Raw genomic sequence first — 57,671 nt, 5'->3', positions numbered from 1 at the left:
CATTTCTAAATATCAAGTGATATTCAAACCTGGGATTCAGGACGGCGACCCGGAAGGAGGCGCTGGCAGGCGCTATTCAAAGTTCATGTGATATCTTTTCGACCATGATCCCGACGACAGCAAAAACGCGCCTGACCCGCGAGGAAAGCCGGGCGCAGACGCGCGAGCGCTTGATCGAAACCGCGCAGCACTTGTTTGTGTCGAACGGCTATGGGGGCGCGTCGATCCGCGACATCGCGGACAAGGCGGGCTACTCCCAAGGCGCCTTCTATTCAAACTTTTCGAGCAAGGAGGACGTCCTGCTGGAGTTGCTGCGGCGGCACATGGAAGCCGAAGCGCTGCAGCTTTTCAAGGTCATGGGCGACGAGCGGCAAGAGCCCGAGCAGATGCTTGCCGAGCTGGAAGCCTGGGCTTCCACACTCAATCACGATGCCGACTGGTGCATGCTTTCCATCGAGCTTCAGCTGCATGCCAACCGCAGTCGAAGCTTCGCGCAGGAGTACCAGAAGGTGTGGGACAAGCACCGATCCGAAATCGGCGGCGTGATCGGGCAGTTGTTCGACAAGCTCGGGCGCACGCCTCCCGCCGCACCGGACGAGCTGGCCGCAGCCTTCATGGCCCTGTCGCACGGGCTGGCATTGCAGCGGATGAGCACTCGCCCCGATCCCTCGGGACGCCTGATCATGGTTTTCCTGCGCGGGCTGATCGCAGGCGCGCAAGGCCTGGAAGCGGTCGCCGTCGCATCGGATGGCCCCGCTGCGCGCGAGCCGAAGAAGCGCGCTGCGAAAACCACGCGCTGAGCCGGGACAGGGACTCGGGCAGCCTTTTCAGGCAAGCAGCGCCTTCACCAGGTCGAGTTGGCGGTCGGGCTTCTCGGTGCCCAGTTCGAGGCTGGCCTCGATGCGTTCGAGGTGCTCGATCATGCAGGTCACGGCCGCTTCGCCCTTGCCGCACAGACGAAGAAAGTCGGAATGCTCGTCAGACGAGCAGTGCGGGTCATTCGACGAGTGGTAGAGCACAGTGATCCCCGCACCCTCGCCCCGCTGCAATGCGCAGCCTGGGGCATTCGAAGGGCTACGTCATTTCTCGCTCGCCCCTCTGACACGCTTCGTTGTCGCCCGGCTCGACGGCAAACCCTGCGCAACTTCCAGAAGCAACCCGCGGAGCCAGGCGATCGCAGGATCTCGCTCCTGATACTTGTGCCATTGCATGTGCTCGGCAAACGCAGGGATCTCCACCGGGCACGCGACGACGCGCAGCGGAAAGCGCTCGGCGATCTGCTGCGCCAGCCGTGTCGGCAGCGTGGCGATGCGCGGCGTTCCGACCAACAGCGGCGGCACCAGGGTGAAGCTGGGCGCGATAACGTCCTGCCTGCGGGCGCGCTTGCCCACGGCGATCAACTGCTGGTCATAGGTCAGGCGCCGACCACCGCCCCACTCGACACCGATGTGCGAGGCCTCGAAATACTGCTCCGCCGTGAGCTTCTTCGTCATGCCGAAATGCTCGGGACTCACGAGACATGAAAACGTGTCCTCGAACAACAACTCGGAAGGATGCCCGGGCACGATGGCGAACTGCGGCGTGATGAGCAGCTCGATCTCTCCGCCCTGCAGCAGTTCGCGAGACTGAGGGCTTCTGGCGCGCAGGTCGAACTCCATCCGCGGCGCTGCGCTGGCCGCGCGCCTGACCACCTCCGACAGCAACACCGAGATGACGTAGTCCGAGGAATCGATGACAAAGCGCCGCTGCGAGGTGGTCGGGTCGAACGTCGGCTGCGCCCGGGAGATGGCCTGCACACGCAGGAGCACGTCGTGAACCGGTTTGACCAGTTCGGCAGCCAGCGGCGTGAGGACGAATGACTTGCCGATGGGCTGCAGCAATTCATCCTTGAAGTACTCACGCAGACGCCGCAAGGACAAGCTGGTCGCAGGCTGGCTGAGGAAGACGCGCTCCGCGGCGCGCGTCACGCTTCGGGTGGTCAGGAGGGCGTCGAGCACGACGAGGAGATTCAGGTCGAGTTTGTCGAATCGCATGTCGGTTCTTCCATTTGCGCGGCAAATGACAATACTTTAAACAATTCATTTGCCGCATGGATGTGGGCTGCGAACAATCGAGCCCATCGAGGGACGCCTCGGTCCGTCACCTCACTCACCCGGAGACAAACAAGAATGACCTCATCGCTCGCGCGGCATGCAGCTGCGCCAAGATCCGGCTTGCGCCGTTCGCCTGCCAGGCACATCCATCTGGTGGCCGCGTGCGCGGCATGGGCTGCCACGAGCGCGGGCGCCCAGAGTTCCATCACCCTGTCCGGAAAGGTGGAAATGTCCGTCGACCACCTGCGCATCTCCTCGCCCAACGGCAGCTCCCGCACGCTGACGGCGCTGTCCAGCGACTCGTCGCGCCTGATCTTCGAAGGCGTCGAGGACCTGGGTGGCGGCTGGGGCGCGAAGTTCAAGCTCGATCATGGCTTCAACGCAGACACCGGCACCGTGGGTTTCGGCGGAATCTACTTCGGCCGCGAGGCCATGGTTGGGCTGGTGACGCCCTATGGCGAATTGCGGCTGGGTCGCAACTACATCCCCATGGACGACCTCACCGGGCCGCTCGATCCCTTCTACTTCACCGGCATCGGCGCAGCCTGGCCGATGACCCTCTTCACGCCGCGCATCAACAATTCGGTCAAGTACCTCAGCCCGCGCATGGGCGGCTTTCAAGTGCGTGCGCTTGCCAGCGCCAGCGAAGGCGTCAGGGGTGCGCAATACACCGGCCTGGGCGTCTCTTACAACGACACGAATTTCGACCTGCACGCGGCCTACACCATCCAGAAGAACGCGGTGCCCGCAGGCGATCGCAAGGAATTCATGGTGGGCGGCGACTACAAGTTCGGCGGTCCACGCCTGACCGGTTTCTACATCCAGCGCAACGATCCGGGCCAACCCCGCCGTTCCTCGGCATTGGTCGGCACAAACTGGCCGCTCGGCGCCGGTGAGATCCGCGCGAGCTACCTGGTCGAGCGGCAAGGGGCAAGCAAGGCCTCCAGAGTCGCCCTCCAGTACATGCACTTCCTCTCTCGGCGCACGGCCGTCTTTGCCGGCATCGCGCGCCTGAACAATGGCGCGGGCTTCTCCGAAACACTGAATCCAGCGCTGCCCGTTCTCGCCAAGGGCGAAGACGTCATGGGCACGCAACTCGGCGTTCGCCACAGCTTCTGACGCGGCCCTTCAAGAAAAAAGGAAATCCCAATGAGACGAGCCTTCCTGACCTTCTGCGCCGCAGCCGCCGCACTGCTGGCGCTCACCCCAGCCTTCGCGCAAGAGACGGCGTATCCCAACAAGCCCATCCATGTCGTGTTTCCCTATCCTGCGGGCTCTTCGCTGGAAGTGGTGGGACGCCTGGTCTCGGAACGCGCCTCGCGCATCCTCGGCCAACCGATCGTCTTCGAGAACAAGGCCGGCGCCAACGGCATCCTCGGCACCACCCAGGTGGCCCGGGCCAAGCCGGACGGCTACACGCTGGCACTGACGACGACCTCGGCCCTGCTCCTGAACAGCCTGCAGCGCAAGGACCTGCCCTACGACCCGGTGCGCAGCTTCACGCCGGTCATTGCCGTCGCTGACATCCCGGTGGGCCTGATCGTCAGCTCGCGGCTGCCCGCGACCGACCTGCGCGCACTCGTAGAGCAGCTGAAGAAGCAGCCGGGGCAGCCCTATGCGAGCGTCGGCATCGGCTCCTTCAACCACCTGCTGATGGAGCAGTTCAAGGCGGTGGCGGGCGTGGACATGCTCCACGTGCCCTACCAGGGCGCCGCGCCCATCATCCCTGAACTGCTCAGCGGTCGCGTGGACGTGACGGTGCTTAGCGTCGGGTCGGTGCTGGGGCAATGGAAAGCGGGACAGGTGCGGGTGCTGGCCTTCATGTCGGACAAGCGCCTGGCATCGCAGCCGGGCGTTCCGACGATGACGGAAGTGTTCCCGTCGTTCCGCCCGTTCGGCAACTGGATGGGCTTCGTCGCACCGGCGAACACGCCGGAGCCGATCGTGCGCAAGCTCAACGCCGCCTTCGCCCAGGCGCTTCAGCTGCCGGAGGTGCGCAAGAAGATCGAGGAAGAACAGTGGCGCGTCATGGGCGGCTCGCCGCAAGACCTGGCGCGCCTGATTTCGAATGATCGCCCGATGGTCAAAGCGGCCATCAAGGCAGCGGGCATCCAGCCTGAATAGGGAGAAAACAAACATGCAGTCATGGGATGTCATCGTGGTGGGAGGTGGCCCTTCGGGCTTGACGCTCGCCGCCGAACTGGCGGGTGCGGGCGCGAAGACGCTGGTGCTCGAACGCAGGACCGAGGGCGTGCAGTCGCGGGCGGGGACCATCCTGCCGCGCGTGCTCGAGTTGTTCGATGCGCGTGGCATTGCGGATCGGTTCATCGAGCGCACGCGCGAGATCGTGCCGTACCCGTTTCGGCCTTCGCACATATGGGCCGGCTTTCATCCGATTCGCTGGCAGTACCTGGAAAGCCGATTCGGCTTCACACTGGGATTGCCACAGAACTTCACCGAAGAAATCCTCTGGCAATGGGCGACCGAGAGCGCTGCGCAAATTCGCCGCGGCACGGAACTGCAATCCTTCGAGCAGGATGGCAGCGGCGTGACCGTGTCGGTCACCGATGCCCAGGGGGCGCCAGCGACGCTGCGCGCGCGCTACCTCGTCGGCGCGGACGGCGGCCGCAGCACGGTGCGCTCCGGTGCCGGCATCCCGTTCGATGGCCATTCCGGCACCTTCCGCGGCATCGTCATCGATGCGCACCTAGATGCGCCCTGGCCCGGAGGACGCATCAACGTCGACAACGAGATGGGCTGGGTGCGCGGTTACGCCTTCGGTGAAGGCATCACCCGTTTCAACATCGTCCATCGCGACCGACGCATGGCACCGAAGGATGAACCCGTCACCCTGGAAGAAGCGCTGAAATGCATCGCGGACGTACACGGCACCGACTACGGCATCACCAGCCACCGCTGGGCATCGCGCTTCGACGACCAGATGCGTTCGGTGCCGTCGCTGCGAAAGGGTCGCGTGTTCCTGGTGGGCGAGTCGGCCCGCATCCACTATCCAGCCAGCGGCGTCGGCATGAACTTCTGCCTGCAGGATGCCTTCAACCTGGGGTGGAAGCTGGCCAACGTGGTCAACGGCCATGCCGATGAGTCGACACTGGACAGCTACGACGCGGAGCGCCTGCCTGTCATGCGCGCCCTGCTGGAGAGCGTCAAGGCGCAGTGTGTGCTGCAGTTCAACTTCGACGAAAGCGGCCTCGCGCTCAAGCGGCGCATGGCCGAGCAGATCATTCCGCTGCCGGACGTGCAGCGCAAACTGGTGCTGGAGTTGTGCGGGCTAGAAGCGCCGTATCCGCACGAAGCGGGCAACCACGCGCTGACCGGCTGCCGCCTGCCCGACTTCGACCTCCTCACGCTCGATGGCCGGTCGCTTCGGCCGGCCGAGTTCCTGCGCGATCGCAAGTTCCTGCTGCTCGACCTGGAAGGCCAGAGCCGCCAATTCGAAGCGCTGCAAAGCGCCGGCCTGCCCTTGAACGTCGTCAGCGCCCGCGTCGGCCGCATCCCGGCAGCGATGGACGGCGTGACGGGCATCCTGGTTCGCCCGGACGGCTACGTCGCCTGGGCCAGCAGCGCCTTGGCACGGGCCGGTGAGGTCGAGGCGCAACTGGGTCGCTGGCTCACGCGGAGCAAGCCGTGAACACCCACCGCACCCTCCTGGCCGGTGGCTGGGTCCTCAGCATGGACCCCACCATCGGCGACCTGCGCCGCGGCGACGTCCTGATCGAAGGCGAGCGCATCGTCGCGGTCGCCCCCCACATCGAGACCGAAGCGGCCGAGCGCATCGACGCGCAACGCATGATCGTCATGCCGGGCTTCGTCGACACCCATCGGCACACCTGGCAAACCTGCGTGCGGCATCGCTATGCGGACATCGATCCTCAGATCTACTTCGCGGAAATGCTCGGCGCCAAGGGCGCTGCTTTCCGCACCGAGGACGTCTATGTCGGCACCCTGCTGGGCGCGGTGTCGGCCCTGGACAGCGGGACGACCACGATGCTGGACTGGTCGCATGTCCAGAACACACCGGAGCATGCGGACGCCGCCATCCTGGCCCTGCGCGACGCTGGCATCCGGGGGGTCTTCGCCCATGGCTGGCCGCTGGTCGAGGGGCATTCCTGGATGTTCGACAGCGAACGCGGTCATCCGCAGGACATCCGCAGGCTGCGCAGCCAGTACTTCTCTTCAGACGACCAGTTGCTGACGCTGGCAATGGCTGGGCGCGGCCCGGAAATGGCACGCCGCGAGGTCTGGCTGCAGGACCTGCGCCTGGCGCGCGAACTGGACATCCGCTCCACCATCCACATGGGCGCGTATGCGCGCAATGCACCGGTGCGCGCGATCGCCCAAATGCACCAGGCCGGCGCGCTGGGCGACGATCTCACCTTCGTTCACTGCTGCTTCTGCGGGGACGACGAACTCGCCATGATGGCCGATGCGGGTGTGACGGCCTCGCTGGGGGTTCACTGCGAACTGAACGCGCAGGGAATCGGCGATATCCCATTCGACCGGTTGCTGGCCGCCGGGATCCGTCCCAGCCTGAGCGGCGATACCGAAACGAAATGCGCTGGCGACATGTTCACGCAGATGCGCCATGCCTTTGCGCACTACCGCTCCTGGATGGGTGGCGGCCATTCGAAGGCCGCGAACGCACCACCGACCATCACTTTGCGTGACGTGCTCGAGTTCGGCACGATCGCCGGTGCAAAGGCCACCGGGCTGGCGCACAAGACGGGATCGCTGACGCCGGGCAAGCAGGCCGACCTCATTCTGGTGCGGCAGGACGACCTGAACCTCACCCCCGTGTCCGACGCCGTCGGGGCCATCGTGCTTGCCGCGCACCCAGGCAATGTCGATTCCGTCTACGTCGCCGGACGCGCGGTGAAGCGCAATGGCCGCATGCTGCACATCGATGTTGACGCGCTGCGCGCCCGCGCCTTCGACTCGCAACGACACGTGCTGCGGGAGATGTGATGCCGGCTATGCCGCAGCTTGATCCCCAACTCGCCGTGGTGGTTGCTGCCCTGCAGGCACGCGGTGCGCCCCCACCGTTCAGCGGCACGCCGGACGAGGCGCGCGGTCGCATGCGCGCCGCGGTCCTTGCCGCGCGCGAGCGCTCCGGATTGCCGGATGTGCAGTCTGTGGAGGACACGGTTGCCGCGCACGCAGACGTGCGCGTTCCGGTGCGCGTGTACCGCCCGCATTCGCACAGGCCGTCGCTGCCGACCGTCGTCTTCTTCCACGGCGGCGGCTTCGTGCTCGGAAGCGTCGAGCTGATGGACGACATCGCGCGCAAGCTGTGTCGCGACATCGAGGCGGTGGTGGTGTCCGTGGACTATCGACTCGCGCCGGAGCATCCCTTTCCCGCCGCGCACGACGACGCGCTGGCTGCCACGTTGTGGGCGCTGGCCAACGCCGTGGCCCTCGGTGGCGATCCCGCGTGCGTGGCCGTGGCCGGGGAAAGCGCGGGCGGCAATCTCGCTGCCTCGTCGGCCATCCAGGTTCGCGACCGCGGCTTTGCGCTCGCGGGTCAGCTGCTCATCGTGCCCGGTGTCGATTTCGCGCGCGACACGGTCAGGCTCGAGAGAAACGATGGGTGTGCGTATCCAATGCTCACGCCGCACGACCTGCGGGAGGTGGCGCGGCTCTACCTGGGCACGGCAGCGGACCGTGCGACGGACTTTCCTCCGTCTCCCCTGCACTGCTCAGACTTGGGCGACTTGCCCGCCACGGTCATTGCCGTGGCAGGGTGCGACCCCCTGTACAACGAGGGGCAGGCCTATGCGGCGCGGCTGCAGGCGGCTGGCATTGCCACACAGGTGCTGCGCTACGAAGACATGTTCCATCCCTTCTTCGGGTTCTTCGAGGTCTCGGAGGCTGCACGGCGCGCCAATGACGAAATCTGCAGCTGCTTCGCAGCGACCCTGCGTGCCCGCCCCGACGACTCCAAGGAGGCTGCGGTATGAGTCAGGCCTCCCATGCGTCGGTCCATTCGGTCGACCGCTTCGTGTTCAGCGTGCCCGACCTGCATGAGGCCGAGCAGTTCTACAGCGCCTTCGGGCTGGACGTGCGCCGCGAAGACAACCACCTGGCGCTGTACACCTTCGGCCATCCGCATTGCTGGGCCAGGGTCCATGCGTCGGGACGGCCGAAGCAGCTCGAGTACGTGCGCTACGGCGTGCATGCGCATCAGTTGGATGCCCTGCGGGAACGCGTCGTCACGGCCGGCATCCTGACCCAGCCGCATCCGCTGGGCAATGCCGAGGGCGTCTGGCTGCGCAACCCGGACGGCACGCACCTGCAGCTCGTGGTGGCGCCGAAGGTGTCGCCCTCGCACAAGTCCCGCCCGGTCGTGACACCGCCCGTCGCACCGGGCCATGGCGCCGCGCCAGCGCGCAGCCGCGCGCTGCAGGTTCGCCCCCGTTACCTGTCGCACGTGCTTTTCTTCACGCCCGACGTGCCGCGAATGATCCGCTTCTCGCAGGAGATCCTGGGCCTGCGGTTGTCCGATCATTCCGGCGACTTGATCGCCTTCCTGCATGGCGCCCATGGCTCCGATCACCATCTGGTGGCCTTCGCGAAGTCGCACGCGCCCGGCCTGCACCATTCGAGCTGGGACGTGGGCAGCATCGACGAGGTCGGGCGCGGCTCCGAGCAGATGCGCAATGCCGGCCATGGGCGAGGCTGGGGCGTGGGGCGGCACGTGCTCGGGTCGAACTACTTCTACTACGTGCGCGATCCGTGGGGCAGCTATGCCGAGTATTCGCACGACATCGACTACGTGCCGGCCGACAGCGAGTGGCCCGCGGCAGACCATCCGCCGGAAGACTCGCTGTATGTGTGGGGGCCTTCGTTGCCCCCCGACTTCATCACCAACCTGGAGCATCCGGCATAAGCCGGCCTTGAAAGCCACACCATGAGACTCATCGCCTTTATCGCCAACAACGGCCAGCCGGCCCTGGGCCTACGAACCGGTTCGCAGGTCGTCAACCTCACCGAATCCGGATTGCCGTCGACGCTGGACGCGCTGCTCAAGCACCCCGACGGACTAAGCGCAGTGAAGGATGCCGCCGCCCGCGCAACGCAGCACCTGGCATTCGCCGAGCTGAAACTGCTACCGCCGCTCCGAAACCCCTCCAAGGCCTTCGCCATCGGCCTGAACTACGTCGATCACGCCTCGGAAAGTAACTTCGAGCCGCCCAAGCATCCGGTCCTGTTCCAGCGCTTTCCCTCTTCATGGGTCGCACACGGCGAGCCCCTGGTGCGCCCGCGGGTCTCCACGCAGTTCGACTATGAGGCGGAACTCGTGGCCATCATCGGCAAGGCAGGCCGCTATATCGCCAAGAAGGATGCGCTGGCGCACGTGGCCGGCTATGCCATTTTCAACGAGGGTTCCATTCGCGACTACCAGTTCCGCTCCGGTCAATGGCTGTGGGGCAAGAACTTTGATCGCAGCGGCGGCTTCGGCCCCGAGTTCGTCAGCGCAGATGAACTGCCGGCGGGCGCCACCGGCCTGCAGCTGATCTGCCGACTGAACGGCGAGGTGCTGCAAAGCGCCAACACGCGCGACATGATCTTCGACGTGGCGACACTAGTCGCTGCGTGCTCAGAAGGCATGGAATTGCAGCCGGGCGACATGATCATCACCGGCACGCCCTCGGGGGTGGGCTTGGCGCGCACGCCACAGGTCTGGCTCAAGCCCGGTGACATCTGTGAAGTGGAGATCGAAGGCCTGGGTGTCCTGCGAAACCCCGTGATCGACGAAACGCAGGTCTGAGGCCTGATCGCCCTGCTCCGCAGCCGCGGGAACAATGGCAGGCGTGCCGCCCCCACGGGGCGCAGCACGCTCTTGACGAACAGCTCCTCTCAAGCCGGGCCTATCGAACGTCGGCAACTCGTTTGAAGGGGGCATCCCCGAATGGCGGCTACGCAGCGATTGCCGTCCTTCCATTGACGCAGCCGAACTCACCCTGTGGGCCCGCGACCAGTCACCGACTTGATCGGGCCATGGCGGGCGAATGGCCAGGAAGCTGTATATTTATACAGCCATGACACCCCTGTACGCCACCGCCTCGAGCTGCAGTCATCGTCGCCTTGCGATGCGCGCAGCCGTGGGCGTTCGGTCTTGCCAGCGCATCAGGCCCCCTGTTGAGATTGGGGATCGAACCCTCACGTTTGCGCTCGCAAATCTGTTACAAAAGGTGCGCACGAAATGCGAGGGGTACACAAGAAAATCAATGGACACCATCCATGACAAGGCACCACGGGAGACAGTTGGGCGCACCACGGTTACGCGATTCCGAATGCAGTTCCAGGCAGCCGCCTACGCGGCGCTTGAAATTCTGAGCGGCAAAGACGTCGACCGTGTCTACTGCGACTACCACGACGACTTCGTCGTGCGTCGCACTGTCGCTGGCGTCGTCGAGTACCACTTCTTCCAAGTCAAGACCAAGGGCAAGGCTAACCAGCAGTGGGACGCCACCGCGGTCTTCGCGCTCAAAAAGCAAGGAGCGCTCGACACAGAAGAAAAGCTTGAGGCGATTCGAAACAGCATTGCTGGCAAGCTGTTTGTGCACACGGTCGAGTTTGGCGAGCAGTGCCGCGAAATTACGGTACTCAGCAACGTGCACTTCGCCGACGATGTCCACGAAGTCGTCGCCGACCTCTCTGCCGGATCGTCCAGCAAGAAGTACATCCGCCAGTTTATAGAGAAGTTCGCAGACATCGTTTCTCCTGACAAGCCGATGTCTCCGGAGGAGGTTGAGGCGGCTCGGAAAAAGCTGTCCGTGCTCGCAAATGTTCAGTACATCGGCGACACGCTTGACGCGTTCGCTATGGCCGCGCACAACGCTATCTGGAGGCACAGTGAAATCGAGCTCCACCAGCAAGAGGTGGAACGCATCGCCAACAGTTTGGTGACGCTCGTCGAGGAAAAATCCTGTGCTCCGATTGGCGGGCTGTCTAAGTCAGGCATTGACATGGCAGCCAGCGTCGGCTTGGAAGACCTGCTGAAGGTCCTGAGTATCTCCACACAGGTGTATCAGACCCTGTTGGAAGGAGGCGACCCAGGGGCCATCAAGGCCGCATCCATTCTTCAGCGGAAGCTGAAGGAGGTCGGCGCCACCGACTCGATGATTGAGGCAGCCTCGCGAGCAAAGGTTTCATGGGACGTCTGGGTGCGCAGTGCACGGCATGGGTCGCCGGACTTCACCTTCAATGTCCTACTCGAAGAAATCGACAACAAGTGCAAGGCTTGGCTGCTCGCAGGCGGTGCGTTCACAGACCTTGAGAACTTCATTCAAGACATACTGAACTCAAACATTGGCAAGCAATTCCCGGTGCTGAACACAGACCTCGTGTTCGGAGCGTTTTGCGCCGCTGTCGTCAGAAGGTCGACGCGATGAGTGCCGCCGATTTCTTCAGCGAGGCAAAACGACTCAACCTAAAGCTGACACTGTCCGGGGACGGGCCGTCTCCGGCGCACACGCTCGATAACGAGGCGCTCTTTCAGTTACCTCTGCTTGCCATGACCATCTTGGCGATCTCGAAGGGGCTATCCAAGCCCGAATTACCAGAGATTGGCCAACTGGTGGGCGAGTGCCTGGAGCGTACCGTTGCTGGCTTCAAAGGTTCATCGCAGGACATCGGATGGTCCGGCAACCTTCGTATCAGGACGATCAAGGCACTCACGTTCCTGGAGTCGACCGGGCAGGTCACCATTGATGAAGCCACGCGCCGAATCTCCGCGACCGATCTCGGCAAGAAGGTCTACAAAGGCGCCGTCGACGGGGACCGCCTCTTGGCTGTCTCCATGAAGACAATAGAGCTGAGCTACCAATACATCAGGGATGAAGCTCGGGCTAGGGGGGAAGTAAATTGAGACTGAAGTCACTGCAAATTGAGCCACTGGGCGAGGCAGGGTGGGAAAGCCCTGTGCTGGAGTTTGGCCATCGGACCACGATGCTGTTCGCCCCGAATGGCAGCGGAAAGACACCGATCATTCGGGCGCTCGCGTCGGCGCTCGGCTTTCCAAACAAGTTTCGGAACGACATCCTTGAGAAGTGCAAGGCAGTTGTTCTGCATGCAGAGTCCGAAGGTGAGCCCCTGACAATCCGCAGGGTGGTTGGGGCGACGAATAACGAGTTTTACGCGACGATTGATTTCAACGGCGAGCAGACCGAACATCACGGAGAGGGCTCCTTTTCAATCGCGTTGTTCAGCCTGCTCGGTCTCAAGCCTCCTCGGCTTGTCTCGAATAAGGGTGAAGAAACCCAGCCCTACATTTCCACGCTGCTACCGGTTTTCTACTTAATTCAGGGTTACGGGTACTCCGCCGCATACAAGTCCCCCAGCCCGTTCATTGAAGACCAGTTCGCTGAGATGGTCCGTTTCGCCTTTGGACTGAATCCCAAGCACTCCTACGAGGTCAAGAAGAACCTTATCGAGGAGAAGAGCGCCCTCGACGCACAGACGCGCAAGATCGTCGGGGCGCAACGGGTGCTGGAGCACCAAAGCCGCGGAGTCGACACCAGCGACGCCAACCAAGCGGTGTTGCAGCGGACCGTGGAAGACCTGACCCAGCAAATCGACGCGCTTCGTGCATCTGTCGACGCTAAGGGGACTGCCAGTTCTACGCTCTCCGAGATGCTGCGCCAGAAGGATTTCCAAATTCGGGCCCGGCAGGTTGAGTTGTTTGACTTGCAGAATCGAGTGGCTGGCATCGAGACTATTCGTGCTGAGATTGATGGCGAGGTCAAGACTCTTGGTCTGAATGAAGAGGCTCGGCGCGTTTTCACGTCGTTTCAAGAAATCTGTCGCGTGCCGAGCTGCGGACTTTTCCTGGGTAGTACTGAGTCGTATGGGAAAAACCTCCTGTACCTGAAGGATCAAATCAAAGACCTCGAGCGCAACAGCCTTCGCGCCGAGATTCGAGTCGAGCAGTTGCAAGAGCGCCTCGGCGAGTTGGGCGTGGAGCGTCAGACACTTGTCGACAGCCTCGACTCGCCTACAACTTCGGGCGTCGATCAGCTAGTGACTGCCGTTAAGGCGTTGACCAAGCAGCTGGTAGAAGCGCAGTCCGAATTAGGCCTCACATCAGCGCTGAAGGACGAGCGCTCGAAGCTGTTTGAGTTGGAGAAGGAACGGGACCGCATTCAGGACCGCATCGACGGACTGTCTAACACGGGCAGAGCCGACAACGACTTCAAGAAGCTCCGCTTGACCCTGCGTGAACTCACCGTCAAGTGGATGCAGACGCTGGTGACGCAGAACGTGTCAACGAACGTCGACATTGATTTGAACCTTCGATTCACGTTCGGTGGTGAAACGATTGAGACCATCGGCAGTGGCGGCACCAGCAGCACGACGATTCGTTTGGTCCTCGCCATCCACGCGGCCCTGTTTGAAGCGTACCTATCCGATAAGTCTCGTCCGTTCCGCTTCCTAATCCTTGACACCCCAAAGCAAGAAGAACTCCATACTGCCGACCTGGCTCAGTACCTCAAGGAGCTGGAGAAGATGTGCGAAGCGAACAATGCTCAACTTGTCTTCTCATCTACTGAATACGACCATCCGACCGCTCCAAAGGACAAGCGTTGGCTTCCTGGATATCGTGGCCCCGACAAGCCGATGTATCTTGGCAAGCGGGCAGAGTTGTTGGCCGATGACACTTTGACGAAGCGGTAGGAACAAGTGTGAGTTCGTCCCGGCCGTAAACGGTCGTTGCCCGGCGTCAACTACTTTGAGCGGCTCAAGATAATTGTCGTCCGCCAGTTCGTTCTAAGTAGGCACCGAACACCACAACAAGCCGAGGGCCCGGTCTCGAAAGAACGGCAGCCGTCCGAGCCGGCGTCTGTCGAACGTCGGATAGCTAACGGAGCTTTCGCTCGCACCGACTACCGCGAGGGACTCTGACCAGTCTCAAGCCGACGACGACCAGGCAACGGGTCGCTTCGCAGCGGATGCCGCCTTCTTCAGCAGGTAGCCGCATGCACGGTTGAGGGCCCGAAGCCGTCGTCTTGTGACTTCGTGACGCGGCAGTGATAACCGTTGCGGAAGGGGCGAGGCAGTCATCTAAGCCACCTGACTGCAACTCTTCCCTCAGCCAGGCTCCAGTGTCAGCTGCTCAAATCCTCACACGCCGCAGGACGGCTATTTCGCGGCTGGCGCGACCTTGATTTCCTCGGTGTCAACCTGATACTCCTCGCCAGCGATGAGCTTCTTCAAGAGGTCCACGAAGGCGTCGGAATACTTGTGTGACTTGCTGGTCTCGGCGACGCCGAACTTAACATTCACGTGGTATTTGTTATCGAAGCCCTTGATGTTCACGCCCTTCTCGTCCTCGATCCGCTTGATGAGGTCGTTGACGCTCTTCCAGCTCTTCAGGCCGAGCAACTTGTAGACCTCCGTGATCACATACCTGTGTGTGAGGTTGATCTTCGAAGAGTCGCCGACCGAAGTCACGCCGAACAGGTTGGCGAAGTTCTCGCCAGACTCGACGGCGTGTTCCAGCATCTTGAAGTCGATCTCGACTTGCTTCTTTGGGATGTCGGAACGAACCAGGCTCACAGCACGGGCCATCAAGGCTCGAAGCAGCTTGGTGTCGATTTTTTCAAGATTGCCAGCTTGACCGAACGCTCTGAACACCCACTCGAACGACTTCGCCGTGATGCTCTTGATGCGGATATTGCGGTCAGGGGTGACCGCCAAAACCTTGTCACGCGGCGGGTAGGAATTTTCGTCCTGAGCCTCATCCCATTCGAGGATGTAGATGTTCGGCACAAGCTCATACTCCTGAGCTCTGACCATGCGGTCAACGTCGGCAAGAATCTTCTTGATGTTCGGGTCGTTGGCTCGATAGCCGATGAAAACCAACGGGTGCTCAATGAAATACGTCAGCAGCTTCGCGCTAAGGTACTTGTGGTCCTCCTCGAAGCGTTGGTAGTCAGCTTCGTTGATGACGATGGAGTCAGGCACCGAGCGGCAGCCATGTATTTTGAAGATCTCGCCGATGGCGAGGAAGGGTTTACGCAGAATCTGTTGGCTGATGACCCGCTCATAGTCGGGAAACAGCGGCTCAATCACCTCGTCGTAGTTTGTGGTGACGATGGCATGGGCGCTGATCGCCTTTAATGCGGTGATCTCGGCGTCCAGTTCGGGCGAACCGTACGAGCCTTTCGCATCAGGGCCAAGCGTCGCAAGAATGTCGGCGACAGCATGCTTGATGAAGATGTCACTCGACGTGTTCGCCGCAAAATATTCTTGAGGAAAGTTCTTCTTGCCAGCGTTCCAAGCCCACTCGTGGTAAAGCTGCGAAAAGACCGTGCCGATTTTCGTCAGGTCATTTCCATGAGCCTGCTTGTAGTAAGCAAAATCCTTGTCGATCAGCGGGCAGTTCTTAGCCAGCAAACCCAGCAGTTCTTCCCAGTTCGGACCTTTGGCGTAGCGCTTCGTGAATCCAGAACCGATAAACAAGATCGGCTGACAACTCGCGTCAGCAATGATTTTTGCAACATCAGCAGTGACCTCTTCTTGGTATTGCTTGTAGTCCAGTGGCATGGAACACGCTCCTAGGTTGAGGCGTGAGTATTAGTGCTGCAACCCCCGCCCTCGGACTTGACACTGTATGTCAAAGAGGTCCTCTACGTAGGCCAAATAGCCCAGCTGACCACTGTCCTCTTTTCCAGCGGCAGCTTGCGTACGGCCTTAGCTTGCAGTGAAAGCCGCTTGCCCAATTGAAGCTGTCGGTGAAGGTCGGCGCCATTCAACGACTGGTGTTCGTGGATGCAGTCGTTCACGAATTGAACCGCGAATGACTCAGATCAGTCTGAAGCGGGCATACCCGAAGGATCGCGAGGCAGCAAAAGCGGACGTCACCGAGCGAGGCGAACGACATTGCAATGTCGCGTTTTTCTCTCTTGGTGTCAGAACGATGACATTCATTTTCAACAGTTCAAGAGCGCTCAGGGCACCCGAAGCGATTCATCCTGACGCCTTCGCCCACGAGGCCCACTTTCTCTCGAGGTCGAGCTTCTCGAATCGCTCGACCAGGAACTCGGTGAAGACCTTCAGCTTCGCAGGCTGGTGCCGGCGGCTCTGGTAGGCGATGTTGATCGTCAGCTGCGGCAGCTCCCAGTCCCGGAGCACGGGGATCAGCCGGCCCGCCACGATGTCGTCGTGAATGATGTACTGCGGCTGGATCAGGATGCCCAGACCCGCCAGGGCCGCGGCCCGGATGACCTGGCCTTCGTTGGCGTCCAGGGTCGGCGCGATGCCGATCGCCTGCGCCTCCTTGCCGCGCTTGAAGTGCAGCACGTAGGGATCGTTCGCCAGCGAGTACACGAGCATCCGGTGGGCGGGCAGCTCCCGGGGCGAGGCCGGCTGGCCGTGCGCGGAAAGATAGGCCGGCGATGCGGCCAGCACGCGCCGCATCTGCGCGAGGCGGCGCACGGTGATGCCCGAGTCGCCTTCGTGCTCCCGGGTGCGGATGGCCGCATCGATGCCCGCCTCGATGAAGCCCGGGTAGCGGTTGGCCGCGGTGATCTGCACGGTGAGCTTGGGGTAGCGCCGGTGGAACTCCGGCAGCGCCGGCGCCAGGTGGATCATCGCGAACGACACGGAGCTCGTGATGCGCAGCACCCCGCTGGGGTTGGTGCTGGCCGAATTGACCTCGGCCTCGGCCTCCGCCATCTCGGCCAGCATGCCGCTGCAGCGCTGGTGGTAGCTGCGCCCGGCATCGGTCAGCCACATGCGGCGTGTGGTGCGCTCCACCAGCCGCGCGCCCAGCCGTTCCTCGAGCCCCGTCAGGTAGCGGCTTGCCGCCGCGTTCGACAGGCCGAGCCGCTCGGCCGCCTTGGTGAGGCTGCCGAGCTCCGCGACCTGCACGAAAAGTTCAATCTGTGCCCAGCGGTCCATGCTCAAAGGATTCTTCCATTTTGAGGAAATGACATTTCATATTTGGCTCTTTTTTTCCGTTCTTTGACGGTACATCATTCGCCCATCGAGGGCCAGGGTTGGTTCACCAGGAGCAAAGCACCGTGCGCAACATCAATGAAGACACCATCACCCAGGCCGTGATCGCCGCGATGTGCCGCTGCGAAAATCCGCGGCTGCTGACGGTCATGACCAGCCTCGTGCAGCACCTGCATTCCTTTGCACGCGAGGTCAAGCTGACGGAGGCCGAGTGGATGGAAGCGATCCGCTTCCTCACCGACGTCGGGCACATCACGGACGACAAGCGCCAGGAGTTCATCCTGCTGTCGGACACCCTGGGACTCTCCACGCTCGTCACGGCGCAGAACAACGCCAAGCCGCCGGCCTGCACCGAGGCCACGGTCTTCGGGCCCTTCTTTGTCGAGGACGCGCCGGTGTACGAACACGGCGCCGACATCGCCAACGGCGCGCGCGGCGAGCCCTGCCATGTCAGCGGCCAGGTGCGCGACCTCGAAGGCCGCCCCATCGCCGGCGCGTGGATCGATGTGTGGCAATCGGACGAGGACGGCCTGTACGACGTGCAGCTTCCCGATGCCTCGGGCACCCACGAGCACCGGGCGCGGGGCCGCCTGCGCAGCGGGGTCGACGGGCGCTTTCACTTCCGCTCGATCCTGGCGGTGCCCTACCCGATTCCGCACGACGGCCCGGTGGGTCGCATGCTGTCGGCGCTGGGCCGGCATCCGTGGCGCCCGGCGCACCTGCATTTCATGATCGAGGTGCCCGGCTGCGAGCGGCTGATCACCCACATCTTCCGCGAGGGCGACAGCTACCTCGATTCGGATGCGGTCTTCGGCGTGCGCTCGACGCTGGTGGCCGACTGGGTGCGCCACGAGGCCGGCCCGGCGCCTGACGGGACGCACTCCGACGTGCCGTTCCACACGCTGCGGTACGACTTCGTGCTCAACCCCAAGGCCCCCAAGGCCGAGGTGCAGGCGTGATCCGGCACATCGTCATGTGGCGCGTCGCCGGCGAGTCGCCGGAGGAAAGGATGCAGGCGCGCAAACGCGTCAAGCAGGCCTTCGAAAGTCTCGGCGGGCGCATTCCCGGCTTGCACCACATCGAGGTGGGCATCGACCGCAGCGACGTGGACCATGCCTGCGACGCCGTGCTGGTGGCCGACTTCGAGTCGCAGCAGGCACTGGACGCGTACGCGGCCCACCCCGAGCACCTGCGGGTGCGCCAGGAACTCGGTGCGCTGCGCACATCGCGCCACCAGGTCGACTACCAGCGCTGAGACAGGAGCCTCGCATGCCTTCATCCTTTGTCTACCAGGCGCTGCCGGGCCGCGTGGTCTTCGGCGCAGGCGCCCTGCTGCAGCTCGAAGCCGAGCTCGACGCACTCGGCGTCCGGCGCGCGCTGGTGCTGTGCACGCCCGACCAGCGGCACGCGGCCGAAGCGATCGCCGCGCGCCTCGGTGCCCGCGCCGCCGGCGTGTTCGACCGGGCCACCATGCACGTTCCGCTCGAGGTGGCGCGCGAGGCGCGCGAGGTGGCCCGCGAGCGCAACGCCGACTGCGCCATCGCCATCGGCGGCGGCTCCACCATCGGCCTGGGCAAGGCGATCGCACTCGACAGCGGCCTGCCGATCGTGGCGATCCCGACCACCTACGCCGGCAGCGAGATGACGCCCATCTACGGCATCACGCAGGACGGCGAGAAGCGCACCGGCACCGATGCGCGCGTGCTGCCCCGCACCGTCATCTACGACCCGCAACTGACGCTGACGCTGCCGGTGGGCCTGTCGGTCACCAGCGGCATCAACGCCATCGCGCACGCGGCCGAAGGCCTGTATGCCGCCAACGGCAACCCGGTCACGCGCCTGATGGCACAGGAAGGCATCCGCGCGCTGGCCGCCGGGCTGCCGGCCATCCACGCCGACCCGGCGGACCTCGAGGCGCGCGGCTCGGCCCTGTACGGGGCGTGGCTGTGCGGCACGGTGCTGGCCCACGGCGGCATGGCGCTGCACCACAAGCTGTGCCACACGCTGGGCGGCAGCTTCAACCTGCCGCATGCGCCGACCCACACGGTCGTGCTGCCCTATGTGCTGGCGTTCAACGCCTCGCATGCCGAAGAAGCGATGCACCGTATGGCGCAGGCGCTGGGCACGCACGGCAGTGCCGCCGCCGGCGTGTGGGATCTGGCCCATCGCAACGGCGCGCCGACCTCATTGCGCCAGCTGGGCATGGCCGAGGGTGATCTCGACCGCGCCGCCGACATCGCCACCGAGCGCCCGTACTGGAACCCGCGACCTGTCGACCGGGCCGCCGTGCGCGCCGTGCTGCAGACGGCCTTCGATGGCGTCAGGCCGGACTGAATTTCCCGTTTTTTTTCTCGCTCTTTCGTTCATGGCGCAGCCCGGTTGCGCCCCCCAAAAATTCCCAGGAGACAAATAATGAATCCCCCTCAAGCGAATCCGCAACCCGACGCTCACGCGTCCTACGACGTGGCCGTGATCGGCTACGGCCCCACCGGCCTGGTGGCGGCCTCGCTGCTGGGCCAGGCCGGTCACCGGGTCGTGGTCGTCGAACGCTGGCCCACCATGTACGGCCTGCCGCGCCTGACGCACATCGACGGCGAGGCTGCGCGCATCGTCCAGGCCTGCGGCAATGTCGATCAGGCCATGCGCGATTCCCTTCCGCTGCACACCTACCACTACGTCAATGCCACCGGCGAACTGCTGCTGGAGCTCGAGTGGAAGGGCAAGCAGTGCGGCTACGCGGCGCACAACTCGATCTACCAACCCGACATCGAAGACGCCATTCACGACCGCGTGGCCACGCTGCCCAATGTCGAGCTGCTGCGCGGCTGGGAGGCCGTGTTCCTCAAGCAGGGCGCCGACGGGGTGACGGTGGCCATCCAGCGCACGAACAGCGGAAAGGACGGCGCGCCCGAAGCCCGCGAGGAGCAATGGGCCGAGCCTGCGCGCACGTTCAACGCCCGCTACGTGATCGGTGCCGACGGCGCCAACAGCTTCGTGCGCCGCGCGCTGGGCATCGAGCGCAACGACTACGGCCACAAGCACCGCTGGCTGAACCTCGATTCCGAGAACCTGTCGGACGCCGCCGAGCGCTTCAAGCGGCTGACCATCTTCTGCGACCCGGCACGCGGCCACATGTACATGCCCATCGGCGACAACCGCACGCGCTTCGAGGTGCGCCTGCTGGACGGCGAAAGCATCGAGGCGTGGGAAGACCCGGCCCACGGCTGGCGCTGGCTGGGCGAGAAGTACGGCGTCGGGCCGAGCGACTTCAAGTTCCTGCGCCACGTGGTCTACACCTTCCAGACGCGCATGGCCGAACGCTGGCGCGAAGGCAACGTGCTACTGGGCGGCGACGCGGTTCACGCCATGATGCCCTACATGGGACAGGGCGCCTGCTCGGGCATGCGCGACGGCATCAACCTGGCCTGGAAACTCGACCTGGTGCTCAGCGGCCGCGCGTCGCCCGCGCTGCTGGACAGCTACGAAGCCGAGCGCCGCCCGCACGCCCAGCAGATCATGGAGATGTCGCTGTTCCTCGGCCAGGTGACCAACGAGGACGACGTGGAAAAAGCCGCTGCGCGCGACGAAGCCTTCCGCACCCACACCATGCCGCCGATGCCGCCCTTCCCGAAGGTGGAGAACGGCGTGCTGCACCGCGAAGCCGACGGCAGCCTGCTGGCGTCCACGGGCGTGCCGGGGCCGCAGGCGCTCGTGCGCCGTGGCGGGGCCGAAGGCCTGCTGGACGATGTCGTGGGCCATGGCTTCCTGCTGGTGGCGCACGAGGACCCCGCGCCGTTCCTGGGCGCCGGCCAGAAGGCGTTCCTGGATCAACTCGGCTGCCACGTCGTGGTGCTGGCCCAGGACGAGCGAGTGCCCGGTGCGGTGGTCGAGCTGGACGGAGAGATGTCCGGGTTCATGACTGAGCATGGCCTCCAGGCCTACATCGGCCGCCCGGACTTCATCGTCTTCGGCTCCGTGCCCCGCATGGACGCGCTCGCGGCCTTGGTGGACGACCTGCGCCGCAAGCTGCACTGGCTCCACAGCGACGACACCGGCGGGCGGGCCGCCCCGCTTGCCGCGGAGCAAGCCGCATGAGCAGCGCGCCCTCTTCTCCCTCTTCTTCCGCCACGTTGGCCTTCCAGCGGGCCATGCCGATGACCCGGCTGCTGGACTGCGGCATGGACTTCGCCGACGCCCAGGCCCTTTTCCAGCGCACCAGCGCCGGCGAGGCATGGGACCAGGTGGCCGAGGCGCTGGCACAGGCGCAGCTGGAGCGCGCCCGCCAGGCCGAGGCAGCAGGCCACCGCGTGACGGCGGCCGAGGCCCAGGCGGCGGCGTTGGCCGACCTGCTGTTCGCCCAGATGGCCTTCAACCACGACACCCCGCGCAAGCGCGCCCTCTACCACCAGCTGTCCATGGCGACGCGCCAGCTGTGCGAGGGGTCCGAAGGCCGCATGACGCGGGTCGAGGTGCCCTTCGGCCCGGGCCATCTCGTCGGCTGGCTGGTGCGGCCGCACGCCGTGCCCGCGCGCGGCACGGTGCTGGTGTTCGGCGGCCAGAGCGGCTGGGGCGTGGCCTACCTGCCCATTGCCCGCGCGCTCGCGCGACGCGGCCTGGCCACCCTGCTGGCCGAAGGGCCGGGCCAGGGCGAGACGCGCATGAACCAGGGCATTCATGTCGATGTGGACATGGAAACGGCCTACAGCCAGTTCGTCACCTTCATCGCGAACGACGCCTCGCTCGGTGCGCCCGGCATCTGGGGCAACAGCGTCGGAGGCCTGTGGGCCGCGCGCACGGCCGCGGCCGATGCACGCATCCGCGCCTGCTGCGTCAACGGCAGCCTGGCCGCACCGACGCTGCTGCCCTTCCGGACCTTCGCGGAGCAGGCCGCGGCCATGCTGGGCACCGACGACGAACAGGCCGTCCAGCAGAACTTCGAACGCATGCGCTTTCGCCCCGGGCGGGACCGCATCGACTGCCCCTTGCTCGTGCTGCACGGCGGTGCCGATCCACTGGTTCGAATGGAAGACCAGCAGCCCTTCCTGGACGCCGCGACGAATTCCGACGTTACCTTGCGCGTGTGGGACGACGGCGAGCACACGATCTACAACCATGCGGCGCAGCGGACCGCCTTCGTGGCGGACTGGTTTGCCCGGCGGCTCGCGCCAAGTTGACTTCGTGGCACCGCTGGTTCAGCGCAGCGGTACAGAACGACGTCTTGACCCGAGCTCATTCGGTAACGGGGCAACTTCGGGATTGGAAGCAAGCTCATGCAAGGCCACTGGCGTCCGATCTTGCTAGTAACGCCTGTCAGACAAGCGACTACCGCCAGCCTGAACCAGCCGTCGACGTAAGGCGGTTATGCAGCGATTGCCGTAGTCGGGATCGGAACAATCGATGTCTGCAACGAGGCCAATACCCGACAACCAAGGCAGTGTGAATCGCTGCGGGGCTCAGTCCGGATCGGGCTTCGTAGGTAGGGTCAGTACGCCGACGCATGCCCTCGGCGCCCACCGAAGTTGCGCGCTTCGGCGGCCAGAGGGTGCGAGAAACCAGCAGGAGGACACCGTATCCATTGAATGCATCAGCGCGTGTCGAATCCTTCCCGCGCCACCCAGAACGGGCGACGCGCGTTCTCTTCGCGAATGCCTTCACAGACCAGCCTGTGCCAACACTGCTGCGTACACAGCGCCACGACGCCTAGCTAGGTGACGTGCAGGTGAAGCTGGACGCCGCGTCGGGATCGCCGGTGCCGTTGTACTTTGGAAACTGCGGGTGCCTGCACATCGGCCGCTGCATGCCCTTGCCCGGCTCGACGCTGCGCGTGGCCACGATCTCGCGGGCGCTGGGATGGGTGCCGGTTTCGATCCAGTCGAACATCGGGGTGATGAGGTCGACGCTGTCCGGGCCCTTGCCGCCTGCCGGCGTGGCGGCGCAGTGGTCGTTGCCTGCCAGCACGTAGTACTCGACGAACCGGTCGGCCGCGGCCTGCCCGCCCGCTGCGGCGACGACCTTGCGGTAGTAGTCCGTGGTGTTGTTCTGCGTGATCAGCCAGTCGGTGGTGCCGTGCATGAGCAGCATCTTGCCGTTGCGGGCCCGGAACCCGCTCAGGTCGGGGTTGACTGCATCGATCAATCGGGCGAGGTGGTCGAGTCGGTTCGTGTACTGCAGCGGGTCGACGTTCAGCGGGTCTGCGGACGGGTCTTGCGCCACGAAGTACTTCATGTAGTCGCCGCCGAGAATCTGAAACGTGGTGCCTCCGATGGCCTGCCACGATGCGTCGTCGGCGGTCTCGCCGCCGACATAGGGAAAGGCCGGCCATGTGTAGCGACCACCCGCCACATCGGTGGGCTCGTACAGGACCTTGGCGGACGCCAGCTGCGCATCGGTCAGGCAAGAGTCTGCGTCGGCGCCCGTGCATCGGAGCTTGGCCAGATCGGGCTTGCAGGCCTCGGGGTGGCTGATGATGCCGTCCTTCAGGCCGTCGAGTGCATCGCATTGGGACTGCATGAAGTTCGCGAGGGTCTTGACCTTCGGGATGCTCAGGCCCGCCTCGGGCTGGGCCAGCTGCTTGAGTATTTTTTGATACCAGAGGAACTGGCCCGTGTAGGCATTGGCCGGGGCGCGCGCAATCACGCCGTCGAACAGATCGGGATGCCGTTGCGCCTGGATCAACGCCTGGCGCCCGCCGCCCGAACAGCCCTCGTAGACAAACTTCGAGCGGCCGACCGATTCGCCATAGCGCGAGCGGAGCACGGCCTTCGCCGATGCAAGCACCTTGGGCACGGCACCGTCTGCGTAGTCCTGAAGCAACTGGGGGTCTATAGCGAAGGAGTTATTGGGATGCTTGGCCGCATCGTGTCCATGGTTCGTCGCGATGGTCGCGTAGCCGCTTTCCGCGACGCCAGGACTGTAGGCGCTGGGGTAGATGGCGCCGTCGAAGCCGCCGCCGCCGATGAACAGGACACGCTGGTTCCAGCTGCTGGGCAGCTTGACTTCGAAGGCGAGTTCCGGCGGCATCTCGCCGCGCACGGTGCAGGTCTCCGGCGTGGTGTCTGTCTGGGGCGTCAGCGTCGCCTGCGTGATCGTGGCGCCTTCGAAGGCCCGGCTCAGGAAACTGTTGCACGCGGCCTGCGCGCTTCCGGCAGCGGACGGGAACAGCGCGGGTGGCGAGTTGCCACCACCGCTGCCGCTGCCGCCGCAGGAAGCAAGCAGCGCCGCAGCAGCCACCACGGACCACGAGGTGATGCGCCGGTGGGTGTCGCGTCGGCATGTGAGAGGGGCCATCTTCATTCTTTGTCTCCTTGTTGGGGCAATGCCCCCGTGAACGCGCACGCTGGCGCGGAAAGCACTCATGCGGCGGGCGTGAAAAGCACCGTGCCCTGCGCGAGCACGCTGGTCCTGTCGTCTGCGCTCTTGATCGCACCTTGCAATTCGAGAACGCAGCCGCCCTTCGAATGCGCGGCCATCGACGTCACGCGCCACTCGATGAGTACCGTCTCGCTCGCCCGTACGGGACGCAGCAGGTCGACCGAGAAGTTCATGCCCAGCACCTTCCCCCTCGTAGCGAAGTGACTGGCGGTCAGCCCCATCAGCAGCGAGGTGGTGTGGGTCGCACTGGCGATCAAGCCGCCGAAGCGCGTGCCCTGTGCAAACGCGGCATCGTGGTGCAGCGGGTTCTCGTCTCCCGCGGCCAGCGCGAAGGCACGCACTTGCGCTTCGTCGAAGGTGTGGGGTCGCGAGAAGCGATAGCCGGGCCCGACAGGCCCCAGGGCCGCGGCCGCTTCGCACTCAACCATGGCTCGCGAGCCGGGTGATGGCGTCCTGGCTTCCGGCCTGCTGGCGCAAGCGGAACTTCTGGATCTTTCCCGTGGCCGTCTTCGGCAAGGGGATGAAGATCACGCGGCGCGGACACTTGAAGTGCGCCAGCCGCTCGCGGCAGAACGCAATGATCTCTTGCTCGGTGGGCGCGGCGACACCGGCCTTCAGCTCGATGAACACGCACGGCACCTCGCCCCACTTGGGGTCGGGCTGCGCCACCACGGCGGCGTGCAGCACCGCCGGGTGTCCATGGATGACGTCTTCGATTTCGACCGACGAGATGTTCTCGCCGCCCGAGATGATCACGTCCTTCGACCGATCGGTGATCTGCGCATACCCGGTGGCATGCAGGACCGCGACGTCACCGGTGCGGAACCAGCCGTCGGCGAGCGCCTTGCGCGTTGCCGCCTCGTTCTTGAAGTAGCCCATCATCACGGTGTTGCCGCGCAGCATGAGCTCGCCCGCCGATTTGCCGTCGGGCACGACGGGTTCGAGGGTGTCGGCATCGCCGACCATGAGGCCTTCGAACATGGCGGCGCGCACGCCCTGGCGCACGCGCAGCGCCCCCTGCTCGGCGGGCGCTAGGTCGTCCCAGCCGTCCTGCCACACGCAACTCACCGGCGTGCCGGAAACCTCCGTGATGCCGAAGACGTGCTCCACGTCAAAGCCCATCGCCAGCACCGCATTCAGCACGGCGAGCGGCGGTGGTGAGCCGGCCGTGAGCACGCGCACGGGGCGCGGCAGCCGGGTGTCTTTCGCCGCGTCCGCGAGCATCGCCATCACGACCGGCGCTGCGCAGAGGTGATCGATCTGATGGCGCTCGATGGCCTCCAGCACGGCGTCGGCAGACACCCGGCGCAGGCAGACATGGGTGCCCGCCGCCGCAGTCACGGCCCAGGTGAAGCACCATCCGTTCGCGTGGAACATGGGCAAGGTCCACAGGTACTTCGGCGCCCGTGGCATCGCCCAGTTCGTGATCTGCAGCAGGCTCATGAGGTAGGTGCCACGATGGCTGGCGACCACGCCCTTGGGGTCTCCGGTCGTGCCGGAGGTGTAGTTCAGGGCGATGGGTTGCCACTCGTCGCTGGGCCAGCGACCGGCAAAGTCCGGGTCTCCGTTCGCCAGCAGCGATTCGTAGTCGGTCTCGCCGATGGGTTCGCCGGGTGGTGCGAGGTGGTCGTTGATGTCGATGACCGCAGGCGCACGGTCGAGCAGCTTCAGCGCTGCGGCCACCGTGGCGGCGAACTCGCGATCGACCATCAGCAATTTGCACTCGCCGTGGCGCAGGATGAACGCGATGCCTTCGGCATCCAGGCGATGGTTGATTGCGTTGAGCACCGCGCCGGCCAGCGGAATGCCGAAGTGGGCCTCCAGCATGGCCGGCGTGTTGGGCGCGAGCACCGAGACGGTGTCGCCCGGTTCGATGCCTCGCATCGCCAGCGCGGACGCCAGGCGATGGCAGCGCTCGCGCGTCTGCGCCCAGGTTCGCGTCAGCTCGCCGTGCACCACCGCCACGCGGTTCGGATGCGCGAGCGCCGCGCGGTCGAGAAAGCCCAGCGGCGTGAGCGGCACATGATTTGCCGCGCAGCGTTCGAGGCCCCGTGCATAGGATGGCGCGCTCATGCGGTGGTCTCCTTGGAGGTGTCGTGGAAGGTCGTAAACGCGGAGACTGGCTCGCGCTCGGTGACGAGCGAGTTCTCGACCGACGAGGTGTCGGCGTAGCCCAGGCTCATGCCGCAGACCAGCATCTGGCCGGCGGGAATGTCCAGCAGGTCCGCGATCTGGCGATGGAATTTCAGGAACGCGGCCTGCGGGCAGGTGTGGAGGTTGCGGCCGCGCGCGGCCACCATCACGCTCTGCAGGAACATGCCGTAGTCCAGCAGGCTGCCCTCCTCGAGTTCGCGGTCCACCGTGAAGAACAGGCCCACGGGCGCATCGAAGAAGCGGTAGTTGCGACCGTGCTGCAGGTGCATGCGCTGCTTGTCGCCCTTGGCGATGCCGAGCAATCCGTAGAGGTCCCAGCCGACCTTGCGGCGCCGCTCCAGGTAGGGAGAACACCATTCGCGCGGGTAGTAGTCGTAGGGCTCGAGCAGCTCGCCCGACCGGCCGGGATCGTCGTCGAGCACGGCAATCGCCGCCGACAGACGGGCCTTGGCAGGCCCCGTCAGCACATGCACATGCCAGGGCTGCATGTTCATGCCGGAGGCGCTGTAGCGCGCCGTCGAGAGGATCGCCTCGACCTCTTCCCGGGGCACCGACCGGGGCAAGAACGCCCTGACGCTGCGCCGGGTGGCAATGGCCCAGTCGACCGCTCCTTGCAGCGCGTGTGCCTCCAGCGGTGGCGCCATCATTCGGTTCATTGAGGTTTCCTTGCTATTTCGAAGCCGGGCGAATCGCCCCGTCCACACGGCCCACTTCGCCGGTGGCCGCGCGCGCGGCCTTGGCCTGGGTCGACGCGGCGCGCGACTGGTTCACGAACGACACCGCTGCCGCGCCGATGACGCCGGCCAGGGCGATCGCCATGAAGTTCTGCTCGATGGGCAGGCTCAGCGACACGAGCCAGCCGATCAGGATCGGCGCGGCAATGGCGCCGATGCGGCCGACACCCGAGGCAAAGCCGACACCCGTCGAACGCACGGCCGGTGGATAGAAATCGCCGGCGTAGGCATAGGCCAGCAGTTGCGTTCCGAGCGTGGACGCGCCCACCACGAACACGGCGACGAACAGCAGCTCGGTCGATTTCGTGTACGCGAGCGCGGCCAGCGACGCAGCTCCGACCACGTAGAACGCCACCAGCACATGCTTGATGTTGAACTTGTCGCTCAGCAGGCCGCCGCCGATTGCGCCCACGATCGCACCGACGTTGAAGACGATCACGAAGTTCAGGGCCGAGCCCAGGCTGTATCCCGCCATGGCCATGAGCTTGGTCAGCCAGGAGTTCAGCGCGTAGACCATGAACAACCCCGTCATGAAGGCCACCCAGATCATCACGGTGCTGAACGCGCGTCCGGCATCGAACAGGGTTCGCACCGGCGCGTCGTGCAGGCGGTCGCTGGACGCGCCGACATACACGGTGCCGGCTGCGTTCGGCTGCTCCGGCGCGAGCTTGGCCGCGATCTCGCCGAGCTGCCGCTGGTCACCCTTCTTGAGGAGAAACGACAGCGATTCGGGCATCGTTTTCAGAATGAGTGGAATCAGCAGCACGGGCAGGCCGGCCACATAGAACACCCATTGCCATCCATGGCTCTCGATGAGCTGCTTGGCGGTGAGCGCGACCAGAATGCCGCCCACGGAGTAGCCCGCGAAAACCATCGTCACCAGGCGCGTACGCAGCTTCGCCGGTGCGAACTCGCCCATCTGCGCGGTCACGATGGGCAACACCCCGCCGATGCCGAGGCCCGCGATGAAGCGGGCGACGCTGAAGCCGATGGGTTCGGTGGCCAGCCCGGTCAGCGCCGTGAAGACACTGAAGAGCGCCACGCACACCGCGATCATGCGAGGGCGGCCGATGCGGTCTGCCAAGGTGCCCAGGAAGATCGCGCCCAGCATGGTTCCGAACAACGCCGACCCGGCCATGACGCCGGCGCTCGTGGCGTCGACGCCCATGTCTTTCATGATCGATGGCAGCGCGGCGCCCACGACCGCCAGGTCATAGCCGTCGATGACCAGGATCAACACGCACCACCAGAGCACGAGCCCGTGAAAGCCGTTGAACCGGGAGTGCCCCGCCAACGCGTGAATATCGACCTGCTTGCCGGCCTGCTGCATGTTTTCGTCTCCTGTCGTTTGATCTGTCGCGAGATGCGATGTCGACGGGAGGTTAGTTCTGCAGGCGGCACGCTTCCATGCCCGCGCGTCTCGATCTGGATGGGGCGTTCGGACATGTCGGCATCCCTGCCGGACGCCGGAGCTTCGGCTTATTGCGGCGCGGGTGCGGACGAGCGATAGGCGCCCGGGCTGACGCCTGTCCATTTCTTGAAGGCGCGATGGAAGGCGCTGGTTTCCTGGAAGCCAGTGCGGGCAGCGACTTCGGCCACCGTCAGCGACGCGCTCGACAAGAGGTCGATGGCGATGTCCCGCCGCAGGTCGTCCTTCACGCGCTGGTAGCTCACGCCCTCCTGCTGCAAGCGGCGTTGCAGCGTGGTGCCGGAAACGCAGAGTTCCTGTGCGAGCTTTTCGAGTTCGGGCCACGCCTCGGGCATCTGGCTTCGCAACCTGTTGCGCACCTGGGCGCTGGTGCTGGCGTCGTTACGGTACTTGACCAGCAGGTTGGCCGGCGCTTCCCTCAGGAAGTTGTCGACCGTGGCGGGCGACTCCGCAATCTTCAGGTCCAGCAGATCGCTTGCGAAACTGATGTGCGTGGTCTCGCCATTGAATTTCACGCTCTCGCAAAAGCGCGTTCGGTAGTGGCTGTCGTCGCCGGGCGGCGGGCATCGGAACTGCATCTCGCGCAGGGGAATGCGCCGGTGCACGAGCCAGCACGCCAGCCCATGGACGAGGATGAACCAGGTGCCGTAGCCGAACAACCGGCGCAGCACGCCGCCGTCATGCAGCACGACGCGCGCCTCGTCGCCGTCGCAGACCAGCTCGCCGCGGAAATCGTCCAATGTGGCGTGGAGGAACCTCAGGATGCGGCGCAGCGCGTGCGCCAGGTTGTCGGCGTTGACGGCGGCGCGCGTCATCAGCGCATAGCTGCCGCGGCGAAGCCCGTGGCTGTCGAGGCCGAAGAACTCGTCGTCCATCAGGTCGGCCAGCGCCACCCACATCTGCGAATACGCCGCCGCCGAGATGCGCGCACGCGGCGCGTTCAACAGCTCACGATCAATCTTGGCGCTTTCGAGGACGCTGCTGATGTCCATGTTTCTCAGCGCCGCGGCGTGGATCGCCTCGTGCACCAGTTCAATGGACACGGTTCCCTTCAAGCCTGCAGACTTCATACGCACTCGCTCAAGAATCAGTGGTGGGGCGAGCTCTTTATAAGCGCGTTTCGCGCTGTGCAGGATGCGGCCTCGGGGGACCCGCAGCGTCTGCAGCAATGAGATGCCGCCGACCTCTGTCGTGGGCTGTCGCGGAAGTTGTGCGACTAGGTGCTCTGGGAACCGGAAGCGCCAGGCGTCATCGAGGAAAGCCTCGACAGGACGGCGCTGCGGCAGACATCCAGAATTTCATCGGCCAGTGGCGAGTCGTCAGGACACGCCCGCGACAGCACGATGGCACCGACTGCCTGCGCAATGAGGTCGATCCGCCTGGCGCGTGCGTCGCCGCCCTGATCGTCCTCCTCTGGCGCGTCGAACTGGTTTCCCAGGGTCACCAGCAGGTTTTCAATGCCGGTCGCAAACGCCGTCTTGATCGACTCCGGTTGGCGCGCAGCATCTGCGCACAGGGCGGCCATCGTGCAACCGTCACCCGGTGCATCTCGGTGTTCACGGGACAGATAGTGATGGACAAATGCCATCGCATCGACGCCTTCGGCCTTGGCGGCCGTCTGCGCAAAACCGCAGGTCGCGGCTTGCGCCATCAGGTCGGCCTTGGATTCGAAGTGCTTATAGAACCCGCCGTGGGTAAAGCCTGCGAACGCCATCAAGTCCGCAATCCCCACCCCGTCGTAACCACGCTCGCGAAACAGCGTGGAGGCCGTCTCGACGATGTGCGCCCGGTTCGCCTGTGCCTGCGCCTTGGTGACCTTCATGTCCAGGACCTCTCTAGATGTGCCATCGGTGAAGCCATGAATATACATTGATGTCAATCATCATCAAAGCCCTTGACATCAAAGATGATGATTGACATCATTAACCCAACTTACCTTGGAAGGCTTCCGAAAATGAGCGATACCCACCTGACCGCACCCACCCGCTTCGTCGAAGTGGATGGCGACAAATTCGCCCATCGCCGCTGGGGCAACACCTCCAGCGGACAGCCCCCTCTGTTCTTCGTCCAGCATTTCCGCGGCGGCCTGGACCACTGGGATCCCCTGTTGACCGATCGTCTGGCCGCAGGCCGCGAGGTCATCCTTTACAACGGTCGCGGCATTGCCTCCTCGACCGGCACGCCCCGCAACCGGATCGAAGACATGGCGGACGACATCGCCCTGGTGATCCGGGCGCTGGGTCTGTCCCAGGTCGATCTGCTTGGTTTCTCGATCGGGGGCTTCCAGGTGCAGGAGGTCGTGCTGCGTCACCCGCAACTGGTTCGAAAGCTCGTCCTGCTCGGCACCGGACTGCGCGGCGGCGATCCGAAGATGGAGCCCAGGGTGCTGGAGGTCGCGCCGAACCCCGTGCCGACCGCGGATGACTTTCTCTACCTGTTCTTCGGCCGCTCGGAAGCTGCCAAGCAGGCGGGTCTGGCCTTCTGGGAGCGCCGCCACCAGCGCGCCGACCAGGACCCGCCCAGCTCGATGGCCGTCGCTCAAGCCCAAGCCGAGGCGCACGCCGCCTACCTGCAGCCGCTGCCGGGTGCGAACCCCTATGCCTTCCTGAACGCCGTCACGCAGCCGACCCTGGTGCTCAACGGCGTCGACGACATCATGATTCCCACGATCAACTCCTGGCATCTGTCGCAGAACATTCCCAACGCGCAGCTGTTGATCTATCCCGACGCCGGACACGGCGCGCAGTTCCAGTATCCCGAGCGCTTCCTGCAACACGCGATCCAGTTCCTCGAGGAGTGATGCCGTAGCGCATCCCGTCCCCGCCCGATCAACGACGACACAGCAAACAAGCATGACTGACAAGACGCTCTTCGAGCCCTACACACTTGGCTCACTCCAACTGTCCAACCGCATCGTGATGGCGCCGCTGACGCGCAATCGGGCAGGCGCGGGTCTGGTGCCCAGCGAGTACGCCGCCACCTACTACGGTCAGCGCGCCTCGGCGGGCCTGATCATCACCGAGGCCACCCAGATCTCGGCCGATGCCCAGGGCTACCAGGACACCCCGGGTCTGTACACGCCGCAGCAGATCGACGGCTGGCGCAAGGTGACCGACGCCGTTCACGCCAAGGGCGGGCGGATCTTCGTGCAGTTGTGGCACGTGGGCCGTATCTCCCACGTCGACCTGCGCCCTGGTGGCACCGCGCCGGTGGCCCCCTCCCCCATCCGCGCCGCGACCAAGACCTTCGTCAACAACGGTTTTCATGACGTCTCCGAGCCACGTGCCCTGACCCTGGATGAGATTCCAGGCATCGTCGAGGATTTCCGCCAGGCTGCGGCCCATGCGATCACTGCGGGGTTCGACGGCGTCGAGGTCCACGGTGCCAACGGCTACCTGCTGGAGCAGTTCATCAAGGACGGTGCCAACACCCGGACGGACGCGTACGGCGGCTCCATCGAGAACCGCGCGCGCCTGTTGCTCGAAGTCACGGCCGCCGTGGCGAAGGAAATCGGTGCCGAGCGCACCGGTGTGCGCCTCTCGCCGGTGTCGTCGGCCGGCGCCATTTCGTCCAGCGATCCGCAGTCGCAGTACGACTACATCGCCGAGCAACTCAATGCGATGGGCATCGTCTACCTGCATGTGGTCGAAGGCGCCACCGGGGGTCCGCGCGATGCCGCACCGTTCGATTTCGACGCCTTGCGCACTCGCTTCAAGAACACCTACCTGGCCAACAACGGGTATGACCTCGAACTGGCCAACGCCCGCCTGATCGAGGACAAGGCCGACCTGTTCGTCTTCGGCCGCCCCTTCATCAGCAACCCCGATCTGGTCGAAAGGCTGGAGATCGGCGCACCCCTCGCCGCGCTGGACCCCACCACGCTGTATGGCGGTGGCGCCAAAGGCTACATCGACTATCCGACCCTCGCTGATTCCAGCGTCCGGTAGTCGTTTTTCCACGCTGCATATCTCGGCATGGACTCACCCTTTCGATCACGAGCAAAACACATGACCTCTCATTCCACTGTTCTCATCACGGGCGCCTCGACCGGCATTGGCGCCATCTATGCCGACCGCTTCGCACGCCGCGGCCACGACCTCGTGCTGGTGGCGCGCGACAAGGCGCGGCTGGAAACGCTCGCGGCGCGCCTGCGTGAGGAAACCGGCGCTGCCGTCGATATCCTTGCGGCCGATCTGACCCAACCCGGCGACCTGGCCGCCGTCGAGACGCGACTGCGCGAGGACGCCAGGATCGAGACCCTGATCAACAACGCCGGGGCCGCACTGTCCGGCCCGTTCATCGACCAGTCGACAGACGATGTCGCCCGCTTGGTCAGCCTCAACACCACCGCACTCGTGAGGCTGGCGAGCGCCATCACCCCGCGCCTGGTGCAGGCCGGCAAAGGCGCGATCGTCAACATCGGCTCGGTGGTCGGCCTGGCGCCCGAGTTCGGCATGTCGGTCTACGGCGCGACCAAGGCCTTCGTGCTGTTCCTGTCCCAGGGGTTGAGCCTGGAGCTCGCGCCCAAGGGCGTCTACGTGCAGGCGGTGTTGCCGGCCGGCACCCGCACCGAGATCTGGGAGCGCGCGGGCATCGATACCCGTGCGATGCCCGACCTGATGGGAGTAGAAGAGCTGGTGGATGCCGCGCTGACCGGATTCGACCGCCGTGAACTCGTGACCATCCCGCCGTTGCACGATGCCGCGCGCTGGGAGGTGCTGAACACGGCACGTCAGGCCCTGGTCGCGGACATTCGGCAGGCGCACGTGGCGGAGCGCTATCGAACCGCCGCCTGAAACGGCAAGAACGCCAGAACGGAAGGAACAGCACATGACATTCAAGGCACTGCTCGCCAGCAAGACCGGCGACACCATTTCAAGCAGCCTGGTCGACTTCAAGGAAGAGGACCTGATGCCGGGCGACGTCACCGTCGCGGTCGAGTACTCGACGGTGAACTACAAGGACGCGATGGCGCTCAGTGGCCGGTCACCGGTCATTCGCCAGTTTCCGCTAATTCCGGGCATCGACTTTGCCGGTGTCGTCGAGTCGTCGACTTATCCCGGCATCGCAGCCGGCGACCGTGTGCTGGCCAACGGCTGGGGACTGAGCCAGACGCACCACGGCGGCTTTGCGCAAAAGGCGCGGGTGAGCGGTGATTGGCTGGTCAAGGTTCCCGAGGTGTTTTCGACCCAGGATGCCATGGCCATCGGCACCGCCGGGTACACCGCCATGCTGTCGGTGCTCGCGCTCGAGCATGGTGGCCTGACGCCCGAGCACGGCGACATCCTGGTGACGGGCGCCAATGGCGGCGCCGGCTCCGTGGCGATCGCGCTGCTGTCGAGCCTGGGCTATCGCGTGATCGCGTCGACCGGGCGTCTCGAGGAATCCGATTACCTGCGTGCGCTGGGCGCGGCGGACATCATCGACCGTCACACCCTGTCCGAAGCGGGCGCACCGATCGCCAAGGAGCGATGGGCCGGGGCCATCGATTCGGTCGGCAGCCATACCTTGGCAAACGTCCTGGCGCAGACCCGGTATCGCGGCGTGGTCGCGGCCTTCGGGCTCGCACAGGGCGCGGACCTGCCGGCATCCGTCCTGCCCTTCATCCTGCGCAACGTCACCCTCGCCGGTATCGACTCGGTCAATGCGCCGCAGCCTGCGCGGCTGCAGGCGTGGTCGCGTCTGGCCAGCGACCTGGACCTGGACAAGCTGGCACGGACCACCAAGGTGATCGGATTGGCAGAGGTTCCTGACGTTGCCAGCCAGGTACTCGCAGGGAAGGTCCAGGGGCGCACCATCGTGGATGTGAACGCCTGACCGGATCGCGCATGCCCTTCATCGACGCTCCCAACCTCTCGATCGATGTCGACGGGACTGCATTCGCGTACCGCGACCTGGGGCCGCGCGATGGCGTGCCTCTGGTCCTGCTCAACCACTGGGGCGCGGTCCTCGACAATTTCGACCCGCGGATCGTCGATGGACTTGCCCGCAGGCATCGCATCATCGCCATCGACTACCGAGGGATCGGCGCTTCAGGCGGAACAGCGCCTGTGACCATCGATGCGATGGCGCGGGATGCGATCGCGCTGGTCCACGCACTGGGCTTCGAGAAGATTGATCTGCTTGGCTTCTCCCTCGGAGGATTCGTGGCGCAGGACATCGTGCTGAAAGCCCCCGGCCTGGTGCGCCGACTCATCCTGACCGGCACAGGGCCGGCAGGCGGCACAGGCATCGAACGGGTCGGAGCGGTCTCCTGGCCGCTGATAGTCAAAGGCCTGCTGACGCTGCGGGATCCGAAGACCTTTCTGTTCTTCACCTCCACGGCCAACGGTCGTCAAGCCGCGAAAGCCTTCCTGGAGCGACTGAAGGAGCGCAAGGCGGATCGGGACAAGGGGCCGACGCCCCCTACCTTCCTGCGACAGCTGAAGGCCATCAAGGCCTGGGGCCGGCAGGCGCCCCAGGATCTGGGCGGCATCCGCATCCCTGTGTTGATCGCCAATGGCGACAACGACATCATGGTTCCCACCGTGAACAGTCACGACATGGCGCGTCGCATCCCAGGCTCACAACTGGTCATCTACAAAGACGCTGGGCATGGCGGGATTTTCCAGTACCACGGCGAATTCGTGCCCAAGGCGCTGGCCTTTCTCAATGACTGAACGACGGCATCTTTTGCAACCGGCTTCAGGCCGACTTTCCCGACCGCCCCCTGTGGGGCGGGGCTGCCCGAAGCGCATTCAATCAAACACTCTGGAAAAAAGTCGCCCATGAAAGCGTTCATCATCGATCGTTACGGAAAGAATGAAGTTGGCCGCATCGGCGAAACGCCCGAGCCCGAGGTGCGGGACGATGACGTCCTAATCCAGATCCACGCGGCGAGCATCAATGCCCTGGACTCGAAGATCAAGAGCGGCGAATTCAAATTGATTCTTCCCTACCACTTCCCCCTGATCCTGGGCAACGACCTGGCCGGTACGGTTGAGCGGGTCGGCGCTCGCGTTCGCAGCTTCAAACCGGGCGACGAGGTCTATGCGCGCCCCGACGACGATCGCATCGGCACCTTCGCCGAGTTCATCGCCGTCAAGGAATCGTCGCTGGCGCTGAAGCCCAAGAATCTCAGCATGGTCGAGGCCGCATCCGTTCCTCTGGTGGCCCTGACCGCCTGGCAGGTGCTGGTCGAAACCGCCAAGCTGAAAAAAGGACAGAAGGTTCTGATCCATGCCGGCTCCGGCGGCGTCGGCACCATTGCCATCCAGCTTGCCAAGCATCTCGGGGCATTCGTGGCCACGACCACCAGCACGGCCAACGTCGCCTGGGTGAAGGCCTTGGGCGCGGACGTCGTCATCGATTACAAGCAGCAGGATTTCGCCACGGTGCTCCGCGACTACGACGTGGTGTTGAACAGCCTCGGCAACGGCGAGCTGAACAAATCCCTCCAGGTTCTCAAGCCGGGCGGGCATCTCATCTCCATCTCGGGGCCGCCCACCCCGGCGTTCGCCATCGCGCGAGGACTGGCCTGGCCGCTCAGGCAAGTGCTGCGCCTGTTGAGTTTCAGCATCAGGAACAAGGCAAAGAAGAACGGGGGCCACTACACCTTCGTCTTCATGCGGGCCGATGGGGCGCAGTTGCGAGAGATCACCGCCCTCATCGAGTCAGGCGCCATCCGCCCGGTCGTCGACAAAGTGTTCCCATTTCAGGACACCCACAAAGCGTTGGCCTACGTCGACAGTGGGCGCGCCAAGGGCAAGGTCGTGGTGCAAGTGGTGTAGCTGCCGCCTGCCTGCGCTAGCGTCTTTGATCAGGCCCTTGCCCCGCCGACTCAGGCCATCGCACGGCCGACGCGCAAGCCGCCGATGGCCTTGGCGTTCTGTACCCGCTCTGCATGACCAGGAGATCGACCTTGAGTTCATACACAACCGCCCGCATCGGCAAGCGCGCACTGGTGACCGGCGCATCTAGCGGCATCGGTGCGGCCATCGACGCGTGGACCCACATTTTCGCTGACGCTTGAACCGCCTGTATTCCAACGCGCACGCCTGTGGTTCTGCGCATCGGTGCGCAGAAGCGGGTCAGCGTTCGATGGAAAAGTGGGGCCAATGAGCGTGGCAATCCACATCAAAGGCCTCCCGCAGAAACGCGGAGTTCGAAACCTTCGAGATCCCGAAGGACTTGGACTACGACGTGGCCGTCCCAGCGGACGACATCAGGGCGCCTGGTCACGCCGCAGCAAGCTGGTTGCGCGATCCTGCTCGCTTCAGTGACAACCCGCAGGGAGGCGCGCATCCTTCGCACGTTGCCAGCTCACTGCGCGTCGATCCTCATCCGCGAACCTGTAGGCTTCAACCGGCTCACTAGAAAATCCAGCAGTGCCCGATGCACCGCCGTGCTGTGCCGGCGCTCCAGGTACACAGCGGACAGCCACATGTCGCTGCGAACGAACTCCGACAGCACGGGCACCAGTCGCCCGCTCTCGACGTAAGGCGCGAGCATCACCGAGGGCAAGTAGACGACGCCTGCGCCAAGCAGCGCCGCCTGGATGAGCGGGCTGGCTTCCGTCGCATCCAACGGTCCACGGACCGGGACCTCGAGTGGCTGACCGTCGACTTCGAAGCGCCACTTGGGCAGCGGATTCAGATGGCTGCTGAACAGCGCGATGTGATGCGCAAGTTCGCCCGGATGAGCTGGCACACCATGCTTACGCCAGTAAACGGGAGCCGCGCAGACAGTGAGCTCCATCGATACCAGTTTTCGAACGATCAGGTTCTCATTGGCTGACGCGCCGAAGCGAAGCGCGATGTCGACGCCTTCCTCCGCAAGATCGACCATGCGGTTTGTGAGCACGAGACTGATGCTGACCTCCGGATAGTGGCCAAGAAAGGCGTTGATCAATGCCGGCAATTCGGTCAGTTCCATGCCGTAAGGCGCCGAGATGCGCACGCGCCCGCTGGGGATCCGCGCGCGGTCCTGGAGCTCGGCTTGCGTGACGTCGGCCAGTTCGAGCATGGGCCTGCTTCTTTCGAGCAGCAAGGCGCCAGCGTCCGTCAGGCTGACGGCATGGCTGGTCCGGTTCAGCAATCTGACACCGAACCGGCTCTCGAGTGCCGCGATGTATTTGCTGACGGTGCCCTTGGACAGCGAAAGATGCTTGGCCGTGCGGGAGAAGCTCCCCGAAGTGGCGACCTCGCTGAATGTGCGCAGGAGATCCAGGCTGTCCACAAATGTTCTCCTTCTTGTTGGTCAGGGCGACGTTCGGTACAAGCATCTCGGACAGGTGCTCAGACGAGCCCGAGTTTTTTCCTCAGGCTCGCATCCACCGGTCCCGCCGGCATGAAGCGGCGCAATTTCGTCAACAGAGACGCCTCCCCCGGCGGCGTGCAACGCATTCGCCACGGGCCCAGCGCCGCCTCGACGATGGTGCTCGCCACGCCGTGCGGCTCGGGCGCACTGCTCACGCTCTCGGCCACGGAGAGCGTCACCAGTTCGCGTTCGCGGTCATAGCCCGCGATCCGCGCCTTGACACGGGGCGCATTGGCATCGAGGTTGGTCCGGGTGAAGGCCGGCTGCACCAGCGTGGCACGAATGCCGAACTGGCGCACTTCATGGTCCAGCGACTCCGACAGCCCTTCCACTGCGTGCTTGGTGGCCGCATAGAGTCCCATGTACGGAGCCGGAAGCACACCGAGCACGGAACTCACGTTGACGATTCGCCCGCGGCGTTTTTCACGCATGTACGGGAGCACCGCGCGCGTCGTGCGGAGCATGCCGAAAACGTTGGTATCGAACAGCACTGCAGCCTCGGCTGTCGCGGTTTCCTCGACCGCGCCGATCATCATCATTCCCGCGTTGTTGACCAGCACGTCGATGCGCATGGCCCGGTCGATGACGGATTCGATGCCCCTCTGGACAGAGCCTTCGTCGCGGACGTCCATTTCGATGAACTCCACACCAGGCAGCGCGGGTGCCTTGCGCAACTCGCGAACGGTGCCGAAAACCCGGCAGCCTCGCGCCACGAACATTTCCGCGGCGGCACGTCCGATGCCCGAGGACGCGCCAGTCACTACGACGACTGATGAACTCGACATGACTGGTTCCTTCGATCTTGATGAATGATGATGAAGCGCATCAGTGCGCGGGCTGGGTCGCGTTGCCTGGCCTGATCCTGAACCAGATCGAATACATCGCCGGCAGGAACACCAGTGTCAGGATCGTCCCCGCGAAAGTGCCGCCGATCAGCGTGTACGCCAATGCGCCCCAGAACACCGAATGCGTCAGCGGAATGAACGCGAGGATCGCCGCCAACGCCGTCAGGATCACGGGCCGCGCTCGCTGCACCGTCGCCTCGACCACCGCGTGGAAAGGGTCCAGCCCCTCCTGCTCGTTGTGGTGGATCTGCCCCAGCAGAATCAGCGTGTTGCGCATCAGAATCCCCGACAGCGCGATGAGCCCAACCAGCGCATTGATGCCAAATGCCTGCTGGAAGATGAGCAGAGTTGGCACCACACCGATCAGTCCCAACGGGCTGGTAAGGAACACCATGACCATCGCCGACATCGAGCGCACCTGGAGAATGATGATCAGAAGCGTGACCGCCAGCATGATCGGGAACAGCGGCAGCATCGCCGCGGTCGCCTTCTCCGATTCCTCGATGGAGCCGGCCTGGACGATGCGGTAGCCCGCGGGCAGCTTTTCGATGATCGGCTGCAGCTGCTTGGTGATCGCGTTCGACACGTCCGGCGGCTGCGTTCCGTCGGCGATGTCGCCCTGCACCGTGATGGTGGGCACGCGGTCGCGTCGCCGCATGACCGGCTCTTCCATGCGCATCTCGACCTGGCCGACCTGCGACAGCGGAATGCGTTGACCGCCGGCACCGGCGAGCGTGAAGTCCGCGATGCGGGCCGGGTCGAGACGCGTGTCGCCCGCCGAACGGGCGACGACCTGCACGGTGCGGATGTCTTCGCGCACGGTCGTCACTGGCACGCCGCTCAAGAGGAACTGCAGTTGTTGCGCCACGGCATTGGAGCTTAGGCCCACGGCCTGCAGACGGTCCTGATTCAAGGTGAAGTGCAGCGCGGGCGTGCGGGTGCCCCAGTCGGTGCTGACGGTGCGCATCATCGGGCTCGCATCCATGACCTGACGCACGTCGGCCGCGATCTTCCGCAATTCGTTTGCATCCGGCCCCGTGACACGGTAGGCCACCGGGAACGGCGAGTACGGGCCGAACACCAGTTGGGTCACCCGCAGCCGCGCCTCGGGCGCCAAGCCCTGCGCGATGGCCTCGCGCAGCCGCAGCTTCAGGGCGTCACGCTCTTCCTGGCTGGCTGTGCGGATGACGATCTTGGCGAAGGACGGGTCCGGGAGTTCCGGGCCCATGGCGAAGAAGAAGCGCGGTGCGCCCTGGCCGATATAGGAGGTGACAATCTGTGCCTCGGCTTGCTTAGACAGCCAGGCCTCGACTTTCCCCGTCGCGTCGCTGGTCTGCGTGATGGCCGTGCCATAGGGCATCTGCACCTCGACCAGGACCTCGGGACGGTCAGAGATCGGGAAGAACTGCTTCTTCACGACACCCATGCCGAGGATGGACAGCACGAACAGCGCGATAACGGCGCCTGCGACCAGCCACTTGCGTGCGATCACGCGCTCGAGCACGCGACGCAGGCGGTTGTAGCGCGGCGTGTCGTAGATCGCGGCGTGGCCGCCTTCGATTTTCTTGAAGTTCGGCAGCAGCTTCACACCCAGGTACGGGGTGAACACCACCGCGACGACCCAGGAGGCGATCAGCGCGATGCCGACGATCCAGAACATGTTGCTCGTGTACTCGCCCGCTGTCGACGGCGCAAAGCCGTTGGGCATGAAGCCGACGGCGGTGACCAGCGTGCCCGAGAGCATCGGCGCCGCCGTGTGGCTCCACGCATAGGCCGATGCAGCGATGTGGCTGTAGCCTTCTTCGATCTTCACCACCATCATCTCGATGGCGATGATGGCGTCGTCCACCAGCAGGCCCAACGCCAGGATCAGCGAACCGAGCGTGATACGGTCGAAGTTCTTGCCGGTGGCGGCCATGACCACGAAGACCACGGCCAGCGTGAGCGGCACGGCTGCAGCGACAACCAGGCCCGCGCGCCAGCCCATGCTCAGGAAGCTCACCAGCATCACGACCAGCAAGGCCGCGAAGAACTTCATCATGAATTCGTCGACCGATGCGGCGATGTTGACCGACTGGTCCGTGACCTTCGACAGGCTCAGGCCCAACGGCAGTTCGGCATTGATGGCGCGGGCTTCCGCATCCAGCGACTTGCCCAGGTCGAGCCCGTTCCAACCCTCTTTCATCACGACGCCGATCAGCAGGGCCGGTTCGCCGCCGTTGCGGATCATGAAGGTGCTTGGGTCTTCATAGCCGCGCTTGACCGTGGCGACGTCCGACAGCTTCAGGGTGCGCCCTTGCGCGACCACCGGCGTGTCCCGGATCTTCTGCAAGGTGTCGAAGGCACCGTCCAGGCGAATGAAGACCTGCGGACCTTTGGTTTCTACCGACCCGGCCGGGCTCAGCGCATTCTGGGCATTGAGCGCGGCGAACACATCCTGCGGGCCGATGCCCAGTGTGGCCAGCCGGTCGTGCGCGAACTCGACGTAGATCCGTTCGGGCTGCTCGCCGGCGATGTTCACCTTCTTCACGCCCGGCACGTGCAGCAGCCGCTGGCGCAGCGTTTCCGCATCGCGCACCAGCACGCGCTGCGGCTCTCCCTTGGCCTTGAGTGCGAAGAGGGCGAAGGTGACGTCGGCGTACTCGTCGTTGATCATCGGGCCAATCACGCCCGCCGGAAGATTGCCCGCTTCGTCGCCGACCTTCTTTCGTGCTTGATAGAACTCTTCTTGCACCTTGGAGGGTGGCGTGCTGTCCTGCAAGGTCAGCGTGGTGAACGCGAGACCGGGCCGCGTGTAGGTTTCGGCGCGATCGTAGTAGCGCAGTTCCTGCAGGCGTTTCTCGACCTTCTCGGCGACCTGGTCCTGCATTTCCTGCGCCGTGGCGCCGGGCCAGGCCGTGATGATGGTCATCACCTTGATCGTGAAGGCCGGGTCTTCCGCGCGCCCCAGCTTGAAGAAAGCGACGAGGCCGGCCAGCGAGATCAGCAGGATCAGGAACAGGGTGATAGCGCGCTCACGGACTGCGAGCGCCGACAGATTGAAACGGCCTTCGCTCATGGACGGGCTCCGCCACCCGCAGGCGCCGCGGCCGCGCCGGCAACGCGCACCTCTTCACCCTCGCGCAGCAGGTGCGCGCCGAGTGCGATCACGCGATCGCCCTGCTTGAGCTCGCCCGTGATCTGGGCGCGGTCGTCTTCCAGCGACTCCACCGTCACCGGCTGCCAGTGCACCTTCGCCGGATCACCGGTGATGACCCAGACCCCCGGCGCCTTGCCGGCGTCGAACAGGGCGCCGATGGGCACCTGCACACCGTTCTTCGCAACGACCTTGCCATCCCCGACGTGAACCGTCACCGTGGCCCCGAGTGGCGCGTTGACCATCTCGCCATCAAGCACATAGCGCGCCTCGAAGGTGCGCGTGAGCTTGTCGGCTGCATCGGAGAGTTGCCTGAGCTTGACGGCCACCGCAACACCTTCCCTGCCGAACAGCGTGGCCTGACCGACGGAGCCGATGACCGGACGTAGCGTTTCCGGCAACTGGACCACGGCCTCCCTGCGCCCGGCCTGCGCCAAGCGGACCACCGGCTGCCCGGCGTTGACGACCTGACCAGGCTCGGCCAGCGTCTCGAGCACCGTGCCGTCCGCGTCGGCAACGAGTTCCGAATAACGATTGGAATTGCGCGCAACCTCGGCCTGCGCTTCGGCCGCACCGAGCTGGGCCTGGGCCGCATCCGCCGCCGCCTTGACCTGGTCGTACGCCGAGGCGGAAATGGCGCCGGTGCCGCGCAGATCGCGGTAACGCGCTTCTTCGTCGCTCGCCTGCTTTGCACGCGCCCGTGCAGCGCTGACAGCCTCCTGCTGGGCACGCGCCGCCAACCTCAGGTCGACCGGGTCGATGCGCATGAGCAACTGCCCGCGCTTGACCGTCTGGCCCGCGTCCACGAAGCGCTCCAGCACCTTTCCGGAGACGCGGAAACCCAGGTCGGTTTGAACCCGCGCGGCCACGGTGCCGGTGAACGAGCGCGATGCCGACGCGGCCGTCTGGACGGTGGCTGCGCGCACCAGCGGCGCCTGGGTGCGCGGATCGGGCGGCGCCTTGTCGTCGCAGGCGGCCAGCGCGAACGGCAAGGCGCAGACAAGTGCAGATGTAAGGAAGCGGCGCGAGTGCATGAGGGGCCCATAGACGAATCGATCAGGGCCCCGATTCTGATAACAGTGACCATTTTAGTCAATGGTCACAGCCGATTTATATCTTCAAGGAGACAGACTGCGCAGCACCAGACCCGACAGCTGGGCCGGCGCCTGGTCCGTGTAATGAGCGCTGAGCTGCAGGATCACGGGGTTGATATAGGGGTGCATGACCAGATAAATGGCCGCCGCCGCCTCGTCGATCGGCGTCTTGCGCTCGAAGTCGCCCGACTCGCGGCCCTGCTTCAGCAGCTCGATGAGCATCTGCCGGATGCACTCTTCATGGGCAATGGCCGAAGGCCAGCGCTCGCTGGCCGCCGAGATGGCGATCTCGTAGAGCTTGCGGTCCTGGAAGAACAGGCGCAGGCCCGAATCGACAATGGCCTTGAACATACGGCGCAGCTTCTCGGGCGGGCTTTCGACCCCGTCGACCGCCACGCGGATGCCCTCCTGGATCTCGCGCAGGCAGTTCGCGCAGATCATTTCGCCAATCGCCTGCTTGGACTCGAAGAACTTGTAGATGTACGCCTTGGAGAAGCCGATGGCCTTGGCGAGGTCGGAAACCGTGGTCTTCTCGTACCCGTACTGGCTGAAGTGCTCGGTGGCCGCGACGACGATCTGCGCGCGCACGTCGTGATCGGCCGGCCCCCGCGCTACAGGCGGAGAAGAAGTTGCATTGCTCATGACCAGAGCTTACCGCCCGGACAAACAAACGACAACAAGTGACCATATTGAATTATAGTCACACACCTTTTCCTGTCCGCCGTCCCGGAGCAACCCATGTCCCAACGTACTCTTGCCCTGCCCCTGCTGTTCAGCCTCCTCGCAGGCTGCGCTGTCGGGCCTGACTATGTCCGACCTGCCCCGAGCCTGCCGGACCGATTCATCGGCGCGACAGCCCTCGACCAGCGATCCGCCACCGCCACCGCCGAGCTGGTGGCGTGGTGGACTGGCTTCGGAGATGCACGACTGGCCCGCTATGTCGAACTCGCGCTGAAACAGAATCTTGACCTTGCGCAGGCATCCGCCCGCGTGACGCAGGCCCGGGCCGGGCTCGGTGCGGCGAATGCGGCGCTGCTGCCCTCGGGCAATCTCGGCGGACAAGCCGCCAGGGCCTACCAGTCGGTGGAGACGCCACTGGGCCAGGTCCTGAACTCGCAGCCAGGGTTCGATCGCTACGGCAACGCCTACGAAGCGAGTCTCGGCGCAAGCTGGGAGCTGGACATCTTCGGCGGCCTGCGCCGGGGACGCGAGGCAGCGCTGGCCGACTACCAGGCATCGGAGGCCGGCGCGACCGCCACGCGCCTGGCCGTGGCCGCGCAGACCGCAGACATCTACATCACGCTGCGCGGTCTACAGGCCCGCCTCGACGTGGCACGGCGGCAAGTCGCCACGCAGCAGGACCTGCTGTCGAAGATCAACCTCCTCTACGGCAAGGGGCTGGCCGCCGAACTCCAACTGAGGCAAGCCGAAGGTGCCCTGGCGCAGGTCCGTGCATCTGTGCCAGTGTTGGAGGCGGGCGAGGCCGCGGCCATGAACGCGCTCGACGTGATGCTGGGCGCGACGCCGGGCGCGCACCGCTCCGAATTGGCGGCGGGGGGTGTCATTCCTGTCGCACCGCGCATCGGCGCCACCGGATCACCCGGCGATTTGCTGCGGCGGCGGCCCGACCTGATCGCTGCCGAGCGGCGCCTTGCGGCATCGAACGCGCGCATTGGCGTGGCCATGGCCGAGTACTACCCGAAACTCTCACTGGGGGGAACGATCGGCAGCGCCACGTCCGTGGCCAGCGGCAATCTGTTCACCGGCGGCGCCAGCCAGGCTGCGGCCCTGCTCGGCCTGCGCTGGCGGCTGTTCGACTTCGGGCGCATCGACGCGCAGATTGCACTCGCCAAGGGGCAGGACGCGGAGTTGCTCGCAGCCTACCGGCTCGCTGCACTGCGTGCGACCGAAGACGTGGAGAACGCCTTCTCCGCCCTGGTCAAGCGTGAAGAACAAGCCGCCTTGCTCGCGCAGGGCGAGGCATCGCTCGGTCGCGCGCGAGGGGCATCGTTCGCGGCCTATCAGCGAGGCGTCATCAGCCTGATCGAAGTGCTGCAAGCGGACGAGAGCCTGCTGCGCGTGGCCGATGCAAGAGCGCAAGCGCAAACGGAGTCGGCGCGCGCGGCGGTCAGTGCGTTCAAGGCGCTGGGTGGCGGCTGGCAGGCTGAACCCCTCGAAGCGGTGGCAATCCGTCCGCATTGAGACACTGAATACGTCCCGGCAACCCGGGCGATCCGACAGACTCACCCGTTGCGCTCGAAAACACCGGTTCGTCCGACCTCCACGCCGAAGGACAGAGAGACGCAGCGACATCGCACAGATGTACAGCTACAAACCTCCTGTGCCGCAGCACGAAGCGTGTGACTCTAGCGTCTTCCCCAATCTCCCCGGGCGAAGCCCCACACCGTCACTGCGGCGCCGACGATGGCGCCCCCAGCCACCAGCAGGAAGGCAGACTCGAGGCTGAGCCTCCCCGCGAACACCAGCGCCGCTGCGGACAGCGCGCACACGAAGCGCAAGACACCGGCCGCGAGCGGCCAGCCGACGCGCCGCGCGCCCTGCCCCGCGAAATACAGTGACAACGCGACGGCAATGAAGCCGAACACCGGGCCCATCACCCTCAGGTACTGCCCCCCGACGGCCAATACGTCGGGGTCGCTCGCGAAGTGAGACATCCACAGTCCAGGAAAGAATGCCACGCCGAGGCCCAGCACTTCGAGCAACCCAGCAACGAACAATGTGTTCACCAGCGCAGCGCGCCGCGCACGCACCACATCGCCGGCGCCAATGCAGGTTCCAACCACGGCGACGGCGGCGGTGCCGAAGCCGAACATCACGGGAACCAGCAACATTTCCAGTCGAGACGCGATACCGTAGCCCGCGATCGTCGACACGTTGAAGGCGCCTGCAGCCGCTGTGATCGCGGCAATTGAAAGCGTCGTCATCGCCGCGTTGAGGGTCGACAGCAAGCCAACGCCAAGGATGGCACCGAAGTGATCACGCCGTAGCGGGTGCCGACGAAGTCGAAGCCTCGAGCCCGCGGATCGCATGGAGGCAACGATCGCCACGAGCGAGCCTGCACTGCACAGCACCTGCGCCACGCCCGCACCGGCGACGCCCATCCGCGGAAACCCCAGCCAACCCAGGATCAGGGCGGGAGAAATAATGAGCCCGACGCCAACGCCGCCGAGCATGATCAGTGCTGGAGTTCTGACGTTGCCCGCACCTCGCAAGGCTGACTGCAGCAACGTCGGAATCCAGAACAGCACCGCGCCGCCAAAGAGAATGTCCGAGTATCGAATCGCCTGCTGCAAGGACGCACCTGTTCCACCCAGTTCACGGTAGAGCATCGGACCCGCGGCGATCACAGCCAAGGCGAACAGTCCGCCTGCGATGATCGCGATCACGACGCTGTGCCACACGAGACTTTCGGCTTCGTCTTGCCGCCCGCCGCCGAGCGCCCGCGCGACCGCCGAAGAAACCCCGCCTCCGACACCGCCGTTGGAGACCATGGTCATAAGCAACATGACGGGCACGACTAACGAGGCCGCTGCGATAGCGTCGACACCCAGCCCGCTCACGAAGTAGGTTTCTGCCACGCTCAGCACCGTCTGCATGAGCATCACGGCGACCGTGGGCACCGCGAGGCGAATCAACAGCGGCAGCAGCGGCGCGTACAGCAAGGGGTTGGCGACGCCCGAGTTGACCTTGGCGGGCAAAGGGGCTGGCTCCAAGGCTCTGGCGGCGTCAGCAGTGAGGGAAGTTGTCATCAGGTGTCCACCCTTGGCTGGCATGTGCGTGATGGGCACCCGCAACTCCGGGCTCTCCTGCCAACCGTTTTTTTCTTACCGCACGCGGAGCGTGAAGCAGTCGTTGCTCAATTGGCCTTGGCGCGCAGATCGGCCGGGTGCGGCATCGTCGAAATAACTTTGCTGTTCACACGAGAGCCGGAGCCGACATTCTGGTCGGGCCGCAGATTGTAGTGAACGGCCTCGGCTTCAACGAGAGAACGCGCCGTCGAAACAGCCATGGTCTCGGGACCGCGAGAACCGCGAACCACGTTCTGGTCGGGCGCTTTGGCGGTGCGCACGGCCTCGGCATTCACCTCATCGCGCGTCTTGCTGGAGAAGGCCTTGTGCACACCGTCGTACGCCTCTGCGTGGGCGCCGGCCGCGACCAGGAGGGTCAGAACAGGGGCCGATACGATCTTCATGGCTGTCGTGAGATTCATGGAGGTTCCAAAGAAAAAGGTTGGAGCAAAACGCTTGCGGGTCTCGTCTCGAGAACCTGCAGATCAAGTCTTGCGCCAAATTCGACTTCGGCAGTCATGCGATCAAGACACGCCACGTTTCCGTAGCCGAAACCTTCTGCATCGCAGCAACGGGCCTTCCAGCATGCCCGTCCCGGCGGGCTTTGAGAATCAAGTCGCGCGCCCGAACGTCTGGAGCGCGCGTTCCAGTCGTTCGTCCTGAGATTGATCGCCAGAGAGGAATCGGAAAGACCTGCGCTCGTAAAATCGGCATGCGCACATCAGGCGCGGATCGGAAAACTAGTTCACACGTCACATCGCGATCAAACCTCTTACGTTTGTCTGCTGTAACGAGATCTTCGATTCGCCCGGGTGCACCCATCTGCTCGTAGATATCAACGCCGCGTCGCCATGCTAATGCTCATTCGCACATTGACTCTCTCGAGCAGTGGACTGCCAGCACCGGAGCCCGAAGCCGAACGCCGCAGACCTAACCGACGATAACCAAAGGCACGTCAATGCTCCCTTATCGGCGGCTGAGAACGCACCGCAAACGGTAGGAACATGCTGCACCCAGGCCGGCAGCTCGTCCCTGCGAGTGGCAGGTACGCAGCGACACCCGACATCCCTCGGCCTCGCGCGAATGGCTACTATCGGCCAGAAGCCGACGTTGCCGAGGTCGAGCCAGTTGAAACGATGGAAGACACGATATTGCACTCACTTTCAGACCTTGACGGGCAGGTCGTCATCAAATGGACAGGCTGCGAGATGGCGCTCTCCGAGAGCGGCGCATGGGTGCTAGACAACACGGGGCAGGAGTTCTTCCAGTCAGGCGAGGTCCGGTGGAGCCACCCGGCGGTGCCGCATCTCCAAATGATTGAGGTTGTCTTGATCCTGGACGATGGGCGAAAGCTCTCGCTGCTTTCCCAGCATGAGGATGGGACTGGCGTCCATGGGCTTTTCCTGTTTTCAGAGCCGCACGATTCATTGCAACAGACCGCACCAGACGCGGCAATCTTCAGTACGAGGGAACTCGTCGAGCTGCCGACGGGACCGATGCAAGTGCTGGAACTTCGTCGGGACGCGGCGAACAACGTCATTGAAATGCTCCTAAGGGTCGGCTCGTCCGTCGTCCGGCTCTTGTCGGGTGAAGTCTACGAACGCGAGGGAAATCGATTCGAAATCGTTGAGGTCGATGAGTCCATACTTATCCAAGTCGATGGCAAAAAGCCTCACGTGGTGGGCAGTCCCTAAGGACCAGCTCCGGCCAGAAGCAGACTTTTCCCCTTAGCCTTTTTCACCATCGACCATGGCATTCAATCTGACTCACCGTTACGGCAGCATGGACCCAGGCGGCCCCAACGCGGACTTCCTAGCGTTACTTCGTGAGCTCGACGATAGGCCAGAAGATACCGAGCATGGGTCAGTGGCGGTCACCCATGAATCCGAGTGGAGCTTGGCTGTATCGCGGGGCGGCTACATCACCTTCGAGAATCTCGAAGCCGAGGGCGGGGGCGAACGGCACATGGATGAGGTGCCAGCAAGCAAGATTCTCGAGCTGTTCCGACATCTTGCTGACGGAAATCTTGCCGCTATCGAACAGGAGCCTTGGCTACCCGGCTACTAACCAGCACAGACGGAAACCGGCCAACTACGGACATTCGGTACGTCTCTACGCATGTAACCAAGCCGTCACTTTGGGAGAAACTTGACCTACTTGATCGTTGACTTTGAAGCAACTTGCTCGGACACGGGGCAGGTAGCTCGCGAAGAAATGGAAATCATCGAAATCGGTGCTGTCGCTCTTTGGGGAAACGGTCCAAACATCCGCGGTGAATTCCAGTCCTTTGTGAGGCCGGTGAGAAACCCGATGCTCACTGACTTCTGCAAGCGTCTGACCAAAATTCCGCAGAAGAAAGTTGATTCGGCAGAGCCATTTCCCATTGTTCTGGAGAAGTTCTCTGCATGGATTGAATCCTTCGATGACCCAACTTTTTGCAGTTGGGGGGACTACGACAAGTATCAGCTACAGCAGGACTGCTCGTTTCACGAGGCCGTCTATCCGTTCGGGCCCAATCACATCAACATCAAGACGCGGTTTGCCGACAACGTGGGGTTGAAGAAGGCCTGTGGGCTGGAACAGGCTCTGCGACGAGTAGGCTTGTCTTTCCAAGGAACGCCCCATCGCGGTATCGACGATGCACGCAACATGGCGAGCTTGGCTCCATACATCTTCGTCCAGTGACCAACGCACCGCTGGAGTCTCGATTTCGGCCCCTTCGCGTAGACGCGACGGCAGGCTACACCCGGCCATGACCGGACCTTCGATGTTGTGGCACGATTCGAGTGGAACCGTCACCTCAACAACTACGGCCTCTCTGGCCGTCCGAATCATGCCCACAGAGCCATCGCCGTCGACGCCTGAATCGGGTGAGTACCTCGACTGGATGTGCATCAGTCTCCGGCGCCTGGCAGACGACGACAGCGAATGCGTCTACCAGTTCAGCAGCAATCTATATCGTACGGTCGGGCCGGATCGGAACGAAAAGGTGGAAGCGGTCTCAGGACGGTTGAAGCTCATCAAGAAAACAGGAAAGTTTGAGTTGATCGAGCCGATGCCCGGTGATGTCCAGCGTCGGGTGGCTGACCGCGCGGCGCAAAAGGTCTTTGCGCACTGGTCGGCCGGTGAACTCCCGGAAACCACGATGTACGTTACTGGATAGTTCAGCAGTCGGCCAGAAGCTGCCGCTTGGCTCCGCTGCTCAGTCTGCCCTTTAGGAAGGAAATCAAGGTGTCCGGTCTTTTCAAAACCAAGCCCCCTATGGTCCGGCTCGACGCGATTGACCATCCGATTCTCGGAAGGCTTGAGCCGCACGAAAAACTCTCCGGGGTCCTTCGCTCGGTCGCAGATGTAGGCGGCGCCAAGATAGAGGTCTGGATTGCTCCAGATGGCGGGCCGCTGGAGGCCGTCTTGGGGTTGGCGACGGATGCAGCTTCGATGCTCAACGAACTGGACGCTCGCTGCCGAACGCTCATCGCAAACGACAGCTTGACCTCATACAACAGTGACTGGCGTTCTGGCGCAGCACTTCATGCCGACGGTACGACGAAGAACTTCGAGAAGCCAGCTCTCAATGAGGAGCAGTTTGCATCGATGCTCACTCCTACGACGCTCGAAATCACCGGGGCAAAAATGATTGCGTTCTCGTATTCCGACGGCGACATGTTCTGGGGACACAGCCTATGCCTGACATCGTTCGATGGCTTGACCCTGACTGATGTGACCGTCGAGATGCAGGGCTAGCCGAACGTCGGCTTTCGCTCGCCGCGTACAGCCGGTATGGGCCCGGTGACGCCGACCTCCCTTCGGCTACAGTCGGCGAGAACCGGCCGTTCGCCGTGACGGCACGATGCGGAAGCGGACATCCATGAACTACCCAAGACGACGCCCTAAATCGGAAAGAGAACTCAGGCAAGAAGGGTTGCTTACACGGCTTAAGCAGCGGGGAGGACCGCTGCCAGGGGTCTGCCTTACGCAGGACGCTCCCCTTGACGAGCAGGTTGCCATTAGAGAACTGACGCTTGACGCCGAAGGCAGGGTCGTGAGCGTCTCAGAGTTCGCCCTCTCTCCAAAGACGGGCCCGGGTAGAACCAGTACTTCCGACGCGCTCAAGCAAGAGCTTGAACGCCTGTTAGCGGCGGCGGGCGACGACGGTATTACGTGCGGCGAGAACGGTCGGCGAGCTAGCCGAGAAGAACTCGAAGAATGGCTGTTGCTCATCGGCCTGCCCGTGTTCAGCTACCGTCGGGGCTGACATCTGCTTTGGGCCCTTCGCGACGGCAGCGCGACCGGCTACAGTCGGCCAGAAACGGACATCCGATCCATGGAGCCATCTCTGCTCTTCGTCGTTGAACAGGTCTTCCAAATCTCGAACATCTGGTGTGTAGTTGCACCGGGCGTGACGCCGGGGCCAGGTATCCCTGAAGTTCGGGCGGGAGACCCCATTCGGCTGTTGAAGCCCGACGGCGAGGTAGTCGACACACGGATTCACTCGATTCCGCACTTCAACTATGGATCGAGACCACGCCCTGAGGTTCTCACCTTCCCATTCGTGTTGCCGCCGCAGATAGCGAAAGAGGACGTTCCCTTGGGAACTCGCGTCTTCCATCTAGCTTGACGCCGCAATCTGATGTCCGCTTTGGGCCCGACACGGCGGCACAATGGTCGAGACCAGAGACCGCCCCGGCCAGAAGCAGCCGTCCGCTGCCAAGGCAGAATCGATTCGAACCGGCAAGCGCCTCGCGATGATGCAAGACTGGGCCGACTACTGCATGCCGGCGCCCCCGCCGAAGCGGAAGCGCCAGCGGCCCTAATCGTCGCTGAAAGAGCTGGTCGAAGACGCCACCGGACGTTCTTCCAGCCAGTGGTCGACCTCGGCCGCGACCCAGCCAACCGCACGCGGGCCGAGTTGCCGCGGGCGTGAAAATCGCTCGCTGCCCATCCGGCGGCGCAAGGTGGTCTACGAAATGCCGGACTTCGCAAGCACCGTGTTCTTGCGATAGATCAGCGGTGCCGAGCCGGCGGTCATTTGAGTGCCTTGGGGGCTACCGGCACAAGATCTCATATCGTTTCTCCCTGTTCGCAAAGTCCGTATCTTCTGACGCTATTCGACAAGTCGATAACTAGTCCAAAGGTCGCTTGGCGAAACTCGCCCGAGACCAGCGTGTCAAGCATCCTCGCCATCTCTTCGGCAGTTCTCGGCTTCCCGCCGCAAGGGGCCTTCGTTGTCTTAACGCCGAACCACAGCACCAGGTAGATTCCGATACCCCCTGCCTCAGGATGGGCTGTGTAGCGCGCGTGAAGCTGGTCATGCCAAGCAGTCCAAACATCTGGGTGGTTGTCTTTCTTTACCTCGATCGGTATCGCCATGCGAGTGGTGCGCACAAGCGACCCCCTGAGATCAGCACGCTTGTCGTGTGCCGTGTGCGCCTCTTTGTCGATGGATGCGCCTTGCTGAGCAATTCGGTCTTCGACAAGCCCGAGAAGAATGTCTCGGCAATCGTTCTCCACCTTCGGGCTTACCCCTTCTTTGCCGTCTCGATAGAAGGTCTTTAGCAAATTGGCCTCGTGGTACTGAATGCGCCGAGCGAGATGAATGAGGTGGTCACGCAGCAACTCCGCGAGGTCGCGATGATTTGCCGGTGCTCCGTTCGCCACAACAGCACAGACAGCACCAAATGACGGCGCCGAAAATCGCGCTGCTCGGGCAAGTTTCGAGTGCTCGAATATTTGCCAATCGAGGAAGGGCCGCCACGTTGCACGATCTATGTCACGCCGCATATTTGTCAGCAGCGCCCCCACTTCGACAGACGGGACTTGCGCGAGCTTGCGAATGAGCGAGTCAGCAGCGTCCGAAACATTTCCGTGTCCGTGCGAGCCTGACCACTCAGCTCGCTCAGTAGATTTCATAAATATCCGGGCTAGGCGTGAAACGGGCACAGGGTTCGCGGAGACAAACGCATCGTCAATGCGAGCTTGTTCCGAAATCACTGTCGCTAGGCGCTGAATCGAAGACAGATCAGTGCACAAACTCTCTATCGCACTACAGTGTCGCTCGCTGTCGAAAGCAATGAGAGCCACGTTCAAACTTATCTGAGACGCAGCGCTGGCTTCGGGAGCGAGCTGAGATGCAATCAACTGCTGGAAGGTTGATTGCTCGAGACTAAGAATGCCGCCTGGAATGAGCAGGCTGTCTAGCAGATGAAGTTTTATTGGGTCTGAGGTTTCGTAAGGGAATGCCGCGAGCAGTCGCGGTATGCAAATCCGCGACAGTGCCAACGGACCGTCCGGCTTTCGAAAGTCATATACAGCATCGAAGTTCGGATGAGCCGCCGCTCGAATCTGCTCTTCAAGAAATGGCATCAGCACTTCGGCAACTTCCTGTGGCCGTTCCCGGCAAACTGCCTTGAACCAAGCTTGATCTCCCCGAGTGCCTTGAAGCACGTGGAAAGCTACGAGCTTTTGCAGAAGATCTGCCGAGATAATTGTGATCGCCGCAGGTTCTTCCGAGAAGCGTAGCTGCGCGCCCAACTGACAGACGTACGAGAGATAGTAGAAGCGACCTTCCTTCGCGAGATCGAAAATTTCCTTCACTGAGGGGATATCTTCTCGATCAAGTGACACGAGGATCCCGCGCACTGCATCGGCCGCCTCCGCTGGGCCTGCCACAAGCAGATCAGCAATGCGCTCATTTGCAGTAGCGCCCTTGAACTGGGAATTCTTTTCAGCCCAGTATGCTTGAGCTACGTGGTAGAGCAAACCCGGATTGGCCGTTATGGTCGAAATCGTCGAAAGCTGCGGGGCAATTTCGCGTTGACGCTTAGAGCGTTCCCTCAGTCGCTTCGCAAGAGAATCCTGACGGTACTTGTACTCTTTTGCATGATAAGAATCCAGCGACCATGTCGTTGCTGACTCTATCCATGATCGGGCCTCCGGCCATCGCGCGATGTTCAGGTCGACCCAGCCGTGAATCTCGTCGAGCGAAATGCTGAATCGCACGTCAGAATCGACAGCAGCGTCTGCTGCTTCCTTAACGTAGTGTGCCGCTTCTTCCGTGCTATCAGCTTCTCGCGCGAACGCCAGAAGGCGGTGGTGCCAGTCCGATGGCAAATGAGCATGCATCAACACAGATCTAACGCCCCCGAAACGACGAACTCCGTCGGGGTCGGGTGCGGCGCGTGAGATTGCGGTTCGATAGAGCAAGGCCATTTTCTCCGGGCGCAACTCCAGCCATGCTCGAATTTGTTCGCTTTCATCGCTTTGCTGTACAGAACGGTACTTTCCAAGGCAAGCATCTAACCAGCTGTACAGGCGATCAGTAGCGACGCTGTCTCCGAAGATCTCGATGGCCTTGGCCACTACCTTCACGAGCAGCTCGCGAAACTGATCGAAGATGGGTTCGCTACTGTCCTCATCGTCAAGAACTGACTTGCGCTTGGCGCGTCGAGCCATGAGGTCTGCGACATCCGCACGCAACGCAATTGGTGTGGCTTGCAAGAACCAAAGCGCCCAGAACATGTGGAATTCACCGATATAGGAGCTGTCCTTGCGTGGGCGCAGGTGTCGCAGGGCGGCCACGGGATCGATATTGGTCGGATACAGCTTCACGAGGAGATGACCTGTGATCTGATCATCAGAATCCATCACCCTTCCAATTCGCAAGTCCTCAAGTAGAGCGACGGCCCTTCCGACATCGAATCCAGGCTTGGCCATCCAAGCGCCCAACGCCGCACTCCTGACCCTCGATCGGTACGAACCATCTCGGACAATGCGCTCAAGAGGCTCAAGTAGAGAGGGAAAGTCGTGACCGTGATGAATTGCATCTAGAACGCAGGCCAACGTCGACTGGTGTGCAGGGTCCCGTGCCGGATCTACTAACCAGCCTCGAAAGATCGCGGCCATATCAGCGGTGCCCAGATTTCCGAACGGCTGCTCGGTGGTGACATCGCTTCTGAACCAGCTATACCGCTCCGCCTCTCGCTGAAGCGCATCAAGAATACGGGTCTTCTCTATGACGGAGAACCGCTGAACGTCGCCATAGAGAACGATTGCCAGCGGGTCAATGTCTAAAAGGAGCTGTCTATCGCGCTGATCATGCTTTGTGAGCCAAGCATAGAGACCTCGCAACGGGTCAACAACGCGCCCGTCATATCCGAGCATCAGCGCGAGCAGGCGAGGCAGTGGCACGCCATGATTGACGGCGAGCTCTGCCAAGGCCAAAGCTCCAAGAAATTCGGCGATTGTCCTGTGCCGTGAAGACCGGTAGACCCCTTCAGCGACGAAGAGTTTCGAATTCAAGCAGTGAAGCAAAGTGTCCTGCTCAACTGAAAGCTCTGACGCCACGACGTCTATCGATACAGCGCCATCGCCCGAGCCTTCTGCCTCCATCGAGATCGTGGACTGATCTGAAAGGAGAAGGGCTGCGCAGACTCGCCCCGCGACAGTCAAGAGCTCTGCGGTTACTGGGCGAGTCCGAAGTAGACGGCGGTGCTCCGGATTCTGTTCTTGGGCCAAGTGCTCGCAGGCTAACCTGTATGTTTCCTCACGAGTCTGGGGCCACTTGCTGCCTTGTACGGCGCTCACGAGAAGATCGATTAGCAGCGGATTGCGCAGAAGATGATCGACACCGCGATGTTGAGCCTCCACCAAAAACGACTGTGGATCGCTTACCCTCTCTTGGCCAAAGGAATGCAAGATTTCAAGCACCTGAGCGTCTGAGAGCGGATCCAAAGTTAGCTCTTCGACCACTAATCCGGGCACTACTGCTTGAAGGGCTTTCGCGCCTCCGGCATGCCAATCTGCTTCTCGACAAGAGATCCGGAATCGTGGTTTTTGAAGGTCCGCAATCTTCATCCGAATGGAGTCGAATGGCCCTGTCGGATCTGCTGAGGCAATAAGCCGTTCATCCAAGGCGTCTATGAAGATTACCTTGCGTTGCTCATCTGGGGTCAGCCTCCTTATCAAGAAGTCGCGCGCAGTGATGTACATGCCATCATCACCTAGTGCAGATGCCTCCGTTTTGAACGACGTCGTTTTTCCAGAACCTGGTTCACCAAGCAGGACGTAGGCAGCTATGCTTCGCCAGTCCCTCAAAGGGCTTGACTCTCGTATGACGGCACGACGGTTGTCATCGCGATCGATACTAGTGACGGTTCGCGCCACAACGTGGTCAGAATATTCAGGCATAGGAGGCTTCGTCTTGAGGATTGACAACAACCGGTAACCTCATTGTCCTCGAACGCGTTGAGTGCCTCTTGCTGTACGCGTCGGTGTTCCATCTGCGCGAGGACGATGTGAACCAGGAGGTCTATGGCCTGCCCGATTACATCAGCGTGCTGCAGTCGGCCTGGCTCAACGAGTCGGCCACGATGTTCCGGCGCAAGTACTACGCGAACGGCTCGCATGCAGGCTTCATCCTGTATCTGTCGGATGCCCAGGTCAGCACCGCCGATGCGGACGCGCTGCGCGAGGCGCTGAAGGGAGCGAAGGGGCCGGGCAACTTCCGGAACCTGTTCCTGCATGCGCCTGGTGGCAAGTCAGATGGGTTGAAGCTGATCCCGGTCAGTGAGGTAGCGGCGAAGGACGACTTCGCGGCGATCAAGAACGTGAGCAAGGACGACGTGCTCGCCGCCCATCGCGTGCCGCCGGGTCTGCTGGGCATCGTGCCGACCAACGCCGGCGGGTTCGGCAATGCGCCGGACGCGCTGGGGGTGTTCATCGACAACGAGGTCCGGCCGCTGATGCAGCGCGTTCGCGAAATCAACGAGTGGGCAGGGGAGGAACTGGTGCAGTTCGTCGTGCCGGAGCGGAAGGCCGCGAATCCTAGCGTTTAGAAACCCCTCGTGCCGACCTTCGATTGCACGGTCGCGACTGGCGGCGTTTGGGCCAAGCCCAATGTCTCAAAAGGGCCCTTTGCAGAAGTTCGAGGCTCGCGAAAGCGGTCATCCGGCGTCAGCGGAAAAATGCCTGTGCAGCATCGCGCAGCGATGTGAAGTTTCGAACGGCGGTCTTGGTGCCTCGCTCTTGCTAATAAACCCGAAAACCATCAAGCGTTTCCACCAGATATTCCCCGTCGAAGGTTTTGGGCTAGCCTCGCTGTCTGCATCCGAATCACTGACGCGGACCCTGGTCGCGTATGTCGCGCAGGGGGCTCGAATATTCTTGCTGTGCAACGCACAGCGCATGTATCCCGGGGAAGTCGAGCCGCTCTAACAGGTCACTCAACAGAGCAACGAACGGAGCATTTTCGACTTCATCGGAGTGGCGTTCGATCCAGCACTCAACATCGGTGAGCCGACCATCAAGCGCCAAGCTGGCGAGCTCTTCCAAGGCTTGGTTGTCCAGTATGGCATTCCGAGGTAAGAGATGCCTCGGTAAGGTCACGCCAGCTTCTACCTCCTGCGGTGTAGCGGCGGACCAGGCTGAATCGGAAGCATTGACGATCGGCATGAAAAGCGTGAAAGAAAACGTAGTGCCTTGCCCGATGACGCTTGCGACGTTCAGAGATCCGCCCATGGCCGAGACAATGCGCTGAGCGATGAACAATCCCAAGCCTGCACTGCCGCTGGCAGCCTGGACCTGTTGGAATTGCCCGAAAATATCGACCTGCTGGCTCAGGTCAATTCCTATGCCTGTGTCGCTCACTTCGAAATGCGGATTGGTAGCGTTTGGGTGTCGCTGAGACTCAGATCAGTTCGGCATCCGCAGGCGGCGACTCGATCGGCGCGGTG

49 protein-coding genes and 1 pseudogene are annotated in these 57,671 nt (G+C 63.4%); 29 read left to right on the top strand and 21 right to left on the bottom strand.

Translation table 11 applies throughout. The features are described from left to right. The first annotated feature begins 104 nt into the window (after positions 1–104). Positions 105–800 carry a TetR/AcrR family transcriptional regulator gene (locus AC1RLW_RS31300; RefSeq protein WP_070064063.1) on the top strand — a complete coding sequence of 232 codons (696 nt, stop codon included), beginning with the start codon at positions 105–107 and terminating at the stop codon, positions 798–800. Between the two features lie 27 nt (positions 801–827). Here AC1RLW_RS31300 and AC1RLW_RS31295 read toward each other — a convergent pair. Both AC1RLW_RS31295 and AC1RLW_RS31290 read right to left on the bottom strand, forming a co-directional pair. Continuing rightward, positions 828–1,025, bottom strand: a pseudogene (locus AC1RLW_RS31295) (GntR family transcriptional regulator); the annotation flags it as partial. A gap of 54 nt (positions 1,026–1,079) precedes the next feature. Continuing rightward, positions 1,080–2,033 (bottom strand): LysR family transcriptional regulator, encoded by a 954-nt coding sequence (locus tag AC1RLW_RS31290; RefSeq protein WP_493196271.1) that lies wholly within the window; start codon positions 2,031–2,033, stop codon positions 1,080–1,082. A 135-nt stretch (positions 2,034–2,168) separates the two neighbouring features. On the opposite strand from AC1RLW_RS31290, the gene AC1RLW_RS31285 reads away from it, so the two are divergent. The 10 genes from AC1RLW_RS31285 to AC1RLW_RS31240 all read left to right on the top strand — a co-directional run bounded on the left by AC1RLW_RS31285 (position 2,169) and on the right by AC1RLW_RS31240 (position 13,787). After that, on the top strand, positions 2,169–3,212 hold the full coding sequence (locus tag AC1RLW_RS31285; RefSeq protein WP_159277269.1) for a porin: 1,044 nt from the start codon (positions 2,169–2,171) through the stop codon (positions 3,210–3,212). A gap of 30 nt (positions 3,213–3,242) precedes the next feature. After that, positions 3,243–4,217 carry a Bug family tripartite tricarboxylate transporter substrate binding protein gene (locus tag AC1RLW_RS31280; RefSeq protein ID WP_493196270.1) on the top strand — a complete coding sequence of 325 codons (975 nt, stop codon included), beginning with the start codon at positions 3,243–3,245 and terminating at the stop codon, positions 4,215–4,217. A 13-nt stretch (positions 4,218–4,230) separates the two neighbouring features. Next, complete coding sequence (locus tag AC1RLW_RS31275; RefSeq protein ID WP_070064028.1) at positions 4,231–5,742, top strand: FAD-dependent monooxygenase; 1,512 nt, start codon at positions 4,231–4,233, stop codon at positions 5,740–5,742. Beyond that, positions 5,739–7,076 (top strand): amidohydrolase family protein, encoded by a 1,338-nt coding sequence (locus AC1RLW_RS31270; RefSeq protein ID WP_493196269.1) that lies wholly within the window; start codon positions 5,739–5,741, stop codon positions 7,074–7,076. Before AC1RLW_RS31275 ends, AC1RLW_RS31270 begins: the two co-directional genes overlap by 4 nt. A gap of 8 nt (positions 7,077–7,084) precedes the next feature. Continuing rightward, the gene (locus tag AC1RLW_RS31265; RefSeq protein ID WP_223301490.1) at positions 7,085–8,068 is read left to right on the top strand and encodes an alpha/beta hydrolase; all 984 of its coding nucleotides are present in this window, start codon (positions 7,085–7,087) and stop codon (positions 8,066–8,068) included. Beyond that, positions 8,065–8,997, top strand: coding sequence for a VOC family protein (locus tag AC1RLW_RS31260; protein ID WP_493196267.1), 933 nt, complete (start codon positions 8,065–8,067; stop codon positions 8,995–8,997). Before AC1RLW_RS31265 ends, AC1RLW_RS31260 begins: the two co-directional genes overlap by 4 nt. A gap of 21 nt (positions 8,998–9,018) precedes the next feature. Next, on the top strand, positions 9,019–9,879 hold the full coding sequence (locus tag AC1RLW_RS31255) for a fumarylacetoacetate hydrolase family protein (protein WP_493196266.1): 861 nt from the start codon (positions 9,019–9,021) through the stop codon (positions 9,877–9,879). A gap of 460 nt (positions 9,880–10,339) precedes the next feature. Beyond that, complete coding sequence (locus AC1RLW_RS31250) at positions 10,340–11,506, top strand: dsDNA nuclease domain-containing protein (protein ID WP_493196265.1); 1,167 nt, start codon at positions 10,340–10,342, stop codon at positions 11,504–11,506. Continuing rightward, positions 11,503–11,982, top strand: coding sequence for a hypothetical protein (locus AC1RLW_RS31245; RefSeq protein ID WP_493196264.1), 480 nt, complete (start codon positions 11,503–11,505; stop codon positions 11,980–11,982). Before AC1RLW_RS31250 ends, AC1RLW_RS31245 begins: the two co-directional genes overlap by 4 nt. 80 nt (positions 11,983–12,062) lie before the next feature. Continuing rightward, the gene (locus tag AC1RLW_RS31240) at positions 12,063–13,787 is read left to right on the top strand and encodes a hypothetical protein (protein ID WP_493196263.1); all 1,725 of its coding nucleotides are present in this window, start codon (positions 12,063–12,065) and stop codon (positions 13,785–13,787) included. A gap of 465 nt (positions 13,788–14,252) precedes the next feature. Here AC1RLW_RS31240 and AC1RLW_RS31235 read toward each other — a convergent pair whose 3' ends face one another. Continuing rightward, a complete protein-coding gene (locus tag AC1RLW_RS31235) occupies positions 14,253–15,659 on the bottom strand; it encodes an SIR2 family protein (protein ID WP_493196261.1) in 1,407 nt (468 codons plus the stop codon). Between the two features lie 423 nt (positions 15,660–16,082). Further along, positions 16,083–17,015 carry a LysR family transcriptional regulator gene (locus AC1RLW_RS31230; protein ID WP_493196260.1) on the bottom strand — a complete coding sequence of 311 codons (933 nt, stop codon included), beginning with the start codon at positions 17,013–17,015 and terminating at the stop codon, positions 16,083–16,085. Positions 17,016–17,137: 122 nt separating this feature from the next. Here AC1RLW_RS31230 and AC1RLW_RS31225 point away from each other — a divergent pair, with 122 nt between their 5' ends. The 5 genes from AC1RLW_RS31225 (at position 17,138) to AC1RLW_RS31205 (ending at position 22,246) form a co-directional block, all read left to right on the top strand. Continuing rightward, complete coding sequence (locus AC1RLW_RS31225) at positions 17,138–18,031, top strand: intradiol ring-cleavage dioxygenase (RefSeq protein ID WP_493196259.1); 894 nt, start codon at positions 17,138–17,140, stop codon at positions 18,029–18,031. Then, positions 18,028–18,327, top strand: a complete 300-nt coding sequence (locus AC1RLW_RS31220) for a Dabb family protein (RefSeq protein ID WP_493196257.1) — start codon at positions 18,028–18,030, stop codon at positions 18,325–18,327. The genes AC1RLW_RS31225 and AC1RLW_RS31220 overlap by 4 nt, the downstream gene beginning before the upstream one ends. Positions 18,328–18,341: 14 nt before the next feature. Further along, complete coding sequence (locus AC1RLW_RS31215) at positions 18,342–19,406, top strand: maleylacetate reductase (RefSeq protein ID WP_493196256.1); 1,065 nt, start codon at positions 18,342–18,344, stop codon at positions 19,404–19,406. Positions 19,407–19,484: 78 nt separating this feature from the next. Beyond that, complete coding sequence (gene mhpA / locus AC1RLW_RS31210; RefSeq protein WP_493196254.1) at positions 19,485–21,167, top strand: bifunctional 3-(3-hydroxy-phenyl)propionate/3-hydroxycinnamic acid hydroxylase MhpA; 1,683 nt, start codon at positions 19,485–19,487, stop codon at positions 21,165–21,167. After that, on the top strand, positions 21,164–22,246 hold the full coding sequence (locus tag AC1RLW_RS31205) for an alpha/beta hydrolase family protein (protein ID WP_493196252.1): 1,083 nt from the start codon (positions 21,164–21,166) through the stop codon (positions 22,244–22,246). Before mhpA ends, AC1RLW_RS31205 begins: the two co-directional genes overlap by 4 nt. Before the next feature lie 526 nt (positions 22,247–22,772). On the opposite strand, the gene AC1RLW_RS31200 is transcribed toward AC1RLW_RS31205, so the two are convergent. From AC1RLW_RS31200 to AC1RLW_RS31170, 7 genes are all read right to left on the bottom strand, one after another. After that, positions 22,773–24,365, bottom strand: coding sequence for a tannase/feruloyl esterase family alpha/beta hydrolase (locus AC1RLW_RS31200; protein WP_493196250.1), 1,593 nt, complete (start codon positions 24,363–24,365; stop codon positions 22,773–22,775). A gap of 59 nt (positions 24,366–24,424) precedes the next feature. Beyond that, positions 24,425–24,871 carry a MaoC family dehydratase gene (locus AC1RLW_RS31195; protein WP_139701790.1) on the bottom strand — a complete coding sequence of 149 codons (447 nt, stop codon included), beginning with the start codon at positions 24,869–24,871 and terminating at the stop codon, positions 24,425–24,427. Beyond that, positions 24,864–26,516, bottom strand: a complete 1,653-nt coding sequence (locus AC1RLW_RS31190) for an AMP-binding protein (RefSeq protein ID WP_493196249.1) — start codon at positions 26,514–26,516, stop codon at positions 24,864–24,866. The genes AC1RLW_RS31195 and AC1RLW_RS31190 overlap by 8 nt, the downstream gene beginning before the upstream one ends. Next, positions 26,513–27,253: a nitroreductase gene (locus tag AC1RLW_RS31185; RefSeq protein WP_493196248.1), complete on the bottom strand. Its 741-nt coding sequence runs from the start codon at positions 27,251–27,253 to the stop codon at positions 26,513–26,515. Before AC1RLW_RS31185 ends, AC1RLW_RS31190 begins: the two co-directional genes overlap by 4 nt. A gap of 13 nt (positions 27,254–27,266) precedes the next feature. After that, positions 27,267–28,661 (bottom strand): MFS transporter, encoded by a 1,395-nt coding sequence (locus AC1RLW_RS31180; RefSeq protein ID WP_307693903.1) that lies wholly within the window; start codon positions 28,659–28,661, stop codon positions 27,267–27,269. A 149-nt stretch (positions 28,662–28,810) separates the two neighbouring features. Continuing rightward, the gene (locus tag AC1RLW_RS31175; protein ID WP_159270786.1) at positions 28,811–29,830 is read right to left on the bottom strand and encodes an AraC family transcriptional regulator; all 1,020 of its coding nucleotides are present in this window, start codon (positions 29,828–29,830) and stop codon (positions 28,811–28,813) included. A gap of 146 nt (positions 29,831–29,976) precedes the next feature. Further along, positions 29,977–30,582, bottom strand: coding sequence for a TetR/AcrR family transcriptional regulator (locus AC1RLW_RS31170; RefSeq protein WP_095747520.1), 606 nt, complete (start codon positions 30,580–30,582; stop codon positions 29,977–29,979). A 132-nt stretch (positions 30,583–30,714) separates the two neighbouring features. Here AC1RLW_RS31170 and AC1RLW_RS31165 point away from each other — a divergent pair, with 132 nt between their 5' ends. From AC1RLW_RS31165 to AC1RLW_RS31140, 6 genes are all read left to right on the top strand, one after another. Next, a complete protein-coding gene (locus AC1RLW_RS31165; protein WP_493196246.1) occupies positions 30,715–31,560 on the top strand; it encodes an alpha/beta fold hydrolase in 846 nt (281 codons plus the stop codon). Positions 31,561–31,612: 52 nt separating this feature from the next. Further along, positions 31,613–32,707 (top strand): alkene reductase, encoded by a 1,095-nt coding sequence (locus AC1RLW_RS31160; protein ID WP_139701796.1) that lies wholly within the window; start codon positions 31,613–31,615, stop codon positions 32,705–32,707. 60 nt (positions 32,708–32,767) lie between these two features. Beyond that, a complete protein-coding gene (locus AC1RLW_RS31155) occupies positions 32,768–33,556 on the top strand; it encodes an SDR family NAD(P)-dependent oxidoreductase (protein WP_307693905.1) in 789 nt (262 codons plus the stop codon). Positions 33,557–33,590: 34 nt separating this feature from the next. Further along, positions 33,591–34,577, top strand: a complete 987-nt coding sequence (gene acuI, locus AC1RLW_RS31150; RefSeq protein ID WP_493196244.1) for an acrylyl-CoA reductase (NADPH) — start codon at positions 33,591–33,593, stop codon at positions 34,575–34,577. Positions 34,578–34,588: 11 nt separating this feature from the next. Further along, positions 34,589–35,419: an alpha/beta fold hydrolase gene (locus tag AC1RLW_RS31145; RefSeq protein WP_493196243.1), complete on the top strand. Its 831-nt coding sequence runs from the start codon at positions 34,589–34,591 to the stop codon at positions 35,417–35,419. Between the two features lie 108 nt (positions 35,420–35,527). Further along, the gene (locus AC1RLW_RS31140) at positions 35,528–36,529 is read left to right on the top strand and encodes an NADP-dependent oxidoreductase (RefSeq protein WP_070059260.1); all 1,002 of its coding nucleotides are present in this window, start codon (positions 35,528–35,530) and stop codon (positions 36,527–36,529) included. Positions 36,530–37,061: 532 nt separating this feature from the next. Here the strand turns inward: AC1RLW_RS31140 and AC1RLW_RS31135 are convergent. From AC1RLW_RS31135 to AC1RLW_RS31115, 5 genes are all read right to left on the bottom strand, one after another. Beyond that, positions 37,062–37,976: a LysR family transcriptional regulator gene (locus AC1RLW_RS31135; RefSeq protein ID WP_070059261.1), complete on the bottom strand. Its 915-nt coding sequence runs from the start codon at positions 37,974–37,976 to the stop codon at positions 37,062–37,064. 59 nt (positions 37,977–38,035) lie between these two features. Next, complete coding sequence (locus tag AC1RLW_RS31130; RefSeq protein ID WP_070059262.1) at positions 38,036–38,842, bottom strand: oxidoreductase; 807 nt, start codon at positions 38,840–38,842, stop codon at positions 38,036–38,038. 40 nt (positions 38,843–38,882) lie between these two features. Next, the gene (locus AC1RLW_RS31125) at positions 38,883–41,960 is read right to left on the bottom strand and encodes an efflux RND transporter permease subunit (RefSeq protein WP_493196241.1); all 3,078 of its coding nucleotides are present in this window, start codon (positions 41,958–41,960) and stop codon (positions 38,883–38,885) included. Further along, the gene (locus AC1RLW_RS31120; RefSeq protein WP_390344595.1) at positions 41,957–43,072 is read right to left on the bottom strand and encodes an efflux RND transporter periplasmic adaptor subunit; all 1,116 of its coding nucleotides are present in this window, start codon (positions 43,070–43,072) and stop codon (positions 41,957–41,959) included. Before AC1RLW_RS31120 ends, AC1RLW_RS31125 begins: the two co-directional genes overlap by 4 nt. Before the next feature lie 84 nt (positions 43,073–43,156). Next, the gene (locus AC1RLW_RS31115; RefSeq protein ID WP_139701802.1) at positions 43,157–43,774 is read right to left on the bottom strand and encodes a TetR/AcrR family transcriptional regulator; all 618 of its coding nucleotides are present in this window, start codon (positions 43,772–43,774) and stop codon (positions 43,157–43,159) included. A gap of 96 nt (positions 43,775–43,870) precedes the next feature. Here AC1RLW_RS31115 and AC1RLW_RS31110 point away from each other — a divergent pair, with 96 nt between their 5' ends. Next, a complete protein-coding gene (locus AC1RLW_RS31110) occupies positions 43,871–45,334 on the top strand; it encodes an efflux transporter outer membrane subunit (RefSeq protein WP_139701803.1) in 1,464 nt (487 codons plus the stop codon). A gap of 164 nt (positions 45,335–45,498) precedes the next feature. On the opposite strand, the gene AC1RLW_RS31105 is transcribed toward AC1RLW_RS31110, so the two are convergent. Together AC1RLW_RS31105 and AC1RLW_RS31100 are read right to left on the bottom strand one after the other, a co-directional pair. Then, the gene (locus AC1RLW_RS31105) at positions 45,499–46,902 is read right to left on the bottom strand and encodes an MATE family efflux transporter (RefSeq protein ID WP_493196239.1); all 1,404 of its coding nucleotides are present in this window, start codon (positions 46,900–46,902) and stop codon (positions 45,499–45,501) included. A gap of 107 nt (positions 46,903–47,009) precedes the next feature. After that, the gene (locus tag AC1RLW_RS31100) at positions 47,010–47,363 is read right to left on the bottom strand and encodes a DUF4148 domain-containing protein (protein ID WP_235926633.1); all 354 of its coding nucleotides are present in this window, start codon (positions 47,361–47,363) and stop codon (positions 47,010–47,012) included. Positions 47,364–48,077: 714 nt separating this feature from the next. On the opposite strand from AC1RLW_RS31100, the gene AC1RLW_RS31095 reads away from it, so the two are divergent. The 5 genes from AC1RLW_RS31095 to AC1RLW_RS31075 all read left to right on the top strand — a co-directional run bounded on the left by AC1RLW_RS31095 (position 48,078) and on the right by AC1RLW_RS31075 (position 50,685). Further along, positions 48,078–48,635, top strand: coding sequence for a hypothetical protein (locus AC1RLW_RS31095; protein WP_493196238.1), 558 nt, complete (start codon positions 48,078–48,080; stop codon positions 48,633–48,635). Positions 48,636–48,690: 55 nt separating this feature from the next. Beyond that, positions 48,691–49,008, top strand: coding sequence for a hypothetical protein (locus AC1RLW_RS31090; protein WP_354344041.1), 318 nt, complete (start codon positions 48,691–48,693; stop codon positions 49,006–49,008). 81 nt (positions 49,009–49,089) lie between these two features. After that, complete coding sequence (locus tag AC1RLW_RS31085) at positions 49,090–49,626, top strand: 3'-5' exonuclease (RefSeq protein WP_493196237.1); 537 nt, start codon at positions 49,090–49,092, stop codon at positions 49,624–49,626. A 67-nt stretch (positions 49,627–49,693) separates the two neighbouring features. Then, positions 49,694–50,104, top strand: a complete 411-nt coding sequence (locus AC1RLW_RS31080) for a hypothetical protein (protein WP_493196236.1) — start codon at positions 49,694–49,696, stop codon at positions 50,102–50,104. Positions 50,105–50,130: 26 nt separating this feature from the next. Beyond that, positions 50,131–50,685 carry a DUF2262 domain-containing protein gene (locus AC1RLW_RS31075; RefSeq protein ID WP_493196235.1) on the top strand — a complete coding sequence of 185 codons (555 nt, stop codon included), beginning with the start codon at positions 50,131–50,133 and terminating at the stop codon, positions 50,683–50,685. Positions 50,686–51,751: 1,066 nt separating this feature from the next. Here the strand turns inward: AC1RLW_RS31075 and AC1RLW_RS31070 are convergent. Together AC1RLW_RS31070 and AC1RLW_RS31065 are read right to left on the bottom strand one after the other, a co-directional pair. Beyond that, the gene (locus AC1RLW_RS31070) at positions 51,752–51,883 is read right to left on the bottom strand and encodes a helix-turn-helix transcriptional regulator (RefSeq protein WP_493196280.1); all 132 of its coding nucleotides are present in this window, start codon (positions 51,881–51,883) and stop codon (positions 51,752–51,754) included. A 119-nt stretch (positions 51,884–52,002) separates the two neighbouring features. Beyond that, on the bottom strand, positions 52,003–55,929 hold the full coding sequence (locus AC1RLW_RS31065; protein ID WP_493196234.1) for a DUF8371 domain-containing protein: 3,927 nt from the start codon (positions 55,927–55,929) through the stop codon (positions 52,003–52,005). 266 nt (positions 55,930–56,195) lie between these two features. Here AC1RLW_RS31065 and AC1RLW_RS31060 point away from each other — a divergent pair, with 266 nt between their 5' ends. Then, positions 56,196–56,774, top strand: a complete 579-nt coding sequence (locus AC1RLW_RS31060; RefSeq protein ID WP_493196233.1) for a phage portal protein — start codon at positions 56,196–56,198, stop codon at positions 56,772–56,774. Between the two features lie 277 nt (positions 56,775–57,051). Here the strand turns inward: AC1RLW_RS31060 and AC1RLW_RS31055 are convergent, their stop codons facing one another. Then, positions 57,052–57,585 carry an ATP-binding protein gene (locus AC1RLW_RS31055; RefSeq protein WP_159270779.1) on the bottom strand — a complete coding sequence of 178 codons (534 nt, stop codon included), beginning with the start codon at positions 57,583–57,585 and terminating at the stop codon, positions 57,052–57,054. Positions 57,586–57,671: the final 86 nt, after the last annotated feature.

Source organism: Variovorax sp. GW822-FHT04A09 (assembly GCF_058801005.1).
The sequence above is the reverse complement of the archived record's forward strand: the minus strand, read 5'-3'. Positions and strand labels throughout refer to the sequence as shown.

Bases quoted from the DNA above. Each gene is read 5' to 3' on its own strand.
- AC1RLW_RS31300 (WP_070064063.1), top strand. From the start codon at position 105: ATGATCCCGACGACAGCAAAAACGCGCCTGACCCGCGAGGAAAGCCGG.
- AC1RLW_RS31290 (WP_493196271.1), bottom strand. From the start codon at position 2,033: ATGCGATTCGACAAACTCGACCTGAATCTCCTCGTCGTGCTCGACGCC.
- AC1RLW_RS31285 (WP_159277269.1), top strand. From the start codon at position 2,169: ATGACCTCATCGCTCGCGCGGCATGCAGCTGCGCCAAGATCCGGCTTG.
- AC1RLW_RS31280 (WP_493196270.1), top strand. From the start codon at position 3,243: ATGAGACGAGCCTTCCTGACCTTCTGCGCCGCAGCCGCCGCACTGCTG.
- AC1RLW_RS31275 (WP_070064028.1), top strand. From the start codon at position 4,231: ATGCAGTCATGGGATGTCATCGTGGTGGGAGGTGGCCCTTCGGGCTTG.
- AC1RLW_RS31265 (WP_223301490.1), top strand. From the start codon at position 7,085: ATGCCGCAGCTTGATCCCCAACTCGCCGTGGTGGTTGCTGCCCTGCAG.
- AC1RLW_RS31260 (WP_493196267.1), top strand. From the start codon at position 8,065: ATGAGTCAGGCCTCCCATGCGTCGGTCCATTCGGTCGACCGCTTCGTG.
- AC1RLW_RS31255 (WP_493196266.1), top strand. From the start codon at position 9,019: ATGAGACTCATCGCCTTTATCGCCAACAACGGCCAGCCGGCCCTGGGC.
- AC1RLW_RS31250 (WP_493196265.1), top strand. From the start codon at position 10,340: ATGGACACCATCCATGACAAGGCACCACGGGAGACAGTTGGGCGCACC.
- AC1RLW_RS31245 (WP_493196264.1), top strand. From the start codon at position 11,503: ATGAGTGCCGCCGATTTCTTCAGCGAGGCAAAACGACTCAACCTAAAG.
- AC1RLW_RS31240 (WP_493196263.1), top strand. From the start codon at position 12,063: ATGCTGTTCGCCCCGAATGGCAGCGGAAAGACACCGATCATTCGGGCG.
- AC1RLW_RS31235 (WP_493196261.1), bottom strand. From the start codon at position 15,659: ATGCCACTGGACTACAAGCAATACCAAGAAGAGGTCACTGCTGATGTT.
- AC1RLW_RS31230 (WP_493196260.1), bottom strand. From the start codon at position 17,015: ATGGACCGCTGGGCACAGATTGAACTTTTCGTGCAGGTCGCGGAGCTC.
- AC1RLW_RS31215 (WP_493196256.1), top strand. From the start codon at position 18,342: ATGCCTTCATCCTTTGTCTACCAGGCGCTGCCGGGCCGCGTGGTCTTC.
- mhpA (WP_493196254.1), top strand. From the start codon at position 19,485: ATGAATCCCCCTCAAGCGAATCCGCAACCCGACGCTCACGCGTCCTAC.
- AC1RLW_RS31205 (WP_493196252.1), top strand. From the start codon at position 21,164: ATGAGCAGCGCGCCCTCTTCTCCCTCTTCTTCCGCCACGTTGGCCTTC.
- AC1RLW_RS31200 (WP_493196250.1), bottom strand. From the start codon at position 24,365: ATGAAGATGGCCCCTCTCACATGCCGACGCGACACCCACCGGCGCATC.
- AC1RLW_RS31195 (WP_139701790.1), bottom strand. From the start codon at position 24,871: ATGGTTGAGTGCGAAGCGGCCGCGGCCCTGGGGCCTGTCGGGCCCGGC.
- AC1RLW_RS31190 (WP_493196249.1), bottom strand. From the start codon at position 26,516: ATGAGCGCGCCATCCTATGCACGGGGCCTCGAACGCTGCGCGGCAAAT.
- AC1RLW_RS31185 (WP_493196248.1), bottom strand. From the start codon at position 27,253: ATGAACCGAATGATGGCGCCACCGCTGGAGGCACACGCGCTGCAAGGA.
- AC1RLW_RS31180 (WP_307693903.1), bottom strand. From the start codon at position 28,661: ATGCAGCAGGCCGGCAAGCAGGTCGATATTCACGCGTTGGCGGGGCAC.
- AC1RLW_RS31175 (WP_159270786.1), bottom strand. From the start codon at position 29,830: ATGAAGTCTGCAGGCTTGAAGGGAACCGTGTCCATTGAACTGGTGCAC.
- AC1RLW_RS31170 (WP_095747520.1), bottom strand. From the start codon at position 30,582: ATGAAGGTCACCAAGGCGCAGGCACAGGCGAACCGGGCGCACATCGTC.
- AC1RLW_RS31165 (WP_493196246.1), top strand. From the start codon at position 30,715: ATGAGCGATACCCACCTGACCGCACCCACCCGCTTCGTCGAAGTGGAT.
- AC1RLW_RS31160 (WP_139701796.1), top strand. From the start codon at position 31,613: ATGACTGACAAGACGCTCTTCGAGCCCTACACACTTGGCTCACTCCAA.
- AC1RLW_RS31155 (WP_307693905.1), top strand. From the start codon at position 32,768: ATGACCTCTCATTCCACTGTTCTCATCACGGGCGCCTCGACCGGCATT.
- acuI (WP_493196244.1), top strand. From the start codon at position 33,591: ATGACATTCAAGGCACTGCTCGCCAGCAAGACCGGCGACACCATTTCA.
- AC1RLW_RS31145 (WP_493196243.1), top strand. From the start codon at position 34,589: ATGCCCTTCATCGACGCTCCCAACCTCTCGATCGATGTCGACGGGACT.
- AC1RLW_RS31140 (WP_070059260.1), top strand. From the start codon at position 35,528: ATGAAAGCGTTCATCATCGATCGTTACGGAAAGAATGAAGTTGGCCGC.
- AC1RLW_RS31130 (WP_070059262.1), bottom strand. From the start codon at position 38,842: ATGTCGAGTTCATCAGTCGTCGTAGTGACTGGCGCGTCCTCGGGCATC.
- AC1RLW_RS31125 (WP_493196241.1), bottom strand. From the start codon at position 41,960: ATGAGCGAAGGCCGTTTCAATCTGTCGGCGCTCGCAGTCCGTGAGCGC.
- AC1RLW_RS31120 (WP_390344595.1), bottom strand. From the start codon at position 43,072: ATGCACTCGCGCCGCTTCCTTACATCTGCACTTGTCTGCGCCTTGCCG.
- AC1RLW_RS31115 (WP_139701802.1), bottom strand. From the start codon at position 43,774: ATGAGCAATGCAACTTCTTCTCCGCCTGTAGCGCGGGGGCCGGCCGAT.
- AC1RLW_RS31110 (WP_139701803.1), top strand. From the start codon at position 43,871: ATGTCCCAACGTACTCTTGCCCTGCCCCTGCTGTTCAGCCTCCTCGCA.
- AC1RLW_RS31105 (WP_493196239.1), bottom strand. From the start codon at position 46,902: ATGACAACTTCCCTCACTGCTGACGCCGCCAGAGCCTTGGAGCCAGCC.
- AC1RLW_RS31100 (WP_235926633.1), bottom strand. From the start codon at position 47,363: ATGAATCTCACGACAGCCATGAAGATCGTATCGGCCCCTGTTCTGACC.
- AC1RLW_RS31095 (WP_493196238.1), top strand. From the start codon at position 48,078: ATGGAAGACACGATATTGCACTCACTTTCAGACCTTGACGGGCAGGTC.
- AC1RLW_RS31090 (WP_354344041.1), top strand. From the start codon at position 48,691: ATGGCATTCAATCTGACTCACCGTTACGGCAGCATGGACCCAGGCGGC.
- AC1RLW_RS31080 (WP_493196236.1), top strand. From the start codon at position 49,694: ATGACCGGACCTTCGATGTTGTGGCACGATTCGAGTGGAACCGTCACC.
- AC1RLW_RS31070 (WP_493196280.1), bottom strand. From the start codon at position 51,883: ATGGGCAGCGAGCGATTTTCACGCCCGCGGCAACTCGGCCCGCGTGCG.
- AC1RLW_RS31065 (WP_493196234.1), bottom strand. From the start codon at position 55,929: ATGTACATCACTGCGCGCGACTTCTTGATAAGGAGGCTGACCCCAGAT.